Raw genomic sequence first — 57671 nt, forward strand, 5'->3', positions numbered from 1 at the left:
TGCGCTCGGGGCGCACTTCCAGGCCGGCGAGCATGAAGTCGCCTGGCCGAGGGAGGCTAGGGTGCCGGCGGCCCCTAGGCCACGTTGAAAAACGCCACCTTGGTACTCAAGCGATCCGCCAGCTCCGCCAGTTCCTGATTGGAATGCTCCACTTGCTCGGAGCCCGCCGCCGATTGCACGGTGGAGCTATGGATGCGTGTGACGTTCTGCGCGACTTCTTCCGCCGCCGCGCTTTGTTGCACTGAAGCACTGGCGATCTGCGCGTTCATCGCATTGATCGCACCCACTTCCTGACTGATCTTGCCCAATGCCAACTGGGAGCCGCGGGTCTGCGCCACGGTGACCTGGGCCAGGCTGCGGCTGCGTTGCATGATGTCGGCGGCATCCTGGGTGCCGCTTTGCAGCTTGCCGATCATGTCGCGGATCTCCTGAGTGGACTCCTGGGTGCGCGTCGCCAGCGACCGCACTTCATCGGCCACCACCGCAAAGCCACGGCCATGTTCACCCGCCCGCGCGGCTTCGATGGCCGCGTTGAGTGCCAGCAGGTTGGTTTGTGCGGCGATGGCGTTAATCACTTCGATCACGGTTTCGATGTTTTCACTGTCGCTGGACACTTGGTTGACCCGGCTGGTGGCCTGGTCAAGGATGGTTGCCAGCTCCTCGATGGCCACGGTCACTTCGCCCACCAAGCGGTGGCCGCTCTCGACTTCTGCGTCTGCCAGAATGGTCGCCTTGGACGCGGCAGAGGCGTAGCCCGAAACTTCGCTGACCGAGGCCGCCATTTGCGTAATCGCGGCGGCCACATGCTGGGCCTCGCTGGTCTGCAGGGTGATCTGCTGACGGTTGTCGCTGACCACTGACAACAGGGTGACCGAGGAGTGACGCAGGGCCTGGGCTGCCGAGCGCACTTCGGTGATGGTGTCGCCCAGGCGCACCAGGGCGTTTTTCAGAATACCCATCACGCTGTCGGGGTAGCGGGTTTCGATGGGCTGGTTCAAGTCGCCATTGGCCAGGCGGCGGATCGCCTCGGCGACATCCTCCGGCTCGGCGCCGAGGGTGGCCTTGACCTTGCGGATGATCAACAAGGACACCAGGACGCTCAAGATGATTGCCACGGCGCTGGCCAGCAGCATCAGCACGGCAAAGTTACCGGCGGCGACTTGCACGGTGTCCAGGCGTTGCTTGATCTGGGCTTCTTCGAAGTCGATCAGGGCATTCACGCGCTTGAGCCATTCGGTGTAGTGGGCCGACGACTGGGCCAGCAGCAAGTCCTGGGCGCCGGCGATGTCATTGCTGCGACGCAGGCTGATCACCCGCTCGGTGGAGGCCAGGGCCTGGGTCTCGATGGCTTTGATATCCGCCAAAAGACGGGACTCTTCGGCGCTGGCAGCGCTTGCGACGGTGTTGGCGAACAGTCGATCCATCATCACTGCGGAGTCTTGGTAATCGCGCTTGAGCTGGTCGATCTCGGCCAGGTGGCGGCTGAGCGACGATTCATCCTTGACCAGTACCGCATCGCGAATGGCGATGGCGCGGTTGTGCACGCTGCCACGGAAGTTGATCGCGTAGCGCTGCACCACGGCGGCTTTTTCGGCCACGTCCTTGAGCGTGCTGTCGATAAAACCCACGCGTTGAATACCGACGGCGGTGATCAACACCAGCAACGACAGAATGGACGCAAAGCCCAGTCCGATACGCATCGCCAACGAGACAGGTTTTTTCATGGAAAGCTCGATATTCAGGGGAGTTAAAAGTGATGGCTAAAAGCTATCTTCGCTAGGGAATCTATCGATAGGCCCGTCACGCGTCCAATCAGAAATTACTGACTCTGCCATCGAGCGAATTGATGGAATAAAACCTGGATTCCTACGTTATCCGAAGTCGTTCGCCGTACAGGGGTGAGCCGTTGGGAGTTTCACCACAAGAGTCCTTGCATCTCCTAAAACTTTGGCTAATATGATCCGGGTAAAACAATTAATATCCGGGTAATAGCTATGCCTACGCAAAACCTTTCTACGTGCACTGCCTTCGTTGGCCACCAGCGTGTAGCGACGGGTTCCTACGCCGACGTTGCCGATACACTCGCCAGTCTTGATCACGCTGCGGGCAGCTTTCTGGTATTCGATGACGCCACCGGCCTCCAAGTCGACTTCCCCTGGCCGGCAGGTTATGCGCCCGAACAACCGCTCCAGGCCGAAGTACCCGATGAGCCTCCTGCTGCACCCTCGGTCGGGCGCCCTAAACTGGGCGTGGTCGCACGCGAAGTCACGTTATTGCCGCGTCATTGGGAATGGCTGGGCCAGCAGCGCGGCGGTGCATCGGCGGCGTTGCGCCGGCTGGTGGATGAAGCTCGCACTGCCCATGCTTCCCGTGATCAGATACGCCAGGCCAAGGAGGCCGGGTATCGTTTCATGAGCGCCATCGGCGGCGACCTGCCCGGTTTCGAAGAGGCTTCGCGCGCGCTGTTTGCGTTTGACGCAACGGACTTCTCCGGCAAGATCGCGCACTGGCCGGTGGACGTGCAAACCTACCTGGCCTGGCTGACGCGCGACGCGTTCCCAGTCTGATCACCATTCCTGGATCCCTACCCTCATGGAAGTCACTCAACAACGGCCGTTGTGGCAGATCTACCTGATCTTTCTGGCACCCATGGTGCTGTCCAACTTCCTGCAAAGTTTTTCCGGCACGCTCAACGGCATCTATGTCGGGCAGATGCTCGGCACCCAGGCGCTGGCGGCGGTGTCGGGCATGTTTCCCATCGTGTTTTTCTTCATTGCCCTGGTGATCGGCCTCGGGGCGGGCGCCTCGGTGCTGATCGGCCAGGCCTGGGGAGCGCATGAAACGGGGATGGTCAAGGTGATCACTGGCGCAACCCTGACGTTGGGGGCGCTGGTGGGGGGGACCGCGGCGGTGCTGGGCAGTCTGTTCGCACGTCCAGCACTGCAGGCGTTGGGCACGCCGGTTGATGTGCTGGACGATGCGGTTGGCTATGCCCAGAAGATGATGCTGATCATGCCGTTGTTGCTGGTATTCATCCTCTACACCCAGTTGCTGCGCGGCGTCAGCGACACGATCTCGCCGTTGCTGGCGCTGATGGTGTCGACCCTGGTCGGCCTGCTGCTCACGCCGGCACTGATTGGCGGCTGGATCGGCCTGCCGCCCATGGGCATCCAGAGCGCGGTGTATGCCGGGCTGGTGGGCAACGCGTTGGCCATGCTGTTTTTGATCTTGCGCCTTCGGCATAAAAACCATGTGATGGCGCCGGACCGCGAACTGCTCGCGGCCTTGCGCCTGGACCCTGTGATTCTCGGCAAAGTCCTGCGCATCGGCTTGCCTACCGGCCTGCAGATGGTGGTGCTGTCACTGTCGGAATTGGTCATCCTCGCCCTGGTCAACGGCCACGGCTCCCAGGCCACGGCGGCGTATGGCGCGGTGACGCAGATCGTCAACTACGTGCAGTTCCCGGCGTTGTCGATCGCCATCACTGCCTCGATCCTCGGTGCGCAGGCGATTGGTGCTGGGCGGTTAGAGCGTATCGGGCCGATTCTGCGCACCGGTTTGTTGATCAACCTGTGCCTTACCGGAGGCCTGATTGTATTGGGCTATGTGTTGTCCCACTGGTTGCTCGGGCTGTTCATTACCGACGATGCGGCACGGGTCAATGCTGAACACCTGCTGCACATCATGCTGTGGAGCATCTTGGTTTTTGGCTTCCAGGCGGTGGTTGGCGGGATCATGCGTGCCAGCGGCGTGGTGCTGATGCCGGTGGTGATCTCGATTTTCTGCGTGCTCTGCGTCGAACTGCCGATGGCGTACCTGTTCAACGCGCATTTTGGCCTGGAAGGCGTGTGGATGGCGTTCCCCGTGACCTACTTGGCAATGCTGGCCTTGCAGACTGCGTATTATCGGTTGGTGTGGCGGCACAAGCAGATCAAGCGGTTGGTGTGAGGCTCAGGCCGCGTAGCAGCAGTTCAAGACCTTGCAGGCCTTGTTCGAGCCGCTCGTCCGGGTGTTCATCCCGGGCGATCCACAGCGCGGTGCTGACCAGGCTGCCGTTGATCAGTTGCGCCAGTGCAAGGCTCGGGACGCAGGGGATCGCCTCGGTCTGCATCAGCGCCTCCAGCAACTGGCGCAATGACTCCACGCAATGTTGCTGGGCGCCGGTGTCGCCCAGGACGGCCGGCGCATCCTGCAACACAATGCGCTGGATTTCGTCATCCTGTGCCATACGCAAGTAGGCACGACAACGTTCGCAAAAGCCGCTCCAGGGGTCTTCAGCTTCATCTGAAATGCGCTGCAAACGAGCATCCATCTCGCTGTCGAGTTGGCCAACCACGGCGGCCAGCAAACCTTTCTTATCTCCAAAGTGATGGTACAGCGCCCCTCGGGTCAGGCCGGCACGGGCGGTGAAGTCGTCCATCGATGTATTCGCGTAACCTTGTGTAGCAAAAGCCTGACGCGCGCTGGCAATCAGCCGGGCGCGGGTGTCTTCGATCATTTCGGCACGGGCACGGCTCATGGTTGGGCTCACAATCGGCAAGGGAAAGATTGACATACGCTGCGTATGTTAAGCATGATTTGTCACATACGCACCGTATGTATTTTGCCTCGATTCTTGTGAATAGCAAGTTCCAGGGCATTCGTGAAGAGGTCGAGCAAGATGGCAAACCCTTACGCCGAGTTGTTCCAGGTCCCTGGCGCCCGGGCTTTTGTGCTGGCGGGCATGCTTGCGCGCATGCCGGTATCGATGACGGGGATCGGCTTGATCACCATGCTCTCGCAGGTACATGGCGGCTATGGCCTGGCCGGCTCGGTCGCGGCGGTGTTCGCCTTGGCGACGGCGTTTTGTGCGCCGCAGGTGTCGCGGCTGGTGGACCAGTACAGTCAAGGCCGAGTGCTGCCGATTGCCGCATTGATTGGCGGCGGGGCGTTGTTGATGTTGCTGCTGTGTACTCGTCTGCAAGCACCGAACTGGCTGCTGTTCCTGTTCGCCGCGTTGGCCGGATGCATGCCCAACATGTCGGCCATGGTGCGGGCGCGCTGGACCGAGTTGTACCGGGGCCAGCCCAAGCTGCAAACCGCGTTTGCCCTGGAGTCGGTGCTGGACGAGGTGTGCTTCATTATCGGCCCGCCGATTTCGGTCGGGTTGAGCGTGGTGTTGTTTCCGGAGGCGGGGCCTCTGGTCGCCGCGTTGTTGCTGGCGGTGGGTGTCACCACCTTTGTATTGCAGCGTGAGACCGAACCGCCTGTGCATGCACTTCAGGGCCACCACGGTCGCTGGCTGATTGCGTCACCCTCGGTGCTGATCCTGATGATCCTGCTGCTGGCCATGGGTGTGATTGTTGGCGTGGTGGACGTGGTCAGCGTCGCGTTTGCCCAGCATCAGGGCCAACCCGCGGCAGCGAGTATCGTGCTGTCGGTGTACGCCATTGGCTCGTGCCTGGCAGGGCTGGCGTTCGGTACCCTGAAGCTCAAGGTGTCGTTGCCTCGGCAGTTCCTGTTCTGTGGCGTGGCTACGGCTGTGACCACCTTGCCGTTGCTTCTGGTAACTAACATTCCCGGGCTCGCCGTGGCGATCTTTATCTCTGGATTGTTCTTCGCTCCAACCCTTATCGTGTCCATGGCCCTGGTGGAGCGGATCGTACCCGCCAGCCGCCTGACCGAAGGCATGACCTGGCTGATCACCGGCCTCAGCATCGGCGTGGCCATTGGCGCTGCCAGTTCCGGCTGGATGATCGACCACTTCGGCGCCACCAGCGGGTTCTACGTGGCGTTGGCGGCGGGGGCGGTGGTGCTGGGGGCGGCAGTGTTGGGTTATCGGCGGTTGGGGTAATCAGCTAACCGCAGGGCATGCGTCATTGCCATGATGTTGTAAAAACTCATTCAAGGCCTGGCGTGTCAGGTCATTGAGGGTCACTTTTTTGCGGGTCGCCGCCAGGGCTGCCGCCAAGTGCAAGTCATGGCCGACGCGGACATTGAAGGAGCCCTTGCAGGGCTTCTCCGGGGTCTGCCCGAGGGTCTGGCAAGTGGCGAGGTAGTCATCCACCGCCTCCCGAAATGCAGCGTCCAGCTCAGCGACGGTTTTCCCTTCATAGCTCACCAGCGCCTTGATGAACAGGATCTTGCCGAACAGGCAGTTGTCTTCGACGCTGGCTTCGATAGAGCCGATGTAGCCTTTGTGTTTCAGTTGGTTGTTCACTGAATCAGTTCTCCTGACCTCAATTGCTCAATGATCTGGCGCCGAATGTAGTGTTTCAGTTCGTTGCCAGGGTGAGGCTTGTGCAAGGTGATCATTGCACTGGGGTCGCCGATGTCGAACTTGACCCGGCTTCCAGCCCCTTCAATCTGTGTGTAGCCCAGCCGTAGCAGCAGCGTTACGAGCTCAGGCCAGGTAAATGCCATGTGCTCATTGAGCAGTTTGGCGAGCAGCTTTTCATTTTTGGACACGGCGTTCCCTGCGTGTAACTAAATGTAGTTGCAAAAAGTGGTGTTCGTCAATGCTAGCTCGGGTTCGGGTGTCTCTGCCGAGATTGATGTAACCCTTGATGACACACCGCTCCACGCCTTCCACTCCCCGCTAATTTTTCCCTGTCCGGTTCGTTTTATAGGGACGACGTGCCTTTGTGCTTCCCGCCTATTGCTCCGGACTCCAAGAAATGAATGCTGAAGACTCCTTGAAACTTGCTCGCCGGTTTATCGGGTTGCCCCTGGAAAAACGCCATTTGTTCCTGCAGGCCTTGCAGAAAGAAGGTGTGGATTTTTCCCGGTTTCCGATTCCGGCAGGGGTGGAGGCGGAGGATCGCCAGGCGCTGTCCTATGCACAGCAGCGCATGTGGTTTCTCTGGCAGTTGGACCCGGCCAGTGGCGCCTACAACTTGCCCGGTGCTGTACGCCTCAAAGGCACGTTGAGCCTGGAAGCGATGGAGCAAGCGTTTGCGAGCCTGGTCGCGCGGCATGAAACCCTGCGCACGGTGTTCCAGCGCCAGGCCGACGAGCGCCTGTTGCAAGTGCCGACGGCGACGTCATTGGCCGTCGAGCAAGTCGATTTCAGCCACCTCGCTACCGCCGAACGCGAACAGGCCGTCAATGACGCCGCGATCCGTCAATCGCTGCTGCCGTTCGACCTGGAAAACGGCCCGTTGCTGCGCGTGCAATTGCTCAAGCTCGACACACGGGAGCATGTGTTGCTGCTGACCCTGCACCACATCGTCTCCGATGGTTGGTCGATGAACGTGCTGATCGAGGAGTTCATCCGCTGCTACGACGCCCATGAGCGCAATGAAATACCGCAACTGCCGGCCTTGCCGATCCAGTACAGCGACTATGCCCTGTGGCAACGTCGCTGGTTGGAAGCGGGTGAGCAGGCTCGACAATTGGAGTATTGGCAGGTGCGCCTGGGTGATGAGCACCCGATATTGGAGCTGCCCACGGATCGCCCGCGCCCGGCCATGCCGAGCTACCAGGGCACGCGCCATAACTTCGCGATCGAACCCGCGCTGGCTGCACAACTGCGCAGCGTTGCGCAAAAACACAACGTTACCCTGTTCATGCTGTTGCTCGGCGCGTTCAACGTGCTGCTGCATCGCTATACCGGGCAAGGCGACATCCGCGTCGGCGTGCCAATCGCCAACCGTAACCGTACTGAAGTCGAAGGGCTGATCGGCTTTTTCGTCAATACCCAAGTGCTGCGCACCGAGCTGAGCGGGCAAACCCTTGTCTCTGAGCTGCTGCAAAGCATCAAGGAGCATGCACTGGGCGCCCAGGCCCATCAGGAATTACCGTTCGAGCGCCTGGTGGAGGCCCTCAAGGTCGAGCGCAGCCTCAGCCATACGCCGTTGTTCCAGGTCATGTACAACCATCAGCCGGTGGTGGCCGACATTGCGAGCGTCAGCACGGCCTCCGGCCTGGAGCTGGCGTTGGTGGAGTGGCAAGGCCGCACCACTCAGTTTGACCTGACCCTCGATACCTATGAAAAATCCGGCACCCTGTACGCCGCGCTGACCTACGCCAATGACCTGTTCGACGCGGCGTCCATCGAGCGCATGGCCGGGCATTGGGTGCGTCTGTTGCAGGCCATGGTGGCCGACGGTACGCAGCGCATCGGTGAATTGCCGATGCTGGATGCGGATGAGCAGCAAGTGCTGGTCCACACCTGGAACCAGACCGCCGAGGCCTACCCGACCGAGCGCGGCATCCATCACCTGATCGAAGACCAGGTGCAGGCCACGCCCGACGCGCCCGCGCTGTTGTTCGGCGCCACAGCGCTGACCTATGCCCAGCTCAATGCCCGCGCCAACCAGCTGGCCCATGCCTTGCGCGAGAAGGGTGTAGGTCCGGACGTGCTGGTCGGGATCTGCATCGAGCGCTCCATCGAAATGGTGGTCGGTCTGCTGGCCATTCTCAAGGCGGGTGGCGCCTACGTTCCGTTGGACCCTGAGTATCCCCAGGAACGCCTGGCCTACATGATCGAGGACAGCGGCATTCAGTTGTTGCTCAGCCAGCACAGCCTGTTGCCAGTGCTGCCTGCCGAGGGCATTAAGGTGATTGTCCTGGACCAGCCCGCCGACTGGCTCGATGGCTACAGCCGCGAATCGGTAAACGTTACGCTTCACGCGCTGAACCTGGCCTACGTGATCTACACCTCGGGCTCCACCGGCAAGCCCAAGGGCGCCGGCAACAGCCATCGCGCGCTGGTCAACCGCCTGTGCTGGATGCAGCAGGCCTATGGCCTGGACGCCAGCGATGCGGTCCTGCAGAAAACCCCGTTCAGCTTCGACGTTTCGGTGTGGGAGTTCTTCTGGCCGCTGATGACCGGCGCACGCCTGGTAGTCGCAGCGCCCGGCGAGCATCGCGAACCGGCGCGCCTGATCGAGACGATTGGGCAGCACGGCATCACCACCTTGCACTTCGTGCCCTCGATGCTCCAGGCGTTTATCCATGAGCCGGGTGTGCAAACGTGCACCCGCCTCAAGCGCATCGTGTGCAGTGGCGAAGCCTTGCCGCTGGATGCGCAATTGCAGGTATTTGCCAAGTTGCCTCAGGCGGGCTTGTTCAATTTGTACGGGCCGACCGAAGCAGCCATCGACGTGACCCACTGGACCTGTGTCGACGAAGGGGCCGACAGCGTGCCCATTGGCCGGCCTATCGCCAACCTCGGCACCTACGTGCTCGATGCCCAGCTCAATCCGGTTCCCGCTGGCGTCAGCGGCGAGCTGTACCTGGGCGGCACTGGCCTGGCTCGTAGTTATCATCGACGTCCGGCACTTACTGCCGAACGTTTTGTGCCCAGTCCTTTCGGTGACGGCACGCGTCTGTACCGCACGGGTGACCGCGTGCGCCAGCGGACCGACGGGGTGATTGAATACCTCGGCCGCCTCGATCATCAGGTCAAGCTGCGCGGCCTGCGCATCGAGCTGGGCGAAATCGAGACGCGCCTGATGCAACACCCCTCGGTGCGCGAAGCCGTGGTGTTGGTGCAAGGCGGCAAGCAACTGGTGGCCTACCTGGTGCTGGAAGACCAGGCGCCGGTCGATCTCAAGGCCTGGCTGCTCAGCAGCCTGCCGGAATACATGGTGCCGACCCATCTGGTGTACCTGGCCAAGCTGCCGGTAACCGCCAACGGCAAACTCGACCGCAAGGCCTTGCCAGTGCCGGACGCCGCGCCACAGCAGGCCTATGTCGCACCGGAAAACGACCTGCAGAAAGCCTTGGCAGCGATCTGGAGCGATGTACTGGGTGTGGCGCAGATCGGCCTGGAAGACAACTTTTTCGAGCTGGGCGGTGATTCGATCATCTCCATCCAGGTAGTCAGCCGTGCGCGCCAGGCGGGTATTCGCCTCAGTCCACGGGACCTGTTCCAGTACCAGAGCGTGCGCAGCCTGGCACTGGTGGCAAGCTTCGAGCAGGCGATGGTCATCGACCAGGGGGCGGTCACCGGCGAGGTGATCCTCACGCCCGTGCAACGCAGCTTTTTCGAGCAGGCGATTGCGGTGCGCCAGCATTGGAACCAGTCGTTGCTGCTGACGCCACGGGAAACCCTGGAGCCTGCGCGCCTTGAAGCCGCTTTGACCCAACTGATCAACCACCACGACGCCCTGCGCCTGCGGTTTGTGCAACAAGCTGGCGGTTGGCAGCAAGCCCATGCCGAGTCGGTGACTACGCCCGGGTTGTGGCAAACCCAGGTCGCTGACGACGCTGAGTTGGCCGCACTCTGCGACGAAGCCCAGCGCAGTCTCGATCTTGGGCAGGGCCCTTTGTTACGTGCGGCCTTAGTCACGACGGCCGATGGCGCTCAACGTTTGTTGCTGGTGGTGCATCACCTGGCGGTGGACGGCGTGTCCTGGCGCATCCTGCTCGAAGACCTGCAACAGGCTTACCGCAACGTCGCATTGCCGGCCAAGACCAGCGCCTACCAGCGGTGGGCGCAGCAGTTGCAGGCCCACGCGCAGACGCTGGATGACCAACTGCCGTACTGGCAGGCCCAGACTGCGAGTGCCGATCTGCCGTGCGATAACCCCCAGGGCGGTCTGCAAAACCGCCTGGGCAGCAAAGTCGAAATCCGCTTGAGTGCCGAACAGACCCGTCAACTGCTGCAAGACACCCCAGCGGCCTACCGCACTCAGGTCAACGACTTGCTGCTGACCGCACTGGCGCGCGTCATCAGCCGTTGGAGCGAACAGCCCGCGGCGCTGATCCAGCTTGAAGGCCATGGCCGCGAAGACCTGTTCGACACCGTCGACCTGAGCCGCACCGTCGGCTGGTTCACCAGCCTGTTCCCGGTACGCCTGCAAGCCGATGGCGAGCTGTCGGCTGCAATCAAATCAGTGAAGGAACAACTGCGCGCCGTGCCGCACAAGGGCATCGGCTACGGCCTGCTGCGCTACCTCGGAACGCCTGAGGCCCGCGAAGCCCTATCGAGCCTGGCCGCGCCGCGCATCACCTTCAACTACCTGGGCCAGTTCGACCGCCAATTCAACGAGTCGGCGCTGTTCGTTCCGTCGACCCAGGGCAGCGGTCAGGCTCAGGACCCGGAGGCGCCGCTGGCCAATTGGCTGACGGTAGAAGGGCAGGTGTATGGCGGCGAATTGGCCCTGCAATGGGGGTTCAGTCGCGAGATGTTCGACAGAGCAACCATCCAGCAGCTCGCGGACGATTACCAGCAGGAACTGCTGGCGTTGATCGCGCATTGCATCGACCCGCAGCACGGTGGCCTGACACCGGCCGATGTAAGCCTGGCGCACCTGACCCAAGCCCAGCTGGACGACCTGGCACTGCCTGCACGGAGCGTGCAAGACCTGTATCCACTGTCGCCCATGCAGCAGGGCATGTTGTTCCACAGCCTCTACCAGCAGGGTGAGGATGACGTCTATGTCAGCCAATTGCGCGCCGACGTGCAGGGGATGGACGTGGCAGCATTTCAAGGCGCCTGGGAGCATGTGCTGGCACGGCATGACATGTTGCGCACCGGCTTTGTCTGGCAAGACGACCAGGGCCAGGCCCTGCAAGTGGTGCATCGCCAAGTCAGCTTGCCCTTCATCGAATACGACTGGCGCGACCGTTCGAATCTGCCGGCGGCCCTCGATAGCCTGGCCGCCGAGCACCATCGCCAGGGCTTCGAGCTGGCGAGCCCGCCGTTGCTGCGGGTGGCGCTGGTCCGCACGAGCGAAGACCACTGGCACTTGATCTATACCAGCCACCACATCCTGATGGATGGCTGGAGTAATGCCCTGGTCCTCAATGAAGTGCTGCAAGCCTGCAAGGGCCAGGCGCTGCCGCCGGTAGGCGCGGCGTTTTCCCAGCATATTGCTTGGCTGCAACAGCAGGACCCTGCGGTGGGCGAAGCGTTCTGGCGCCAGCGCCTGGCGCAGTTGGAAGAACCGACGCACCTGGCACGTGCAGTGGCCAAAAGCGCCGCGCACACGGGTGCCGAATACGGCGAACTCCTGTGTGAGTTGGATGCCATTCAGACTCAGCGCCTGACCGCTTTCGCCCGTGCCCATCAAGTGACCCTCAACACCCTGGTGCAATCGGCGTGGTTGTTGCTGTTGCAGCGCTACACGGGTCAGTCCAGCGTCGCCTGTGGGGTCACGGTATCCGGGCGCCCGGCGCAGCTGGCGAATGTCGAGCAGCAGGTCGGCCTGTTCATCAACACCTTGCCGCTGATTGCTGCCGCCAGCCCGGCGCAAAGCGTCAGCGACTGGGTGCGTAGCGTTCAGGCATTGAACCTGGAAATGCGTGACCACGAACACACGCCGCTGTTCGACATCCAGCGTTGGGCCGGCTCGGCCGGTGAGGCGTTATTCGACACGTTGGTCGTGTTCGAAAACTTCCCGGTGGCCAAGAGCCTGGAGCAGCCGGGGGAGAGCGGCTTGCGTTTCAGTGCTGTGAGCCATCAGGAACGCACCAATTACCCATTGACCCTCACCGTGCAGGGCGGCGAGCACCTGAGCCTGCACTTGGAATACTTGCGAGCCGAGTTTGCCGCCGACGCGGTGCAGCACATCGGCGCCTACCTGCAGGGCTTGCTACAGCAATTCGCCAGTGCGCCGGAACAGGCCTTGGGCGCCGTGCCGTTGCTGCTGGAACACGAATACACCCGCGTGCTGCAAGACTGGAACCCGCGGGGTGTTGCTCAAACCGCCAAGGCCAGCGTATTGCAGCGTTTTGAACAACAAGCACTGCTGAACCCGGAAAACATCGCACTGATCCTCGATCAGCAACGCATGACCTATGCCGACCTCAACCTGCGCGCCAATCGACTGGCCCATCGCCTGATCGAGTTGGGCGTCAGCGCCGACACCCTAGTGGGTGTTGCGGTGGACCGCTCTCTGGAGATGATCGTCGGCTTGCTGGCGGTGCTTAAGGCCGGCGGCGCTTATGTGCCGCTGGACCCGAAATACCCAGCCGAGCGCCTTCAGTGCATGATCGAGGACAGCGGTCTGCAATGGCTGCTGACCCAGCAGCCGTTGGTTGAGCAGTTGCCGCTCAGCGAGGATCTGACCCTCGTTTGCCTGGAAACCGGAGTCGACTGGCTCGTCGATTACAGCAGCGAAAATCCGTCTTCCAGCACGCAGCCGGCCAACCTGGCCTACGTGATGTTCACCTCCGGTTCTACCGGCCGGCCAAAAGGCGTGGGCATCGATCTGGGCGCCCTGGCTCGGCATGTGGAAGTCTTCACCGAGTTGTTTGCGTTGCAAGCCCATGACCGCGTGCTGCAGTTCGGCACCTTTAATTTCGATGGTTTCGTCGAGCAACTCTACCCGGCGCTGTGCTGCGGCGCTGCGGTGGTGGTACGCGGCGGCGACCTGTGGGACAGCGACACCTTCTATCAACAGCTGATCGAACACGACATCTCCGTGGTGGACCTGACCACGGCCTACTGGCTGCTGCTGGTGCGCGACTTTGCCGACCGGGGCCCGCGTGACTACGGACGCCTGCGCCAACTGCACATCGGCGGCGAAGCCATGCCGCCGGAAGGCTTGAATGCCTGGCGGGCAGCGGGCCTGGAGCATGTGCGCCTGCTCAACACCTATGGCCCCACCGAAGCCACGGTAACCGCCACCGCCTTGGACTGCGCTGCCTATGTGGATGGCCGTGAAGCCCTGCCGTCGATGATGCCGATCGGCCGCGTGCTGGATGGCCGTGCCATCTACCTGCTGGATGCCAACCTCAACCCGGTGCCGGTAGGTGTGGCGGGCGAACTGGTCATCGGCGGCCCGCTGTTGGCGCGGGGTTACTTCAATCGCCCGGACCTGACGGCCCACCGCTTCATTCCCGATCCGTTTTGCACCGACGGCGCTGGTCGCCTGTACCGCACCGGTGACCTGGCCCGTTACCGTGCCGATGGCATGATCGAGTACGTGGGCCGTATCGATCACCAGGTCAAGGTCCGTGGTTTCCGCATCGAACTGAGCGAAATCGAAGCGCGCCTGCTGGCCCAGGCCAGTGTGCGCGAGGCGTTGGTCATCGCCGCGGACAACCAGTTGGTGGGCTACGTCGTGGCCACTCAAGCGCTCGATGAATCCCGGCAAGCCGAACTGCGCACCCAACTCAAGGCCGTGCTGCGCGAGGAGCTGCCGGACTACATGGTGCCGGCGCATCTACTGGTGCTGGAGCGCCTGCCTCTGAGCCCCAACGGCAAGGTCGACCGTGCCGCGCTGCCCAAGCCGGATGCCAGCCATTCGCTGGCCGAATGGGTCGCGCCCGTCACTGAGAAGGAGCAACGCATCGCTGCCATCTGGGCCCAGGTGCTGGGTGCCGAGCGGGTAGGGCTCAACGATCACTTCTTCGAAATGGGTGGTCATTCGCTGCTCGCCACGCAGGTGGTGTCTCGGGTGCGTCACGGCCTGGGCATCGAAGTCGCGCTCAAGACGTTGTTTGAACAGCCTGTGCTTGGCGACTTTGTCAGCTGCCTGGGCGACGTCCAGGGGTCGGCACCGGCGCTGGTAGCGGTAGACCGTACTCAACCCTTGCTGCTGTCCTACGCCCAGGAGCGTCAGTGGTTTCTCTGGCAGCTGGACCCGCACAGTTCGGCCTATCACGTGCCCAGTGCGCTGCGCTTGAAAGGTCCGCTGGACCAGGTGGCCCTGCAACGTGCCTTCGATACCCTGGTAGCGCGCCATGACAGCCTGCGCACGCACTTGCAGCAAGAGGCCGACCGCACGGTACAAGTGGTCAGCCCGCAGGCACGGATCGAGCTGGTGTCAGAACCCACCGATGAGGCCCAGCTCAAGACCAGGGTTGAAGCGCTGGTGGCTCGACCTTTCGACCTGCGCCAGGGGCCGCTGATGCGTGTGAATCTTCTGCGCCTGGCAGCAGAGGAGCATGTGCTGGTCCTGGTGCAGCACCACATCATCTCCGACGGTTGGTCCATGCAAGTGATGGTCGACGAGCTGGTGCAGCTCTACGCCGCCTACAGTCAAGGCCAGGCGCTGCAATTGCCGGCGATGCCGATCCAATATGCCGACTACGCAAAATGGCAGCGTGACTGGATGGAGGCCGGGGAAAAAGCGCGCCAGCTCGATTACTGGCGTGACCTGCTGGGCGGTGAGCAGCCGGTGCTGGAGTTGCCGTTCGATCACCAGCGTCCGGCGGTGCCGACCCATCGGGGTGCACGCCTGAATATTGCGCTGCCGTCCGCGCTGATCGACAGCCTCAAGACCCTGGCCCAGCACGAAGGCGTGACACTGTTCATGGTGCTGCTGGCTTCGTACCAGGCGTTGTTGCATCGCTACAGCGGCCAGCAGGACATTCGTGTCGGTGTGCCGATTGCCAACCGTAACCGGGTCGAAACCGAGCGGCTGATCGGCTTCTTCGTCAATACCCAGGTGCTCAAGGCCGATGTCGACGGGCAGACCACCGTCCGGCAGCTATTGACCCAGGTCAAACAGCGCGCACTGGAAGCCCAGGCGCATCAGGATTTGCCGTTCGAGCAACTGGTCGAGGCCCTGCAACCCGAGCGTAGCCTGAGCTTGAGCCCCTTGTTCCAGGTCGCGTTCAACCACCACATCAGCCTGGCCGGCGAGCATTTGCAGCGCCTGGCGCAGCTGGACATGAGCCCGGTGAACTGGGATGAAACCGCCGCGCATTTCGACCTGATCCTGGACATCGAGGAGTCCGGGAACCAGCTCGGCGCATCGCTGAGTTATGCCACCGATCTGTTTGCACCGGCGACCATCGCGCGCATGGCCAGCCATTGGCAGAACCTGTTGCAGGCAATGGTTGCCGATCAACAGCAGCCCATCAGCCAATTGAACCTGCTGGGCGAGGATGAGCGGCAGCACATCCTGCGATTGTGGAACCAGACTGACGCTGGCTTCTCGGCCGAGCGTCTTGTGCATGAGTTGGTGGCTGACCGCGCCAGGGAAAATCCGCAGGCGATCGCGGTCAAATTCGACGCGCAAACCCTGAACTATGGCGAGCTGGACAGCCAGGCCAATCGCCTGGCCCACGCCTTGATCGCCCGTGGCGTCGGCCCGGAAGTGCGCGTGGCGATCGCCATGCCACGCAGCGCCGAGAGCCTGGTGGCGTTCCTCGCGGTGATGAAAGCCGGTGGCGTGTATGTGCCGCTGGACATCGAATACCCGCGTGACCGCCTGCTGTACATGATGCAAGACAGCCGTGCGCAATTGTTGCTGACCCATAGCAGCGCGTTGCAGCAACTGCCGATTCCCGAGGGCTTGGACACCCTGGCGATTGATCGCACCGAAGACTGGGCGGATCACGCCGACACGGCGCCAGAAGTGGCATTGGACGGCGATAACCTGGCCTACGTGATCTACACCTCCGGCTCCACCGGCATGCCAAAAGGCGTGGCGGTGTCCCACGGTCCGTTGGTGGCGCACATCATCGCGACCGGCGAGCGCTATGAAACCAGCCCGTCTGACTGCGAACTGCACTTCATGTCGTTCGCCTTCGACGGCTCCCACGAAGGCTGGATGCACCCGCTGATCAACGGTGCCAGTGTGCTGGTCCGTGATGACAGCCTGTGGCTGCCCGAATACACCTACGCACAAATGCACCGTCACAACGTGACCATGGCGGTGTTCCCACCTGTTTACTTGCAGCAACTGGCCGAGCATGCCGAGCGTGACGGCAACCCACCCAAAGTGCGTGTGTACTGCTTTGGCGGTGATGCGGTAGCCCAGGCCAGCTACGACCTGGCCTGGCGCGCACTGAAACCGACCTATCTGTTCAACGGTTACGGCCCGACTGAAACCGTGGTCACACCGTTGCTGTGGAAAGCCCGCCGTGGCGATCCATGCGGTGCCGTCTACGCGCCCATCGGCACCTTGCTGGGCAACCGCAGCGGCTATGTGCTGGACTCGCAACTCAACCTGCAACCCATCGGCGTAGCTGGCGAGTTGTACCTGGGCGGCGAAGGCGTGGCACGGGGTTATCTGGAACGGCCGGCACTGACTGCCGAGCGTTTTGTGCCGGACCCATTCGGCAAACCTGGCAGCCGCGTATATCGCAGCGGCGACTTGACCCGTGGTCGTCCGGATGGGGTGGTGGATTACCTCGGGCGTGTTGACCATCAGGTGAAGATCCGTGGTTTCCGTATCGAACTGGGCGAGATCGAAGCGCGCCTGCGTGAGCAGGACAACGTTGGCGAAACCGTGGTGGTCGCCCAGGACGGTCCGACCGGCAAACAACTGGTGGCGTATGTCGTGCCGGCCGAGGGCCCGCTCGCCAATGAAACCCAATTGCGCGAAACCTTGCGCCGTGCGCTGAAAACCCATCTGCCGGATTACATGGTGCCCGCGCACTTCATGTTCCTGGCGCAGATGCCATTGACTCCCAACGGCAAGCTTGACCGTAAGGGCCTGCCCGAACCGGATGCCAGCCTGCTGCAACAGGCCTACGTGGCCCCCGAAACCGAGCTGGAACAGCAGATCGCGGCGATTTGGGCCGACATATTGCGCCTGCCGCAGGTCGGCCTGAACGACAACTTCTTTGAAGTAGGCGGCCATTCCCTGCTAGCGATCCAGATCACTTCGCGGGTCCAGGCCGATCTGGGCCTGGAAGTGCCGTTGGTGGAAGTGTTCCAGACCGAAACGCTGCGCGCCTATGTGCAGGCCGCCGCCACCTTCCGCGCCGGCAGCGCGGAAGATTTTGATGATCTTCGTGACTTTTTGAGCGAACTAGAGGCGATTTGACCCATGCTTTCCAACCCAAACATCGATCTGGTTTCGCGCTTTCTTCGCCTGCCTCTGGAACAGCGCCAGCAGTTTTACCAACGCCTGCAAAGCCGGGGCATGAGCTTCGCCCAACTGCCGATTGCCTCGATCCGCGAGGACGGCCAGCACCTGCCGCTGTCCTACGCCCAGGAACGCCAATGGTTTCTCTGGCAGTTGGACCCGGACAGTGCCGCCTATCACGTCCCTGGTGCCCTGCGCCTGAGCGGGTGCCTGGACAAGGCGGCCCTGCAACGCAGCTTCGACACCCTGGTGGCACGTCATGAAAGCCTGCGCACCCGTCTGCATCTGGACGGTGAGCAACGTGCCCAGGCAGTACTCCCACAGGCTGTCATCGAGATCGCCGAAAGCGCGGTTGACGAGGCAAACCTCAAGGCATCGGTAGAAGCTGAAATCGCCCGTCCCTTCGATTTGCAGCAGGGGCCTTTGCTGCGTGTCAGCTTGCTTGCACTGAGTGACCAGGAGCACGTGCTGGTATTGGTGCAACACCATATCGTCTCCGACGGTTGGTCGATGGGCGTGATGGTGCAGGAACTGATGCAGCTCTACGCCGCCTACAGCCAGGGGCAGGACTGTGCCTTGGCGCCGCTGCCGATCCAGTACGCCGACTACGCGCTATGGCAACGCAGTTGGATGGAAGCGGGGGAGAAGGCCCGTCAGTTGACGTATTGGCGTGAACTGCTCAGCGGCACGCAGCCGGTGCTGGAACTGCCGTTCGACCAACCGCGTCCGGCGCAACAGAGCTTTCGTGGCGCGCGTCAGGATATTGCGCTGGAACCGGCATTGGTCGAGGGGTTGAAGGCCCTGGCCCAGCGCGAAGGCGTGACGATGTTCATGCTGTTGCTGGCGTCCTTCCAAGCGTTTCTGTACCGCTACAGCGGCCAGCCGGATATTCGCGTCGGCGTGCCGATTGCCAACCGCAATCGCGTCGAGACCGAGTCGCTGATTGGCTTCTTCGTCAATACGCAAGTACTCAAGGCCGACCTCGATGGCCAAATGAGCTTTGCCCAGTTGCTGCAGCACACCAAGCGCCGTGCGTTGGAGGCCCAGGCCCACCAGGACCTGCCCTTCGAACAGTTGGTGGAAGCGCTGCAACCCGAGCGCAGCCTGAGCCACAACCCGCTGTTCCAGGTGATGTTCAACCATCAGGCCCGTTCGCATTCCGCAGGACAGCAACTGCCTGGCCTGAGCGTGGCCAACCTGGAGTTGGACAGCCACAGCGCCCAGTTCGACCTGAGCCTGGATACCCAGGAAAGCGGCGAGGGCATCTGGGCCTCGTTGACCTATGCCACCGACCTGTTCAGCGCCGCGACTGTCGCGCGGATGGGTGAGCATTGGCTGGGCCTGCTGCGTGACGCGGTGGCGAACAGCGCATTGCCTTTGCAGGACCTGGCGACGCTCGACGCCCATGAGCGCGAGCACATCCTGTATCAATGGAACGCCACCGAGCGCGGCTATCCGCAAGGGCAGTGGGTGCACCAGTTAATCGAAGCCCAGGCGCTGGCACGGCCAGATGCGCCGGCGTTGTGCTTCAACGACCTGTCCCTGAGCTACGCTGAACTGAATAGCCGCGCCAACCGCTTGGCCCATCGCCTGATTGAAGCCGGCGTAGGGCCGGACGTGCTGGTAGGGTTGGCCGTGGAGCGCTCCATCGACATGGTGGTCGGCTTGCTGGCCGCACTCAAGGCCGGGGGCGCCTATGTGCCGCTGGACCCGGAATACCCGCGTGATCGCTTGGCGTACATGCTGGAAGACAGTGGCGTGAAACTGCTGCTGACCCAGGCGCATCTGCGTGATCAGTTGCCGACTCCCCAAGGTCTGGAAACCCTGGTGTTGGGTGAGTCGGATTACTCAGGCTACAGCGACGCCAACCCCGGCATTGCCCTGGACGGCGAAAACCTGGCCTATGTCATCTACACCTCAGGTTCCACCGGTCAGCCAAAAGGCGCGGGCAACCGTCATTCGGCGTTGCTCAACCGCCTGCAATGGATGCAGGAAGCCTATGGCCTGGACGCCGGCGATACCGTGCTGCAAAAGACCCCGTTCAGCTTCGACGTGTCGGTGTGGGAATTCTTCTGGCCGCTGATGACTGGCGCGCGCCTGGTGGTCGCCGCGCCGGGTGATCACCGTGATCCGGCCAAGCTGATCAACCTGATCAATCAACAACAGGTCACCACGCTGCACTTTGTACCGTCGATGTTGCAGGCCTTCCTGCAGGATCCGGCGGTGTCGACCTGCCAGAGCCTGCAACGCATTGTGTGCAGTGGCGAGGCCTTGCCGGTGGATGCCCAGCAACAGGTTTTCGCCAAGCTGCCGCACGCCGGACTCTTCAACCTGTACGGCCCGACTGAAGCGGCCATCGACGTGACCCACTGGACTTGCGTGGACGAAGGCCGCGATGCGGTGCCGATCGGCCGTCCGATTGCCAACCTAGGCTGCTACATCCTCGACAGCAACTTCGAACCGGTGCCGGTAGGCGTGCTGGGTGAGTTGTACCTGGGTGGTATCGGCCTGGCGCGGGGTTACCACCGCCGACCGGCGCTCACCGCCGAACGTTTTGTCGCTCACCCGTTCGTCAAGGGCGAACGCCTGTACCGCACCGGCGACCTGGCGCGCTACCGAGACAACGGCGTGATCGAGTACGCCGGGCGTATCGACCATCAGGTCAAGCTGCGTGGCCTGCGCATCGAATTGGGTGAAATCGAAGCGCGCCTGCTGGAGCACGACTGGGTGCGTGAGGCCGCCGTGCTGGCGGTTGACGGTAAATACCTGGTCGGCTACCTGGTGCTGCAAAATGCCAGCGATGACTGGCGTGACGTGCTGGGCGTCCATCTCGGCCAGCACTTGCCGGACTATATGGTGCCCGCGCAATGGGTGCTGCTGGAGCAGATGCCCCTGAGTCCCAACGGCAAGCTGGACCGCAAGGCGCTGCCCAAACCCGAAGCCACTCACCACTACGAAGCGCCGCACAGTGCGCTGGAGCAACAGATCGCCGCGATTTGGGCCGACGTGCTGGGCGTTGAGCAGGTGGGTTTGAACGACAATTTCTTCGAGCGTGGCGGTGATTCGATCATCTCCATCCAGGTGGTCAGCCGCGCTCGGGCGGCCGGTATCCATTTCACCGCCAAGGCGCTGTTCCAGCACCAGACGGTGCGCAGCCTGGCCCGCGTGGCGCAGTTGCAGACGGCACAGGTGATCGACCAGGGCCCGGTGCAGGGCGCGACGCCGTTGCTGCCGTTCCAGCAACTGTTCTTCGATATGCACCTGCCGGACCGTCACCACTGGAACCAGTCCTTGCTGCTGACGCCACGCCAGCCTCTGCTGGCCGAGCCATTGGAAGCTGCGCTGCAAGCGCTCACCCTGCACCACGACGTGCTGCGCCTGAGTTTCAGCCAGCAAGCCGAAGGCTGGACTGCGCGGCATGATGCGCAACCTGTAACGCTGCTATGGCAGGCCAGTGTGCAGGACGCCGCCGAACTGCAAGCCCTGTGCGAGCGCGCCCAGCGCAGCCTCGACCTGCAACAAGGCCCATTATTGCGTGCGGTACTCGCAGAAATGGCTGACGGCTCCCAGCGCCTGCTGTTGGTCATGCACCACCTGGTGGTGGACGGTGTCTCCTGGCGGGTGTTCCTCGAGGACCTGCAAAGCCTGTATCGCCAGCAGAAATTGCCGGCCAAAACGTCTTCGTTCAAGGCCTGGGCCGAGCGTTTGCAGGCGCATGCCCGCAGCGAATCGATCGAGCCGGAAAAAGCCTTCTGGCTGCAACAGCTACAAGGCGTGCCTGCCGATTTGCCCTGCCGTGATCCCCAAGGCGCACGTCCCGGCCGTCTGGCCCAGACGGTGGTCAGCCAACTGGATGCCGAGCGCACCCGGCAATTGCTGCAACAGGCGCCCACGGCGTATCGCACTCAGATCAACGACCTGCTACTGACCGCCTTGGCACGCGTCATCTGCCAATGGACCGGGCAAGCCTCCAGCCTGATCCAGCTGGAAGGCCATGGCCGTGAAGACCTGTTCGACGACATCGACCTGACCCGCACCCTGGGCTGGTTCACCAGCCTGTTCCCGGTGCGCCTGACCCCGGCCGAATCCCTGGCCACCTCGATCAAACAGGTCAAGGAGCAACTGCGTGCCGTGCCGGACAAAGGCCTGGGTTTCGGCGCGCTGCGTTACCTGGGTGACGACGCCACGCGCCAGGCGTTCAGCGCGCTGCCGGTGCCGCGCATTACCTTCAACTACCTGGGCCAGTTCGACGGCAGCTTTGACCAGCCGGACGGCCTGTTCACACCAGCTTCGGAAAACGCTGGCGCCGAACAGAGCCCGGATGCGCCACTGGGCAACTGGTTGACCCTCAACGGCCAGGTGTACGGCGGCGAACTGCAAATGGGTTGGACCTTCAGCCCGCTGATGTTCGACGCGCCGCAGATCGAAGCCTTGAGCCAGGCCTTCACCCGCGAACTGACGGCATTGGTTGAACACTGCTGCACCCCTGGCAACAACGGCGTGACGGCGTCCGACTTCCCGTTGTCGCGCCTGAACCAGCAGCAGTTGGAATCCTTGCCGTTGGCCGCCGATGCCGTTGAAGACATCTACACCCTGTCGCCGATGCAGCAGGGCATGTTGTTCCACACCCTGTATGAACAGACTGCCGGCGACTACATCAACCAGATCCGCGTGACGGCCGATGGCCTGGACGTGGCGCGGTTCCAGCAAGCTTGGGATGCCACGGTGCAAGCCCACGATGTACTGCGCAGCGGGTTCTTTTGGGAGGGCCAGCTCGAATGGCCGTGCCAAGTGGTCTATCGCGAGGCTCGGTTGCCGATCGAACACCTCGATTGGCGCGCGATGCCGGAGCGCGAACTGGAATTGCAGAACCTTCAGGAGGCCCAGCGCCGCCAGGGCTTCAATCTGGCCAAGGCGCCCCTGGTGCGCCTGGTGCTGGTGCGCACCGATGAGCAACGCCATGAACTGATCTACACCAGCCATCACATCTTGATGGATGGGTGGAGCAATTCGCGGCTGTTCGGCGAAGTGCTGCAACGTTATGCCGGTGTCGCAGTGCCTGAAGCGGCCGGGCGTTATCGCGACTACATCGGCTGGCTGCAGCAGCGTGATGCCGCAGCGACTGAAACTTTCTGGCGCGAACAACTGAGCGTTCTGCAAGCACCCACGCGCCTGGGCAGCAGCCAGCCGACGGCGGCGGAGGGGCATGGCGAGCATCAGCTCAGCCTGGATCGCGCACTGACTGAACGGCTTGAAGCCTTCGCGCGCAATCACAAGGTCACGCTCAACACCCTGATCCAGGCGGCGTGGCTGGTCCTGTTGCAGCGCCATAGCGGGCAGCCGGTGGTGTCCTTCGGTGCCACCGTGGCCGGGCGCCCGGCAGAGTTGGCGGGGGTGGAGCAGCAGATCGGGCTGTTCATCAACACCCTGCCGGTGATCTGCGCAGTGGACGCCCAGCACACCGTGGCCGACTGGCTGCAAGCGGTGCAGGCGCAGAACCTGGCGTTGCGTGAGCATGAACACACCGGGCTGTACGATATCCAGCGCTGGGCCGGGCAGGGCGGTGAAGCCTTGTTCGACAACATCCTGGTGTTTGAAAACTATCCGGTGTCCAAGGCCCTGGAGCAGGGCGGTGGCAGTGGCATCCGTTTCGGCCTGACGGATTCTCGCGAACAAACCAACTTTCCGCTGACGGTGCTGGTGGATGTCGGTGACACGCTGTCGGTGCAATTCAGCTATGCGCGTGCGCATTTCAACGCAGTCACGGTGCAAACCTATGGCCGCCATTTGGTCAACCTGCTGCAAGCCATGCTCGAAGGCGACCAACAACGCCTGGGCGACCTGGCAATGCTGGAGGTGGCGGAACGCCAACAAGTGGTCGTTGACTGGAACGCCACGGCGCAGGACTACCCGCTACAGCACTGTGTGCATCAACTGATTGAACAACAGGTGGCGCGCACGCCGGACGCTGCGGCGCTGGTGTTTGCCGAGCAGCGCTTGAGCTATGACGAGCTGAACCGGCGTGCCAATCGCCTGGCTCATCGATTGATCGAGGCCGGTGTGGGCCCGGACGTGCTGGTGGGCCTGGCGGTAGAGCGTTCGATTGAAATGGTGGTAGGCCTGCTTGCGGTGCTTAAGGCCGGTGGCGCCTATGTGCCGCTGGACCCGGAATACCCGCGTGATCGTTTGGCGTACATGCTCGACGACAGCGGCGTGAAACTGCTGCTGACCCAGGCGCATCTGCTTGAGCAACTGCCGATTCCGCAAGGCTTGAATAGCCTGGTGCTGGGTGAAGCCGCGTTCGAAGGCTACAGCGACGCCAATCCTGAAATTGTGGTGAACGGCGAAAATCTCGCCTATGTGATCTACACCTCAGGCTCCACCGGCCAACCCAAAGGCGCCGGCAACCGTCATTCGGCCCTGGCCAACCGCCTGCAGTGGATGCAGGAGGCTTACGGCCTGGATGTGAGCGATACCGTGTTGCAAAAGACCCCGTTCAGCTTCGACGTTTCGGTGTGGGAGTTCTTCTGGCCGCTGATGACTGGCTCACGCCTGGTGGTTGCGGCGCCGGGCGCTCACCGGGATCCGGCCAAGTTGATCAAGCTGATCAATACAGAACAGGTCACCACGCTGCACTTTGTGCCGTCGATGTTGCAGGCCTTCCTGCAAGACCCGACGGTTGCGACCTGTCACACCCTGCACCGCATCGTGTGCAGCGGCGAGGCCTTGCCGGTGGACGCCCAGCAGCAGGTCTTCGCCAAGCTGCCCCAGGCCGGGCTCTACAACCTGTATGGTCCGACCGAAGCCGCCATCGACGTGACCCACTGGACCTGTGTCGATGAAGGCCGCGATGCAGTGCCGATTGGTCGCCCGATTGCCAATCTCGGGTGCTACATCCTCGACAGCAACTTCGAGCCGGTGCCGGTCGGCGTGCTGGGCGAGTTGTACCTGGGCGGCATCGGCCTGGCGCGCGGTTACCATCGTCGTCCAGCACTGACTGCCGAGCGTTTTGTTGCCCACCCGTTCGTCAAGGGCGAGCGCCTGTACCGAACGGGCGACTTGGCGCGTTACCGCGAAGACGGTGTGATCGAGTACGCCGGGCGTATCGACCATCAGGTCAAGCTGCGTGGCCTGCGCATCGAGTTGGGCGAAATCGAAGCGCGCCTGCTGGAACACGACTGGGTGCGTGAGGCCGCCGTACTGGCGGTGGATGGCAAGTTCCTGGTGGGCTACCTGGTGCTGCAAAACGCCGATGACGACTGGCGCGATGTGCTAAGCGCCCATCTGGCGCAACAGCTGCCGGACTACATGGTCCCGGCCCAGTGGATGGTGTTGGAGCAGATGCCCCTGAGCCCCAACGGCAAGCTGGACCGCAAAGCCCTGCCGAAAGCCGACGCCAGCCTGCAAGCCCGGGAGTACGTCGCCCCGAACAGCGAACTGGAGCAACAGATTGCCGCGATCTGGGCCGAAGTGCTGGACGTGGAGCGGGTGGGCCTGCACGACAACTTCTTCGAGCTGGGCGGGCATTCCCTGCTGGCAACCCAGGTGGTGGTGCGCCTGCGCGAGCAGTTGCACGCCGAATTCGACGTCAAATCGATTTTCACCACGCCGACCCTGGCCGAGTTCAGTGCCCATGTCGCCGCCCAGCAAACAAATAATTCGCCGGTGCAGGACGCATTGGCTAAATCCTTGGAGGCCCTCAAACGTCTATCAGCAGAAGATTTGGATAAATTGATTTCCTGAGGGGCGTGGCGTGCAAGCATTAATCGAGTCGGTAGGGTCACTTTCGGCGCAACAAAAGAAAGCGTTGGCGGTAATGCTCAAGCAGCAAGGCATCAACCTGTTTGAGATTGCCCCGGTTTTCAAGCGTCAGGAAGGTGAACCCCTTCGACTCTCTTATGCCCAGGAGCGCCAGTGGTTTTTGTGGCAGTTGGAGCCGCAAAGCCCGGCCTACCACCTGCCGCGCGCCCTGCGGTTGAAAGGCCGCCTTGACCGGGCGGCCTTGCAACGCAGCTTCGACAGCCTGATCGCCCGCCACGAAAGCCTGCGCACCTACTTGCAAGAGGATCTTGACCAGGTGCTGCAAGTGGTCAGGCCTGAATTGCAGCTGGATATCCCCCTCGAAACGGGTGACGCCGCGCAGCTTGAAGCGCAGGTGCAAGCGGAGGTCGCCAAGCCCTTTGATCTGCAACAAGGCCCGCTGCTGCGGGTCAAGTTGCTGCAGGTGGCGCCCGATGATCACGTGTTGGTGCTGGTGTTGCACCACATCGTCTCCGATGGTTGGTCGATGCAGGTGATGGTCGACGAACTGGTGCAGTTGTACGTCGCCTACAGCCAGGGCCAAGACCTGCGCCTGCCGGACTTGCCGATTCAATACCCGGACTACGCCTTGTGGCAGCGCAGTTGGATGGAAGCCGGCGAAAAGGAGCGTCAGCTCGGTTATTGGTGCGAGCGGTTAGGCGGCGAGCAGCCGGTGTTGGAGTTGCCGCTTGATCACCCGCGTCCGGCCGTGCAGAGCTACCGCGGTGCGCGCCTGGACATTGGCCTGGACGCAGCACTGGTCACGGGCCTCAAGGCGTTGGCCCAGCGCGAAGGCGTGACGCTGTTCATGTTGTTGCTGGCATCGTTCCAGACCCTGTTGTATCGCTACAGCGGGCAGTCGGACATCCGCATTGGCGTGCCGATTGCCAACCGCAATCGGTCGGAAACCGAGCGGTTGATCGGCTTTTTCGTCAACACCCAGGTACTCAAGGCCGACATCGACGGTCAAATGACCTTCAGTCAGTTGCTGGCCCAGGTCAAGCAACGTGCGCTGGAGGCCCAGAGTCATCAGGACCTGCCGTTCGAACAGTTGGTGGAGGCCTTGCAGCCCGAGCGCAGCCTGAGCCACAACCCACTGTTCCAAGTGATGTTCAACCATCAGACCGAAGGCCGTCGGGTACGTGGTGAGCAGCAGTTGCCGGGGCTGGCGGTGGAAGCCTTGGAGTGGGACAGCCTGAGTGCGCAGTTCGACCTGAGCCTGGATACCCAGGAATCGCCCGAAGGCATTTGGGCGTCGCTGACCTATGCCACTGACCTGTTCGACGTGGCGACCGTGCAGCGCATGGCTGAGCATTGGCAAACGTTGTTGCGTTCAGTGGTCGGGCGCGCCAGCAATCGCATTGCGCAACTCGCGATGCTGGTCGACGACGAGCAACGCCGGTTGTTGCAAGACTGGAACCACAGCGCGGCGGCGTTTGAGGACCTTGTGGGTGTACAGGGATTGTTTGAAGCCCAGGTTCAGCAGCATCCCGACGCAGTTGCCTTGTGCCTGGACGATCAGTCCATCAGTTACGCTGAGCTGAACCGTCAGGCCAATCGTCTGGCCCATCACTTGATCAGTCTGGGCATTGGCCCGGAAGTGTTGGTGGGCGTAGCGGTCGAGCGTTCGTTCGATATGGTGGTGAGCCTGCTGGCGGTGCTCAAGGCCGGCGGCGCCTACGTGCCGCTGGACCCGCAATACCCGCGTGAACGCCTGCTGCATATGCTCGAAGACAGCGGCGTGCGCCTGGTGCTGACCCAGGCCCATGTGCCGATGCCATTGCCCGAAGGCATGGCGACGCTGGACCTGGCGGATGCGCGCCTGGCGCTGTGCCCTGAGCGCGACCCGCAGGTAGCGGTCTCGCCGCAAAACCTGGCCTACGTAATCTACACCTCGGGCTCCACCGGCAAGCCCAAGGGCGTGGCGATCAACCATGCGGCACTCACCGAGTTTTCCAGCATTGCCGCGGGTTATTCGCGGTTGACCCCTGAAGATCGCGTGCTTCAATTCGCGACCCTTAACTTCGACGGTTTCGTCGAGCAGCTGTACCCGGCATTGACCCACGGCGCCACCGTGGTGCTGCGCGGTCCGGAGTTGTGGGACAGCGCGCGGTTGTACGATGAAATCATCGCCCAGGGCATTACCCTGGCCGACTTGCCGACCGCCTATTGGAACCTGTTCCTGCTCGACTGCCTGGCCGCCGGCCCGCGTTCCTACGGCGCGCTTCGCCAGATCCACATCGGCGGCGAAGCCATGCCGCTGGACGGTCCGGCACAGTGGTTGAACGCCGGGCTCGGCCATGTGCGTTTGCTCAACACCTATGGCCCGACCGAAGCCACCGTGGTATCGAGCGTGCTGGACTGCACGGCGGGCACCGAACTGATCGGCGCCACCGCCAGCCCGATTGGCCGCGCGCTGCCAGGTCGCGCGTTGTATGTACTGGATCGCGATCTGAACCTGGCACCGTTGGGCGCCGTGGGCGAGTTGTATATCGGCAGCCGCTGTGGCCTGGCGCGTGCCTATCTGAACCGTGCGTTGCTGACGGCTGAGCGTTTTGTGCCGGACCCTTTCGGTGAGACCAGCGAGCGTCTGTACCGTACCGGTGACCTGGCACGCTACCGCGCTGACGGTGTAATCGAGTACGTCGGCCGGGTCGACCATCAAGTGAAAATCCGTGGTTTCCGCATCGAGCTGGGTGAAATCGAAGCGCTGTTGCTGGCCCAGGCGGGCGTGCGTGAGACGCTGGTGTTGGCGGCCGACAACCAGCTCGTTGCTTATTTGGTTGCCGAGCAAAACGACGCCGAAGCGCTCAAGTCGATCCTGCGTGAACAATTACCGGATTACTTGGTGCCTGCGCACCTGATCTTCCTTGAACGCATGCCGCTGAACCCGAACGGCAAGCTGGACCGCCAGGCACTGCCCAAGCCGGATGCCAGCCAATCGCAGCAGGTGTGGGTCGCGCCGGTCACCGAACTGGAGCAGCAAGTCGCCGCAGTGTGGGCCGATATTCTCGGCGCCGAGCGGGTAGGGCTGACTGACCACTTCTTTGAGATGGGCGGGCATTCGTTGTTGGCGATGCAGGTGGTGTCGCGCCTGCGTCATGCATTGGGGCGTGAAGTCCCGCTGAAACTGATGTTCGAGCAACCGCGCCTTGAAGGTTTTGCCGCCACCCTGCACGCACTGGAGGCGCCGGAAGGTGAGCAGGCGCCGCCGCTGCTGGCGGTCGGCCGCGAACACCCACTGCCGCTGTCTTACGCCCAGGAGCGCCAGTGGTTTCTCTGGCAGTTGGACCCGGACAGCGCTGCGTACCATATCCCCAGCGCCTTGCGCCTCAAGGGGGCTTTGGATGTCTCGGCGCTGCAACGCAGTTTCGAGGCCCTGGTGGCGCGCCATGAAAGCCTGCGCACCCATGTGCAAGTGCAGCCGGAGGGCGCGCGGCAAGTGATTCGAACTGATGCCGCCTTGCCGATCAGGTTGGGCGAGGTCAACGAGGCCGACCTACAGGCCCAGGTCGAGGCCGAGATCGCCCGGCCATTCGATTTGCAAGAAGGGCCGTTGTTGCGCGTGACCCTCCTGCGCCTGGCCGAAGACGACCATGTGTTGGTGCTGGTGCAGCATCACATTGTGTCCGATGGTTGGTCGATGCAAGTGATGGTCGATGAGTGGGTGCAGTTGTATGCCGCATTCAGCCAGGGCCGGACGCCAGACCTGCCGGGTATGCCGATCCAGTACGCCGACTATGCCGTGTGGCAACGCACCTGGATGGAGGCTGGGGAAAAGGTCCGCCAACTCGATTACTGGCGTGACCTGCTCGGCGGTGAACAACCCGTACTGGAATTGCCGTTCGACCATCAGCGCCCGGCACAACAGAGCCATCGCGGCGCGCGCCTGGACGTAGCGCTGCCGACCACCCTGGCCGCCGAGCTCAAGGCCTTGGCCCAGGCGCAGGGCGTGACCCTGTTCATGCTGCTGCTGGCCTCGTTCCAGACCTTGTTGCACCGCTACAGCGGCCAGCAGGACATTCGGGTCGGCGTGCCAATCGCCAATCGCAACCGGGTCGAGACCGAGCGGCTGATCGGCTTTTTCGTCAATACCCAGGTGCTCAAGGCCGATATCGATGGGCAGACCACCGTTGCCCAGTTGCTGGCCCAGGTCAAGCAGCGCGCGCTGGAAGCCCAGGCGCATCAGGACCTGCCGTTCGAGCAACTGGTCGAGGCCCTGCAGCCCGAGCGTAGCCTGAGTCTCAACCCGCTGTTCCAGGTGATGTTCAACTTCCAGGCCGAAGGTCGTACCAGTGATGAACCCCAGGCGCTGGCGCAGTTGCGCATCGAAGGCTTGGCGTGGGACCGGCGTACCGCCCATTTCGACCTTGACCTGGATGTCCAGCAAAGTCCGGACGGGCTCTGGGCGTCGCTGGGGTATGCCACCGACCTGTTCGAAGCGTCGACCATCGAACGCATGGCGCGGCATTGGCAGAACCTGTTGCAGGCGATGGTTGCCGATCAAGAGCAAACCATCGCGCAGCTGAACCTGCTTGACTTTGATGAGCAGCAACACATTCTTCAACTGTGGAATCAGGCAGATGCAGGCTTCTCGGCCGAGCGTCTTGTGCATGAATTGGTAGCCGATCGCGCCAGGGAAAATCCGCATGCGATCGCGGTCAAATTCGACGCGCAAACCCTTAACTATGGCGAGCTGGACAGCCAGGCCAATCGCCTGGCCCACGCCTTGATCGCCCGTGGCGTCGGCCCGGAAGTGCGCGTGGCGATCGCCATGCCGCGCAGCGCCGAAAGCCTGGTGGCGTTCCTCGCGGTGATGAAAGCCGGTGGCGTGTATGTGCCGCTGGACATCGAATACCCGCGTGACCGCCTGCTGTACATGATGCAAGACAGCCGTGCGCAATTGTTGCTGACCCATAGCAGCGCGTTGCAGCAACTGCCGATTCCCGAGGGCTTGGACACCCTGGCGATTGATCGCACCGAAGACTGGGCGGATCACGCCGACACGGCGCCAGAAGTGGCATTGGACGGCGATAACCTGGCCTACGTGATCTACACCTCCGGCTCCACCGGCATGCCCAAGGGCGTGGCGGTGTCCCATGGCCCGTTGGTGGCGCACATCATCGCGACCGGCGAGCGCTATGAAACCAGCCCGTCTGACTGTGAACTGCACTTCATGTCGTTCGCCTTCGACGGCTCCCACGAAGGCTGGATGCACCCGCTGATCAACGGCGCCAGCGTGCTGGTCCGTGATGACAGCCTGTGGCTGCCCGAATACACCTACGCACAAATGCACCGCCACAATGTGACCATGGCCGTGTTCCCACCCGTTTACTTGCAGCAACTGGCCGAGCATGCCGAGCGTGACGGCAACCCACCCAAGGTGCGTGTGTACTGCTTTGGCGGTGATGCGGTAGCCCAGGCCAGCTACGACCTGGCCTGGCGCGCACTCAAGCCGACCTATCTGTTCAACGGTTACGGCCCGACTGAAACCGTGGTCACACCGTTGCTGTGGAAAGCCCGCCGTGGTGATCCATGCGGCGCGGTTTATGCCCCCATCGGCACGTTATTGGGCAACCGCAGCGGCTACGTACTCGACTCGCAACTCAACCTGCAACCCATCGGCGTGGCTGGCGAGTTGTACCTGGGCGGCGAGGGCGTGGCACGGGGTTATCTGGAACGGCCGGCACTGACTGCCGAGCGTTTCGTGCCGGACCCATTCGGCAAACCTGGCAGCCGCGTGTATCGCAGCGGCGACCTGACCCGTGGCCGTCCGGATGGCGTGGTGGATTACCTCGGGCGTGTCGACCATCAGGTGAAGATCCGTGGTTTCCGTATCGAACTGGGCGAGATCGAAGCGCGCCTGCGTGAGCAGGACAACGTTGGCGAAACCGTGGTGGTCGCCCAGGACGGTCCGACCGGCAAACAACTGGTGGCGTATGTCGTGCCGGCCGAGGGCCCGCTCGCCAATGAAACCCAATTGCGCGAAACCTTGCGCCGTGCGCTGAAAACCCATCTGCCGGATTACATGGTGCCCGCGCACTTCATGTTCCTGGCGCAGATGCCATTGACTCCCAACGGCAAGCTTGACCGCAAGGGCTTGCCGCAGCCGGACACCGCGCAGTCGCAAGGCGTCTGGGTTGAGCCGGTAACGCCGTTGCAGCAGCAGGTCGCGGCGATCTGGGCGCAGGTGTTGGGGGCCGAGCGTATCGGCCTGAACGATCACTTCTTCGAGCTGGGCGGGCATTCGTTGCTGGCCATGCAGGTGATCTCGCGTGTGCGGCAACTGCTTGGACGAGAGGTCGCCTTGCGCACCTTGTTCGAGGCGCCGCAGTTGGAAGGCTTTGTGTTGGCCTTGCAGGCTGCGGACCAGACGCTGGCGCCGCCGATGCTGGCGGTCGGGCGTGACCAGCCGTTGGCGCTGTCGTTTGCTCAGGAACGCCAGTGGTTCCTTTGGCAACTGGACCCGCACAGCGCGGCTTACCATATTCCCAGCGTGTTGCGCCTGAACGGGCACTTGGATCAACAGGCCTTGCAGCGCAGCTTCGACGCATTGGTGATGCGTCATGAGAGCTTACGTACCCAGGTCCACCAGGACGGCGAGCGTGCGGTTCAAGTGATTCGCCCAGCCACTGCGCTGGTGATTGCACGGGCAGATGCCGACGCCGCCCATCTTCAACAGCAGGTCGAAGCCGAGATTGCCCGGCCCTTCGACTTGCAGAGTGGCCCACTGCTGCGCGTTACCTTGCTGCGCCTGACTGACGATGAACATGTGCTGGTGCTGGTGCAGCATCACATCGTGACAGACGGCTGGTCGATGCAAGTGATGGTCGACGAGTTGGTACAGCTATACGCCGCCTACAGCCAGGGCCAGACGCCGCAGTTGCCGGAACTGGCGCTGCAATACGCCGATTACGCGCACTGGCAGCGCCAGTGGATGGCGGCGGGCGAGCGCGAACGTCAATTGGCGTATTGGCAGCAACTGTTAGGCGGCGAACAGCCGGTGCTGGAACTACCCACTGCGAATGCGCGGCCGGCGGTGCAAAGCTACCGTGGCGCCAGCCTGCAACTTGAATTGCCGCCCGCGCTGGCGGCCGGGCTCAATGCTCTGGCGCAGCGTGAAGGCGTCACGTTGTTCATGGTGTTGCTAGCGTCTTTCCAGAGTCTGCTGTACCGCTACAGTGGCCAGCAGGACATCCGCGTCGGTGTGCCAATCGCCAACCGCAGCCGGGTTGAGGTGGAGCGCCTTGTCGGGTTCTTCGTCAACACTCAGGTGTTCAAGGCGGATATCGATGGGCAGCTCTCTGTCGGCCAATTGTTGCAGCAGGTCAAGCGCCGCAGCCTGGACGCCCAGAGCCATCAGGACCTGCCGTTCGAGCAATTGGTGGAGGCCCTGCAACCAGAGCGCAGCCTCAGCCATAACCCGCTGTTCCAGGTGATGTTCAACCACCAGAGTGAGGCGGGGCTGATGACGTCGGGGCAGTCACTGCCGGACTTGCGCGTAGAAGGGCTGGATTGGGGCAGCCAGACCGCGCAGTTCGACCTGAGCCTGGACACCCAGGCTTCGGCGGAGGGTATCCACGCCACCCTGACGTACGCGACCGACCTGTTTGCGCCCGCCGTTCTCGAGCGCATGCTGGCCCATTGGCAGAACCTGTTGTGGGGCATGCTGGATGATCCGCAACAGCGGGTCAGCCAATTGCCGCTGCTGGAGCCTGTCGAACAGCAGACCCTCGTAAGGCAATGGAATGCCACGGCGCGCGACTATCCACAACAGCCGGTGCATCAATTGATCGAAGCGCAGGTTGCGCAGACGCCGGATGCCCCCGCACTGGTCTTCGCCGCGCAGCGCCTGAGCTATGCCGACTTGAACCGGCGCGCCAACCGCTTGGCCCATCGCTTGATCCAGGCTGGCGTCGGGCCGGACGTGTTGGTCGGATTGGTCGTGGAGCGTTCCATCGAGATGGTGGTCGGCCTGCTCGCCGTGCTCAAGGCCGGCGGTGCCTATGTGCCGCTGGACCCGGATTACCCGCCTGAGCGCCTGGCGTACATGCTTGAAGACAGCGGCGTGAAGCTGCTGTTGACCCAGTCCCACCTGCTGGAACAACTACCGCGTGCCGAAGGCATCGAATGCCTGTTGCTGGGTGACTCTGGGTTCGAAGACTTCCCTGACACCAATCCCGGCCTTGCGCTGGACGGCGAGAACCTCGCGTACGTGATCTACACCTCCGGCTCCACCGGCCAGCCCAAGGGCGCGGGCAACCGCCATTCGGCGTTGACCAACCGCTTGTGCTGGATGCAAGAGGCCTACCACTTGACCCCTCGCGATACGGTGTTGCAGAAGACACCGTTCAGCTTCGACGTGTCGGTTTGGGAGTTCTTCTGGCCGTTGATGACCGGTGCGCGCCTGGCGGTCGCGGCGCCAGGGGATCACCGTGATCCGGCGAGAATGGTGGCGCTGATCAACGCCGAACAGGTGACGACGCTGCACTTTGTGCCATCGATGCTGCAGGCGTTCATGCAGGATGCGGCGGTCTCCAGTTGCCAGAGCTTGCGCCGCATAGTGTGCAGCGGTGAAGCGTTGCCGGTGGACGCGCAGCAACAGGTCTTTGCCAAATTGCCTGCGGCCAGCCTGTACAACCTGTACGGGCCGACGGAAGCCGCCATCGACGTGACCCACTGGACCTGCGTCGATGAACAACGCGACACGGTACCCATCGGCCAGCCGATCGCCAATCTGCAGACCTACGTGCTGGATGCCCAGTTGCAAGCGGTGCCCGTCGGCGTGGCGGGCGAGTTGTACTTGGGCGGCCTGGGCTTGGCGCGCGGCTACCACCGCCGTCCCGCGCTGACCGCTGAACGTTTCATTGCCTCGCCGTTCGAGTCGGGGGCGCGCTTGTACCGCACGGGTGACCGTGTGCGCCAGCGCGCCGACGGTGTGATCGAATACCTCGGGCGCCTGGATCATCAGGTCAAGTTGCGTGGCCTGCGTATTGAGCTGGGTGAAATTGAAGCGCGCATCCTCGAAACCGCTGAAGTCCAAGAGGCGTCGGTGCAGGTGGTCGATGGCAAGCATCTGGTCGGCTACCTGGTGCTGCAAACGACCGGTGACCACTGGCGCGAACCGCTCAGTGCGCACCTTGCGGCGCATTTACCCGACTACATGGTTCCGGCGCAGTGGGTGTTGCTGGAACAGATGCCCCTGAGCCCGAACGGCAAACTGGACCGCAAGGCCTTGCCCAAGCCCGACGCGTCTCAGCACCAGCAGGTGTTCCGCGCGCCACACACCGAGCAAGAACAGCGCCTTGCAAAGATCTGGGGCGAGGTGTTGGACGTCGAGCGCGTTGGCCTGGATGACAACTTCTTTGAACTGGGCGGTCACTCGCTGCTGGTGTTGATGCTCAAGGAACGCATCCGCAAGGCCACCGGCAAGACGCTGTCGGTCAGCCAATTGATGCTTAACCCCACGGTCGCAGGGCAGGTGAATTGCCTGGGCAACGGCGCGGGGCAGTCGCTGATCGTCAAGCTCAACAGCCAGACCGAAGGCACGCCGCTGTTCCTGTTCCACCCAAGCTACGGCTCGGTACATTGCTACAAGGCCATCGGCCTGGCACTGCGCGAGCAGCGGCCGGTGATGGGCGTGATCTGCCGCGCGTTGGCCGAGGAGGGCAGCGCCGTACCGAGCTGGCAAGCGATGGTCGAGGACTACACCGGGCAATTGCTCGATGCGTTGCCCGAAGGTCGCTATCGTCTCGCGGGCTGGTCCATGGGCGGTAACCTTGCGATGGAAGTCGCCCATGCCTTGGAGCAAGCCGGGCGTGAGGTGGAAGTGGTCGGCTGGATCGATGCCTCGCCGCCTTACTGGCTCAAGGCTTACTGGGACGCAGCGGTGATTGCGGATGACGATGAACTGTCGGTCAACCAGCGCCGCGTTGAACTGTTGCAGGTGATGTTCCCGGCGTCGAGCCAGCAGATCCACACCGCCTGGTTGGACAGCCAGGCATTCTTCAGTGATCAAGCGCAGCAATGGCAGGCACTGGGCGCCTGGGCTGAAGAGGCGTTGGGCGAGACGTTCCGGGAAATCAAGGCAAGCTTGCTTGAGGGGGATGAAGCGCAGATCTCCTGGGAACTGGACCGCACCCTGGGCCAGCGGCTCAAGGACGCCGACTTCAAACCGCTCAAGGCGCCGATCCGCTGCTGGTGGGCCGCCGGCAGCCGTGCAGGCCAGCATCGCCAATTGATTGAAGCGACCATGGAGCAGGTGGTGGGCCAGGGGTGTGTCCAACAGTCGGTGCTGATCGACTCCACCCACGATCGCATCATCGATAACGCTGCGTTTGTGCAGAGCTTCGCCGATGCGATGAAGTAACGGTCGGCAGCAACCCAAGCCCCTGGCCTCTACGGCCAGGGGCTTTTTTGTGCCGGGTGTACGGGCCGGCAGGCACTAAAAAGCCCCTGGTCATTGCGCATGGCCAGGGGCTTGGTTGGAACGGCTAGCGTCTATGCATCAGAAGTTCCAGCGGGTGCTGAGCATGATGTTACGCGGGTCACCGTAGTAGACCGAATTGTAGAAGCCGATGTTGGTGTAGTACTTCTTGTCGAAGATGTTGTTGACATTGAGGCTGGCCGATACGTTCTCGGTGACCTGGTAACGGGCCATCAGGTCCACCAGCCACAGCGGATCCTGGGAGAGTTTATCCTGGCTGCCGGTGGTGTAGTTGTTGGTCAGCACCTTCCAGCCCGTACCCTGCCAGCGCACGCCGCTGCCCAGGGTCAGCTTGTCGAGGGCGCCGGTCAGCTTGTAGCTGGTGTAGAGGTTGATTTGGTCTTCCGGCTCCCAGGTCGAGAGTTTTTCACCGTCTTTGTCGCGCATGATCTTGTGCGTGTAGCCCGCCTGCAACTGCCAGCCGGGGGCCAGCTCGCCGGAGACTTCCGCTTCATAGCCCTTGGTCTTGGCCTCGGTGCCCTTGGACGCGTAGTCAAGACCAGGGTAGCTGTCGGGTATGTAGTCATTGTCGTCGATGGCACGGTTTTTCTCGTGTACTTCGAAGTAGGCGAGGCTGGCGTTGAGGCGGCCATCGAAGAATTCGCCCTTGAAGCCGACCTCATAGTTCTTGCCTTCATCCGGTTCGATCGGCTTGTTGTTGCGGTCGCGGTAGTCGTCCTGAGGCAGGTAGATCTCGGTGAAGCTGGCATAGGCCGAGAGGTTCTCGGTGAAGTCGTAGGTTAGGCCGGCGTAAGGCACGACCTTGCCGGTGTCCTTGACCTGGCTGGTGCCGCTGACCTCGTAGTTGTTGACTCGGGTACCCAGGATCAGGTGCCAGTCATCGGCCAGGCTGAAACGGCCGGTGATGTACTGGGCGCTCTGGCGGGTCAGCTCGTCGTTGCGCTTGGTCTGCGGGCCACGGTCAGGCTTGGGCGCGTCGCCGTCCCAATCGAAGTAATCGTGGCTGTTGTTGTAGTTGGTGGCGTTGGTGTAGTCGCGGCCCAGCCAGCGGGAGCGCGAGACCGAGGCGCCGACTACCAGTTCATGCTCGCGGCCGAACAGGCTGAACGGCCCGGTGGCGTAAAGGTCGCCGGTGTCGCTGGTGGTCTCGCCATTGTAGGTACGCGTAAGCAGCGAAGCCTTGCCGGTGGCTGCGTTCGGTGCTAGCAGGGCGGACAACGGTGCCTTGTAGCCGTTGATCTGGTGGTTGTACTGCGCCTTGCCAACCCAGCCGTTATCGAACGTATGTTCCAGGGTCGCGAACCCGGTGCGGGTGTACTGGGCCCACTTGCTGTACTTGGCGCCGTTGTTGAACGAACGCGAGGTGCTGATGCGGTTGCCCTCGGAATCATACAGCGACGCTGCCCCTGACCAGCTGGAGCCTTGTGGGTCGCTGTCCTGGTAGTCACCGCCGACGGTCAGCAGCGTGTCCGGCGCCAGATCGAATTCCAGGATGCCGTAGTACACGTTGGTCTTGCGCTGGTAGTGATCGAGGAACGTGTGTTTGTCCTGGTAGGCCGCCACCGCACGGCCGCGCACGTTGCCGGATTCGGTGAGCGGACCGCTCACATCCACTTCCGAGCGGTAGTTGTCCCAGGAACCGGCGCCCAGGTCGATGTAGCCCTTGAATTCCGAGGTCGGCTTCTTGCGGACCATGTTGATGGTGCCGCCAGGGCCACCGGCGCCGGTCAGCAGGCCGGTCGCGCCCTTGAGGATTTCGACGCGGTCGTAGATCACTGTGTCGGTCAGGGTGTGGCCGGACGAATACTGGGCGTCTTGCAGGATGGGAATGCCGTCGTACTGGAAGTTCTGGATGGCAAAGCCACGGGAGAAGTAGCTGGTGCGTTCGCTGTCATACGCGGCAACAGTGATGCCGGGGGTATGGCGCATCACGTCGTCGATCGACTTGAGGTTGAAGTCATCCATGGCCTGGCGGGTCACCACCGAGATCGATTGCGGCGTCTCCCGTGGCGTCAGCACCATGCGGGTCGCGGTCGCGATGGTTCCGGGTGTATAGGAACCCGAACCTTCGGTAATGGTGCCGAGCTGGTTGGCGGTCACCTGGGTGGCGCCCAGCTCCAGGGCGGACGAGCGGCCGGCAGTCAGTGTCATCGTGTTGCCTTGCAGGTCGAAGTTCACGCCGGTGCCGGTCAGCAGCGTGGTCATGGCCTGGCCAGGCTGCAACTTGCCCTTGACCTTGTGGCTGCGTTTGCCTTCGACGTCGGTCGGGCTGTACAGCACTTGCAGGTTGGCCTGCTTACCAAATTCTTGAAGAGCGCTACCCAGCGACTGTGCAGGGACATTCAGCTCGATCTCCTGCGCCTGAACATAACCGGCGACTGGCAGCGTCAGCGCAACGGCAATCGCGCCAGGTAGCACGTGGGTGTTCAAGAGGCGGCGCATGGAGAGTGCCTTGCTCAAGGGACTCAGACCAAATGTTGCTGGCATGGGTGAATTCTCTTCTAGGTATTTAGTGGGCAGATTTTAAATATTTGTTGGGGTTGGTTCTCATTACCACTAGTGAGACGTTCCTACCTGTAGAAACCGGAAAAGAAATTCACGCCGGTTCCATTTCGTGCACCACTTGGCCGGCGCGCAGGCGCACCAACTGGTCGGCGATGTCGAAGTAGCGGTCGTCGTGGCTGATCACGATGATGGTCTTGCCCAGGCGCTTGAGGTCCGGGAGCAACTCGGTATAGAAAACGCGGCGGAAGGCCGGGTCCTGGTCGGCGGCCCATTCGTCGAACACCAGCACCGGCCGTTCTTCCAGCCAGGCATTGACCAGAGCCAGGCGCTTGCGCTGGCCGGTGGACAGGTCGGTGGTGCTGAACACGCCGTCCTTGACGCTGACCTTGTGCGCGATTTCCAGGCGTTCCAGGTACTTGGTCGCGCTGTCCAGTGACTGGGTGGCGCTGCCTTGGACCAGGTCATCGAACAGGTAATAGTCAGCAAACACCGTGGTGAACAACTGGCGGTAGTCGTCGCGCGCCGGATCGGTCACGGTTTCGCCATTGAGGCAAATTTCCCCGGCCTGCGGTTGGTACAGGCCCAGCAACAGCTTGATCAGGGTGGTCTTGCCGCAGCCGTTCTCGCCCACGATAAACACGATGTCGCCCTGCTTGATGCTCAGGTTGATCGGCCCAAGGTGGAACGGTTGGCTGCCTTCCACCGGCGGCGGGCTGTAGCTGACGCCGCGCAGTTCCAGGCTGTTGACTACTGGCGTGGGGGCTTCGCTGCCATCCATCAACAGGTGGGGTTCGGGCGACGAGAAACGGTCGGACAATTCGGTGATACGCGCAAACGCAATCCGCGCCTTGCCGATGATTGGCAAGTAACCCACCACGTGCTCCAAGGGGCCTTTCATGTACAACAACACCAGTACGAAGCCAGTGATCACCGCCGGGTCCGGGTTGGGGCTGTAGGCCTGCATCGCCAGGGCCAGGCCGATGACCACGAAAAACAGCATCGAGCCGAAGGTTTTGGCGACGATATAGATGTTCACCGAGCGCACCTGGATATCGCTGATGCGGTCGGCGGTTTCCTGGATGCGGTGGGTGTTCATGCGGTAGCGGCGGGGCCGGTGGATGCGCAATTCCTTGGCGCCCGAGGCGATTGCGGAATAGTAGCGTTGCAGCTCGTCTTCCTGGTCGCGGGCCTCATCGAAACCGCGAATGCCCTTGGCGCCGGCGATGAATTGCACGCTGCTGCCAATGATGATGGCGACCACCATCATCAGGAACATCGGCACCGACAGGTAGGCCAGGTAGCCCAGGCAGCCCAGGGTCACCGTCGTTGCGATGGCCAGCGGAGTGAACGCGAAGGAAAAGTCACTGATGGTGTCGACGTCATGGGTCAGCACCGGAATCAGGCGGTGGGAGCGGTACTGTTCGATCTGTTCGATGGGCGCCGACAGCACCTTTTCACCCAGGTCCTTGCGCAGGGCCGCGATAATTCGCTGGCCGACGTAGTTGGTGCCAATGTCCGAGACGATCGAGCTGGTCAGGGCCAACAGGCACAGCGCCGCAAACGTCAGGATCACGCCCTGCGTCATCCCGGTCGTAGAGTGCAGGGCGTTATTGATCGTCGCCAGCAGCAACGTGATGGCCAGGCCGCCGGCCATGCCCAGGGCGACGGAGACCGTCACGATGGTGCGAAAGGGCCTGAGCAATGCGAGCAGACCGTTGAAGGCGCCGCGCTTGGGGTCGGTCATAAATACTTCCCGGAAAGTGAGAAAAGAGGGGACTGGGCACACAGACCCTTACCCATGACAAACGAAGGATTGGCGCGACTATTTAGCTCGGTGTGCCGGGCGGTGAAGGGGGTGGATAAATTGCACGGGGGCTGGTTCGTTCTTGTGGTGTAGGCGCACGCGTATTGGCGTGCCTGATCTATCCAGCGAGAGCGAAACAATGACGAAAAAGAATCTGGTGTACGTGTGGTCCCTGCGCAATGCCGCGGCCGACAAGGCCGGGCAGCCGGTGGCCTACAAGGATCATGAGCGCTACATGATGTCGGTGCTGGAATCCCTGGCGGGGGCGCTGAACGACACGCCGCTGGGCGAGGCCTACAACCTGGTGGGCGTGGTGTATGACGATGACGAGCAGAACCCGCGGGATCAGCAATTGGTGGCCGACTACGGTTTTGCCTACCAGCCGGGGCGCCAGTGGCTGTATCCGGCCGACCTGCGCGTGCAGGGGCGGCTGGTCAATGACTTGCTGCTGAGCGTGCCGTCGACCTATCGACGCCTGCCACGGGGCAGTGCGGAACATATCGCCGGCAAGCAGGATTTCGAACGCCGCCTGCATGACACGCTGGTGGAATTGAAGGCCGATATCGTGGTACTGGACGGCCTGCTGGTGATCCTGGATGAGCTGGTGCGCCCCGGTGCGCCGTTTGCCCGGCGCATCATGAACATCCATCCGGGCATTACCCGTATTGAATCGCCGTACGAGCGCCGTGGTGCCTACGCCACCTGGAACGCCTTGTATGGCGCACGTGGTCTGACGGTTACGGATTGGGCGACCAAGGCCACCACGCCTTCGGAACCGCTGTACCTCACCGGTGCCTCGTTCCACTACGTCGACAACGGCATTGATTCGGGTGAAGTGTTCCACGACGTGCTCAAGACCGAGATCACGCCGGAAGACACCATCCTCGAATTGCGCTGGAACAACTTCAACAACAGCCTGTTCCCGGCGTTGCATGAAGGGCTGGCGTTGTTGGCGCAGAAGGGAATCTAAGCGGGCACGGTTAAGAATGTGGGAGCGGGCTTGCTCCCACATTAAATCTCCTGGGTGTTACAGGTCGCGCACTACGCGGAACCCAATCCAATCCCCCCGCGTCTGCGGATAGATGGTGTTGCGATTGCCCGAGCGCGAAAATACCGGCGCCTCGCCCCAATCATTGCCCCGGATCATGTAGCCCTCGCAGTTAGGCTCCATCCACGCGCTGCCATCGGTAGGCGCGCCGATGTAGTTGGGGTGTTCGCAGTCGGCCACTCGTTCGTAGACGTTGCCATGCATGTCGTACATGCCAAACGCATTCGGCGGGTAACTGCCGACCGGCGACGAGTAGCTGTAGCCATCTGCGGGGCCATAGGTATTGGCGTGCTTGGCGATGCTGTAGTCCTTGCCTTCATCGAACGGGAAGGGGAACGGCCCGGTAGAACCGGCGCGCGCGGCGTACTCACGCTGGGACTCGCTGACCATGTGGTACTGCTGGCCGGTCTTTTTCGACAGCCAGGCCACGTAGCTCTTGATGTCGTCCATGTCCATGCACACCGCCGGCTGGCGTGGGCCCTGGGGATAGCGCGGCTTGCTGGCGATGCATTCGCGGCCGGGGCGAGTGTCGCCATCGGCGATCTTCACGCCGGTCTGGCGCACGTAGCTGTCCCATTCGCCGGCGGTGATGTGGAAGCGGCTCATGGCGAACGGCTTGGCGAAGGTCACCTCATGCATCGGGCCTTCATCCGGCTCGCGGCCGACTTCATCCTCGGGCGTGCCCATGGTGAAGGTGCCGGCGGGCAGCACCACCATTTCCGGGCAGTCCTTGCAATCCTTGAACACCTTGCCGGGTTGCGGCGCGGCGGCCTGGGCCAGGTTGGGCAGCAAGGCGCCGCACAGGGCGGTGAGCGCCAGGGCCGTGAGGGGTTTGTTCATGTGGGCCTCTCATTCAAAGGGGAAAAGGTGTGCGTCACGCCCGCTGGCTCAGCAAGGTCATGAAGCGCTGGATCTCGGCGGAGGAATTGAGCAGGCCGGGAGCGGTGCGGATCACCGGGCCGACATCGCGGTCCACCGCGTCGATCACCACGCGGTTTTTCATCATGTAGGCCGCCACGGCATCACTGTCCTGGCCTTTGACGCGGAAGAAAGTGAAGCCAGCCGACAGTTCAGGGCTGTGCGGGGTGACCAGTTCGATCTTCGGGTGGGCCAGCAATTGGTCTTTCAGTTCGGTATTGAGTGCGTGAATCCGCGCCTGCACCTGCGCCTTGCCCAGTTGCAGGTGCAGTTTGAAGGCCTCGTCCGCCGCCCAGCGATGCTCGAAGGCGTGGTAGCCGCCCGGGGTCATGATGGTGGCGAAGTCCTTGTCTTCGGAAAAGGTCGGTACCATCGGTGTCACATACTTGTTTTGCGAGTCGCGGGCGCAGACCAGGCCGGTGCCGCGTGGACCGAACATCCATTTGTGGGTGCCGGCGATGAAAAAGTCGCAGTGCATGTCCGGGAAGTCGAGGTTTTCCACGCCGAAACCGTGCACGCCGTCCACTACATAGAGGATGCGGTCCTTGTCGTCACGGTTGCGGTTGTGTTCTTCCACCAGCTTGCCGATCTCGCCGATGGGCAGCTTCACGCCGCTGCCGGACTGCACCCAGGTCATGCCGAGTACGCGGGTGTTGGCGCGGATATTGCGCTGGATGTTGCCCAGCACCTCGTCGGCCGATACGCGGTTGGCGTTGTCGAACAGGCGAATCTTGCGGACCTGGGTCTGCTCTTTGCGCACCCGGAAATCCAGGCTGAACTCGGTGGCGTAGTGTTCGTGGACGGTGGTGAGGATCTCCTGGTCAGGCCGTACCTTGATCCCGCCATAAATCATCGCCAAACCTTCGGACGTACTTCCGGTCAGGGCGATTTGCGGTGGGGTGGCCCTCAGGTAACGGCCGGCCCATTCGCGCACCTGGCCTTCGCGCTTCCAGGTTTCCTGCAGGTCCCAGTCCATGGCCAGCCCTGGGTTGCGGTCGATCTGCGCGCGGTAGCGCTCGATGGCCTCGCGCACCGGCTTGGGGTGAGTTGCCACCAGGAAGTTGGAAAAGTGCAGGTAGTCCGGGTCCTGGTTGAACAGTTGCTTGAGTCCCGTCCATGGGTCATCGGTTGCTGCGTTGGCGGCGATGGCCTGCGGAAGCAGGGCGGCGCCCAGTGGCAGGCTGGCGGCAAGTACCCCAGCCTGCTTGAGAAAGGTACGGCGGTCGGTCATGGACGGGCTTCTAGATGATTAACGGTTGGCCAAGGGCTTGGCGGCTTTTTGGACCTGGTCCCACACCCGCAGGAAGTTGCCTCCCCACAGCTTGGCAATATCGGCTTCGGAGTAGCCGCGTTGGATCAGTTCGGCGGTGACGTTGCGTATTTCGCCGACGTTGTTCCAACCCTGGACGCCGCCGCCATCGTTGAAGTCCGACGACAGGCCGACATGGTCGATGCCGATCTTGCGCACGGTGTAGTCGATGGCATCGCCCAGGTCCTTGAGGGTGGCCTTCGGTTCTTCATCGAGGATGCCGTACAGCGCGCTGGCGTACTCGCCGAACTTGTGTTCCGGCCAGGCGGCGATGATCGCGTCGCCCGGCATAAGGGCCACGGCCAGGTTAGGCAGGGGCGGCAGGTCGAAGCGTGCGCGCAGAGCGTTGAGTTTGTCCTGGGTCGGCTGGCTCAGCGGGCGCAGGTAGGCGGAGAAGCCTACGATCTGCACCACGCCGCCACTGTTCTTGATCAGTTGCAGCTCTTTGTCGCTCAGGTTGCGCGGGATATCCACGGAGGCGCGCGGCGCCGAATGGGACGCCACCATCGGCGTGCGGCTCAATTGCGCCACTTGCTCCAGCGCCTTGGTCGACATTTGCGACACATCGATGATAACCCCCAGGTCATTGAGGCGGTGCACCGCTTGTTTGCCGATGTCCGACAGGCCATCAAGGGCGTCGGTGGAATCATTGAAAAACGGCAGTGGTCGCGATGAGTCCGACCAGGCGTTATTGCCCACATAGCTGAAGCCGAACATGCGCATGCCGCGCGCCGCCCACAGGTCCAACTGGTTCAAGTCGTTGCCCAGTGGGTAGGCGTTGAGCATGCTGATAAAGATCGCAAACTTGCCTTCGCCATGCAGGCGCCGGAAGTCATCCGGGGTGTAGGCGATGGCGACCTGATTGGGGAAGTCGCGCACCATGCCGCTGATGATCTTGTAGCGCACTTCCTGCTCGTTGCGCGCGGCCTCGACAAAACCGTCGGTGGGTTTGTGCGGGGCGTTGGGGCCGTTCCAGATTTCCGGCCAGCCGAAGATGGTCAACGCTGCGCCGGACAAACGCCCGCGTGCCGCCTTGACCAGGTCGAACTGACCTTCGCCGTCCTTGTCCGCCTCGTTGCCGGCGGTGCCGAAATCCACGGGCACGGTGATATGGCTGTCGAACGACAGCAGTCGGTCCTGCATTTCGTTGGCCTGCTTGATCACCGCCAGCGGGTAGCCGGCATTGCCCTTGAACCAGTGATCCCAGACCAGGAAACCGGCTCCGGCACCGATGGCCAGTGCCAGCGGCAGGCCGATGTACAGCGCCTTTTTCGAACGTGGTTTTGTCATTGCCATCTCAGTCAGTTGAGGCCTTCGCTATCAGGGAAGAACGAGTGATCGGCGGCAAAATTTAGGCGGCGAAGGCGCCTCGGTAAATTTCCCCGGCGGGCAAACGTTCTAGCTCTGATAAAGCCGTTTCCTAAGGTAGACAATGACCATCTCTCGACGTGGGTTCATCGCAGGCCTGGCGCTGACAGGCGCTGCCGTGCCTGCCGCTTTCTATGCCCATCGCGAGTTGACGCGCGAAGAAGAATTCCCCATCACCCCCGGCGAAGCCACGGTGGACCTGGCCGACACCGCCGGCCAGCATTTGGCAAACACCCTGCGTGGGGTGTGGGACCTGCGCCTGGAAGGTCGCGACGCCGGCCTCAAAGGGCTGCCACTGCAAGATTTGCAACTGCTGCTCGACATCGCGCCCCGTGGACGCGGTTTGCGCGGTTACCTGGACACCGCCGCCCACCTGCGCGCCGAAGAAGGCGAGCCGCGTTACCGTGTGCTGGGTGACCTGCTGACGGGGGAGAGCGCTGTGCTCTACTGGCGCCTGATCGACCGTGATTCGGTCGACGGTACACCCGCCTATGAATTCAAGATGACCCTTGATGAAGTCTGGGCGGCCTTTGCCAACGCTGGCAGCAGCACTCTCAGTGGGCAGATCCTCGACTTGGATCGGCCGCTTGCATGGGTTGAGCGCGATAATCGCTTCATCGCCCACAAGCAGTGGTTCCCTGAAGCCCGCCAGCGCATCGGCCTCAACCCGACCCTGCTGGCTTGGCTGATTGCGCCCGAACATCGCCTGTTCCACCAACTGTGGCACGCCACCCGTGACCAGTGGCACAAGCTCTCCGAAGAAAAGCGCGATGCCCTGCGTGGCATCGGCTGGCAACCCGGCCCACGCGGCCAGGAACGCGATGCCCGGGGTAAACGCAAGGACCGCAACGGCTCGGGTATCGACTTCTTCTTCATGCACCGCCACATGCTCGGCACCGCGCGCTCCATGCAGGATCTGCCCTCGTGGCCGCAATTCCCCGAACCGCAACCGGCCCTGGAGCGTGATCGCCTGGGCTTTCTGCGTTACTTCGACAACCACGACGGCTTCGCGCTGCCGCCCACCTGGTCGGCGCCGGACGACACCGAATACACCCAGTGGGTCAGCGACATCAAGGCCGCCGAGACCTATCACAGCAACTTCCAAGTGTGGGAGTCCCAATACCGCGACCCGCGCTACCTGGCCAAATTCACCCTGGGTCAGCTGGGCTCCGAAATGGAGCTGGGCCTGCATGACTGGCTGCACATGCGTTGGGCCTCCGTGCCGCGCGACCCCTCCAACGGCGCCCCCGTGCCCATGGCCCGTGACCCCGCTGACTTCGCAGCGCGCTGGTATGCAGCGGAAAACGACTTCCTCGGCGACCCGTTCTCATCCCATGTCAACCCGGTGTTCTGGCATTTCCATGGCTGGATCGACGACCGCATCGAAGACTGGTTTCGCGCCCATGAGCGCTTCAATCCGGGCGAAGTCCAGCGCCTGCAAGTCAACGGCGTGGCCTGGTTCGCACCGGGCCGTTGGGTAGAGGTCGGCGATCCCTGGCTGGGCCCGGATACCCATGGCTGCAGCACCACGCCGGGGTTGCAGGTGGGCAAGTCGATGGAGATGGACCCGGAGGTCATGAAGCTGGCCCTGCGCATTACCTTTGGCGAAGACGAGGGTATGTTGCAGGGCCTGTTCAAACGGGTGCCAAAGCGGCCGTGGTATGCGCGTCACCTGAAGCTGAAAACCCCTTGAATGGGGCTGTGGTGGGCGCTCCCACCACAGATTGAACCAACCCAGTTCCTCCTTGTCCCCGCTTCCCATGTCACCCCCCGCCTGCCAAATCCCTTAATTTTCCAAGCCTGCCGGAAGCCTCTCCAGGCCCCCGGCTGCGCCCGCTTTTTTTTGATGCGGGGCGCACAGCACCCGATTCAAGCGGCAGCTGAAAACGGACTTTCTTCTCCACCGTGACTTATCAGGCAGGTTACCCCATGCAGTTCAGCGAATTATTGGCAGCGATTTCCACCCATGCGATCCGTCTGCAACTGGAAGAAGGCGACCTGATCATCCTGGGCGATGACGAAGCGCTGGACGATGCGCTGTGGGATCAATTGATCGCCCACAAGCCCCGGTTGCTCGAACTGGTGGCCGAACATGGCGGCGACTGGCTGAGTCCGGCCTACCGCATCACCCCGGACATGCTGCCGCTGGTCAGCCTCGACCAGGCAGCCATCGACCGGATTGTCGCCGCCATCCCCGGCGGCGCGGCTAACGTGCAGGATATCTACCCACTGGCGCCGCTCCAGGAAGGCATGCTTTACCACCATCTGTCGGCGGAGCAGGGCGATCCGTACGTGTTGCACGCGCAGTTCGAGTTCGACAGCCGTGGGCGTCTGGAGGCCTTTGCCGAGGCGCTGCAGTGGGTGATCGATCGCCACGACATCCTGCGTACCTCCATGGTCTGGGAGCGTCTCGATGAGCCGTTGCAGGTGGTGTGGCGCAAGGCGGTCCTGTCATGCGAGGCGGTTGATTTCGATCCGCGTAGTTATCGTATGGACCTGGGCCAGGCGCCGTTGCTGCGCCTGGTGTTTGCCGAGGATTCGCTCACTGGGCGGGTGGCCGCGACCCTGCTGTTCCACCACACCATTCTCGACCACACCGCCCTGGACGTGGTGCGCCATGAAATCCAGCTGTACCTGGCCGGCGAGCACGCCCAGGCGGGGGAGCCGGTGCCGTTTCGCAGCTATATCGCCCAGGTACGTCATGGCGTCAGCGAGCAGGCCCACGAGACGTTCTTCCGCGAGATGCTGGCGGACATCGATGAGCCGACGCTGCCTTTCGGTTTGCAGGACGTGCAGGGTGACGGCCTGGGCATTGACGAGGCACGCATCCCCGTCGACAGCCTACTGAGCCGCCGCCTGCGTACCCTGGCACGCCCCCTTGGCGTCAGCGTGGCCAGCATGATGCACCTGGCGCTGGCCCGCGTTTTGGGCGTGGTCTCCGGGCGTGACGCAGTGGTGTTCGGCACCGTGATGCTCGGCCGCATGGGCGCTGGCGAGGGTGGTGAACGGGCCCTGGGCATGTTCATCAACACCTTGCCCCTGCGTGTGGATGTGGGCGAACAGGGCGTGCGTGCCGGGGTCAAGGCCACCCATGAACGCCTCACCACCTTGCTCAACCACGAACATGCATCCCTGGCGCTGGCTCAGCGTTGCAGTGGCGTGGCGGCACCGACGCCGTTGTTCAGCGCCATGCTCAACTACCGCCACAGCGCCGCCACGGACATGGCCGAGGTGATCGAAGTCGCTGAGGGCATCCGTGTACTGGGCGCCGAGGAACGCACCAACTACCCGCTGACGGTCAACGTCGATGACCTGGGTGAAGACTTCGCGCTGACCGTGATGGTCGACGCGTCTATCGGTGCCGAACGGGTCGCCACTTACCTGCACACCGCCCTGGCAAGCCTGGCAGGCGCCCTGGAGCAACGACCGGACATGCCGCTCAGCGGCCTGAACATCCTGCCCGACACCGAACGCCACACTCTGCTGCACCGCCTCAATGAAACCTCCGCGCACTACGCCGACACCGCCTTGATCCATCAGCAAGTCGAAACCCACGCCGCCGCCCAGCCCGAAGCCATCGCCTTGCGCTTCGACAACCAGCGCCTCACCTACCGCCAACTCAACGAGCGCGCCAACCAGGTTGCCCATCGCCTGTTGGCCCAAGGCATCTGCCCGGACGACCGCGTGGCGATCTGCGTGGAACGTGGCCCGGAGATGATCATCGGCTTGCTGGGCATTCTCAAGGCCGGCGCGGGCTATGTGCCGATCGACCCGGCTTACCCGCTGGAGCGCATCGCCTATACCTTGGCGGATAGCGCGCCTGTGGCCGTGCTGGTGCAAGCCAACACCCGTCATCTGGTCGGCGACCTGCCGCAGATCGACCTCAATGGCTTGCGCGGTGAGTCCCTCGTCAACCCACGCGTCACTGTCAGCCCGGCTCACCTGGCCTACGTGATCTACACCTCCGGCTCTACCGGCCAGCCCAAGGGCGTGATGATTGAACACCGCCAGGTCGCTCGACTGTTCACGGCCACCGAGCACTGGTTCGGTTTCAACGCCAACGATGTGTGGGCGTTGTTCCATTCGTTCGCCTTCGATTTCTCGGTGTGGGAAATCTGGGGCGCGCTGATGCACGGCGGCCAGTTGCTGATCGTGCCGCAACTGGTCAGCCGTTCGCCGGATGAATGCTATTCGCTGCTGTGCGAGGCGGGCGTGAGCATCCTCAACCAGACGCCGAGCGCCTTCCGCCAATTGATTGCGGCCCAGAGCCAGCACCCGCAATCCCATTCCTTGCGCCAGGTGATCTTCGGCGGCGAGGCGTTGGAGCCGGGCATGCTCAAGCCGTGGTACGCCCGGGCGATCAACGCTGGCACGCAATTGGTGAATATGTATGGCATCACCGAAACCACCGTGCACGTGACCTATCGCGCCCTGGAGGCGGCGGATGCGCAATTGGTCGGCGTCAGCCCGATTGGTGTGCGCATTCCCGATTTGCAGTTGTACGTGCTGGATGCGCGTCGCGAGCCGCTGCCGTTGGGGGTGGTCGGTGAGTTGTACGTCGGCGGCGCCGGGGTGGCGCGCGGTTACCTCAACCGTGAGGCGCTGACCGCCGAGCGTTTCCTGGCCGACCCGGCCACCGGCCAGCGCCTGTACAAGACCGGCGACCTCGGCCGCCTGCTGGCCGACGGCAGCGTCGAATACCTGGGCCGTAACGATGATCAAGTGAAGATCCGCGGTTTCCGCATCGAACTGGGCGAGATCGAAGCCCGCCTGGCAACTGCCTCTGGCGTGCGTGACGCGGTGGTCATCGCCCGTGAAGACGAGCCGGGTGACAAGCGCCTGGTGGCCTACGTGATCGCCGAAGGCGAATGGCAGGCCGCCGACCTGCGTGACCACCTGCTGCTGAGCCTGGCCGAGCACATGGTGCCCAGCGCCTTTGTGCAGATGGACAAATTCCCGCTGACCACCAACGGCAAGCTCGACCGCAAGGCACTCCCCGCGCCGGATGCCGACGCCCTGGCCCGTCGCGGCTACGCAGCGCCACAAGGCGCGGTGGAAACGGCCATCGCCGCGATCTGGCAAGACCTGCTCAAGCTCGACCAGGTCGGCCGTGACGACAACTTCTTCGAACTGGGCGGCCATTCGCTGTTGGCGGTCAAGCTGATCGAGCGCATGCGCCAGGTCGACCTCAGCGCCGACGTGCGCGTGCTGTTCGGCCAACCGACCCTGGCGGCACTCGCTGCCGCTGTGGGTGGGCAACAGGAGGTGCAGGTCCCGGCCAACCTGATTACCCAGGCCAGCCAGCACATCACCCCGGACATGGTGCCCTTGGTGGAACTGGACCAGGCGGCGCTTGACCATATCATCGAGAACGTACCCGGCGGCATCAGCAACGTGCAGGATATCTACGGCCTGGCGCCGTTGCAGGCCGGCATTCTCTACCACCACCTGGCGACCACCGAGGGGGATCCCTACGTATTGCAGGTGCAGTTCAGTTTCAATGATCAGGCGGCGGTGGACGCGTTCATCCAGGCATTGCACAGCGTGATCGAGCGCAACGATATCCTGCGCACCGCGATTCTCTGGGAAGGCCTCAACGAGCCGGTGCAGGTGGTCTTGCGCCAGGCAACACTGGCCGTTGAGCGTAGCGACGAGTCTCTTGCCCAACTGCAAAAACGCTTCGACCCGCGTCACTTCCGCCTCGATTTGAGCCGCGCTTCACTGATGCGCTTCGCCTACTCGCAAGAGCAGGGCCGTTTGGTCGGCATCCTGTTGTTGCACCACATCCTGCTGGACCACACCGCGTTGCAGGTGCTGGTGGACGAAATGAGCGCCAGCCTGTCCGGCCACAGTGCGCAATTGCCCGACGCCGTGCAGTACCGCAACTATGTTGCCCAGGCGCGACTCGGGGTCAGCCAGGCGCAGCACGAAGCGTTCTTCAGCGAAATGCTCGGCGATATCGATGAGCCGACCCTGGCCTTCGGCCTGCAGGACGTGAATGGCGACGGCAGTGGCATCCTTGACGCCCACCTGCCGCTGGAGCCGGCGCTCAGCCTGGGTTTGCGCGAACAGGCGCGGCAACTGGGAGTGAGCACCGCCAGCCTGGTGCATTTGGCCTGGGCCCAGGTGCTGGGGCAGGTGTCCGGCCAGCAGGACGTGGTGTTCGGCACCGTGTTGCTCGGCCGCATGCAGGGCGGCGAGGGCGCCGACCGCGCGCTGGGCATGTTCATCAACACCTTGCCGCTGCGGGTCAGCCTCGGCACTGTCGGTGTGCAAGCCGGCGTGCGTGCCACCCATGCACGCCTGGCGCAATTGCTCGGGCATGAGCACGCCTCATTGTCCCTGGCCCAGCGTTGCAGCGGCGTGCCGGGTTCGCTGCCGCTGTTCAGCACCTTGCTCAACTATCGCCACAGTGCACCGGGGGAGGCGCCGGGGGACAGCCCATTCGCCGCCTCCGGCATCCAGATTCTCAGTTCCGAAGAGCGCAGCAATTACCCGCTGGTACTCAACGTCGATGACCTGGGCACAGGTTTTGCGCTGACCGTCCAAGGCGTGGCGACCCTGGATGTGCAACGCGTGGGCGACTACATGCTCACCGCGCTGCGCCACCTGGTGGCCGCATTGCAGCAGGCGCCGACCACACCGTTGCAGGCAGTCTCGATCCTGCCGGCTGCCGAGCGCCATCAGTTGCTGGTGGACTTCAACGCCACCTCCCGTGAATACCCGTCGCAGCTCACCGTACACCAGCTATTCGAAGCCCAGGCGCTGGCCCGTCCGGAAGCCGTGGCGGCGGTGCATGGCCAGTTGTCCTTGAGCTACCGCGACCTCAACCGGCGTGCCAACCGCCTGGCCCATCACTTGCTCAGCCAGGGCGTGCAACCGGGCGAAAGCGTGGCGATCGCACTGCCGCGTTCCCTCGATCTGCTGATCTGCCAGCTGGCGATCCTCAAGTGCGGCGCGGTGTATGTGCCGCTGGACGTCAACGCGCCGGTCGAGCGCCAGGCGTTTATCGTGCAGGACAGCGGTGCGCACCGGGTGCTCAACAACCTGGCGGACCTGAACCTGGACGCCCAGTCACCGCGTAACCCTGAACTGCGGCAGTCTGCCGAAAGCGTCGCCTACATCCTCTACACCTCCGGCTCCACCGGGGCGCCCAAAGGCGTGCAAGTGCCGCACCGTGCGATCTCGCGCCTGGTACTCAACAACGGTTACGCCGATTTCAATGCGCGTGATCGCGTGGCGTTCGCCTCCAACCCGGCGTTCGACGCGAGCACCCTCGACGTGTGGGCGCCGTTGCTCAACGGTGGCTGCGTGGTGGTGGTCGAGCATGCGGTGCTGCTGTCCCAGGCGGCGTTTGCGTCGTTATTGCAGGAGCAATCCGTCAGCGTGTTGTGGATGACCGCCGGGTTGTTCCACCAGTACGCCGACGCGCTGATGCCGGTGTTCCGCCAGTTGCGCTACCTGATCGTTGGCGGCGATGTGCTCGACCCGCAGGTGATTGGCCGCGTACTTGAACACGGCAAACCCCAGCACCTGCTCAATGGCTACGGGCCCACCGAAGCCACCACCTTTTCCACCACTTTTGAGATGACCTCGGTGGGCGAGGGTGGCATTCCCATCGGCCGGCCGATTGCCAATGCCCAGGCCTATGTGCTGGACCCACGCCAGCAACCCGTACCGTTGGGCGTGGTGGGCGAGCTGTACATCGGTGGCGCGGGCGTGGCCAAGGGGTATTTGAACCAGCCGCAACTGACCGCCGAAAAATTCATCCCGAACCCGTTTGGTGAAGGCTTGCTGTACCGCACCGGTGACCTGGCCTGCTGGCAGGTCGACGGCACCTTGCTGTACCAGGGGCGCAATGACCTGCAGGTGAAGATCCGTGGTTTCCGTATCGAACCGGGCGAGATCGAAACCTGCCTGGCCAGCTTTCCGGGTGTAAAAGACGCCGTGGTGCTGGCCCGTGAAGACGAACCTGGCGACAAGCGTCTGGTGGCCTACTACACCGCCCGTGAGCCGTTGGACATCGAAACACTGCGCGCCCACCTGCAAGGCCAACTGCCGGATTACATGGTGCCGTCGGCCTACGTGTGGCTGGCGCTGTTACCGCTCACCGCCAACGGCAAGCTCGACCGCAAAGGCCTGCCGGTGCCCGACCAGAGCGCGCTGCTCAGCCGTGGTTTCGAAGCGCCGGAAGGCGAAGTGGAAACCCAGCTGGCGCAGATCTGGCAGGATGTGCTCAAGCTCGACCGCGTTGGCCGTCACGATCACTTCTTTGAGTTGGGCGGGCACTCGTTGCTGGCGGTCAGCCTGATCGAGCGCATGCGCCAGGTCGGCCTGAGCTGCGACGTGCGTGTGTTGTTCAGCCAGCCAAGCCTGGCGGCGCTGGCCGCCGCCGTGGGCAGTGGCCGGGAAGTCGTGGTGCCGGCCAATGGCATTCCAGCGGGTTGTACCCAGATCACGCCGTCGATGCTGACCCTGGTGCAGCTCGACCCGGTGGCCATCGAACGAATCGTCGCGAACGTGCCGGGCGGTGCGGCGAACGTGCAGGACATTTATCCGCTGGCGCCGTTGCAGGAAGGCATTCTTTACCACCACATCAGTGCCGAACAGGGCGATCCGTACCTGCTGCAATCGCGCATGGCATTCGACAGTATCGAGCGCCTGCACGCTTTCATGGGCGCGCTGCAACAGGTGGTGGCCCGCCATGACATCTTGCGTACCGGCGTGGTCTGGGAAGGGCTGGACAGCCCGGTGCAGGTGGTGTGGCGCCAGGCGCAGCTGGTTGTCCAGGAGGTTGCCTTGGACCCGGCGGACGGCGGCGTCATCGAACAATTGCACGCGCGCTTCGACGCCCGCCATTACCGCCTGGATATCACCCAGGCGCCGCTGCTGCGCATGGTTTACGCCCAGGATCCGCAACACAACCGCGTCGCGGCGATCCTGCTGTTTCACCACTTGGCGCTGGACCACACCGCCATGGAAGTCGTGGGCCAGGAGATGCGCGCGTTCCTGTTCAACCCGGCGCAGGACTTGCCCGAGGCGGCGCCGTTCCGCAACTACGTGGCCCAGGCGCGCCTGGGTGTCAGCATGGAGGAGCACGAAGCGTTCTTCCGCGACATGCTCGCTGACGTGGATGAGCCGACCCTGCCGTTCGGTGTGCGAGACGTACAGGGCGATGGACGTGACATCGAAGAAGCCGAATGGCCGGTGGATACAGCCCTGGCCCGGCGGGTGCGCGAACAGGCGCGGCAGTTGGGCATCAGCGCGGCGAGCCTGATGCACCTGGCCTGGGCGCAGGTACTGGGTCTGGTGTCTGGGCGTGACGAGGTGGTATTCGGCACCGTATTGATGGGCCGCATGCAAGCCGGTGACGGCGCGGACCGTGCGCTGGGCATGTTCATCAACACCTTGCCGCTGCGGGTCAATGTCGCAGCGCCGGCTGCGGTTGCGGTCAAGGCGACCCATGGGCGCCTGAGCGCCTTGCTTGGCCACGAACATGCGTCCCTGGCGCTGGCCCAGCGTTGCAGCGGCGTGGCGAATGCTTCGCCGTTGTTCAGTGCCTTGCTCAACTACCGCCACAGCACGCCTGGAGAAATGGCTCGCGACGGCCATGGCATCTGGGAAGGGGTGCAACTGCTCGGTGGTGAGGAGCGCAGCAACTACCCGCTGACGTTGAGTGTGGATGACCTGGGCGAAGGCTTCGGCCTGACCGTATTGGCGCTGCCGCAGATCGGCGCCCAGCGGATGTGTGCCTACATGCATAACGCCATCGAGCAGTTGGTCGAGACGCTGGAAAGCGCACCCAAGACCCCTCTCAGTCAATTGCCGATCCTGCCGGCAGCGGAGCGCGAAACCTTGCTGCGCGAGTTCAATGCCACCGCCAGCGATTTCCCCACGGGCCACACGGTGCATGGGGCTTTCGAGATCCAGGCCGAGCGCCAACCCCACGCCATCGCCGTGGTGCAAGACGGCGAATCGCTGACCTACCAACAGCTCAACACACGTGCCAACCAGTTGGCCCATCATCTGCTGCAACAGGGCGTACAGCCTGATGACCGTGTCGCCCTGTGCTGCCGTCGCGGCCCGCAGATGCTGGTGGGCTTGCTCGGCATCCTCAAGGCCGGTGCCGGTTACGTGCCCGTCGACCCGGCGTATCCTGCCGAGCGCATCGCCTACCTGCTGAAAGACAGCGCGCCTGTGGCGGTGTTGGCCGAAGCCAGTACTCGCGATCTATTGGGCGGGGTTGCCACCCTCGACCTGCACGATCCGCGCTTGCAGCAGCACGCCGTCAACAACCCGCAACTCGGCACGCTGACCCCGGACCACTTGGCTTACGTCATCTACACCTCCGGTTCCACCGGCCAGCCCAAAGGTGTGATGGTGGAGCACCGTACCGTGGAAAACCTGGTGCACTGGCACTGCGAGGCCTTTGGCTTGGATGCGACGGGCCACACCAGCAGCGTCGCCGGTTTCGGCTTTGATGCGATGGCCTGGGAGGTCTGGCCGGCGCTGTGCGTGGGTGCCACCCTGCATCTGCCACCGGCCGATGTGGGCAATGAAAACATCGACGAGCTGCTCGCCTGGTGGCTGGCGCAACCGCTGGACGTCAGCTTCCTGCCAACGCCTGTGGCCGAATACGCCTTCAGCCAGAACCTGCAACACCCCACGTTGCGCATTCTACTGATTGGCGGTGATCGCCTGCGCCAGTTCACCCAGGAACGCCGCTTTGCAGTGATCAACAACTACGGCCCCACCGAAGCCACGGTAGTTGCCACCTCCGGCCGCGTGCGCGCCGGGCAGGTGCTGCATATCGGCCGGCCCATCGCCAATGCCAGCGTCTACCTGCTGGACGCGCACTTGCGTCCGGTGCCGGTGGGGGGGGCGGGCGAGTTGTATGTCGGCGGCAGCGGCGTGGCGCGCGGTTACCTGAACCGTCCGGACCTGAGCGCCGAACGCTTCCTGCAAGACCCGTTCAACGAGGGCCGCATGTACCGCACCGGCGACCTGGCGCGCTGGTTGCCGGATGGCAATATCGAGTACCTGGGGCGTAACGATGACCAGGTGAAAGTGCGTGGCGTGCGGGTTGAACTGGGTGAAATCGAAAGCCGCCTGGCCGCACTGGATGGCGTCGCTGAGGCGGTGGTGCTGGTGCGCGAAGGGCGCTTGATTGCCTGGTTCACCGAACAGCAACCGTTGGATATCGACACCCTGCGCGCGCAACTGCAAGGCCAGTTGCCGGATGCCCTGGTGCCGGTCGCCTACGTGAAGCTGCATGCATTGCCCCTGACTGCCAACGGCAAGCTCGACCGCAAGGCGTTGCCGGAACCGGATCAGGCGGCGTTGCTGACTCGCGAGTACGCAGCCCCCCAAGGCGAGGTTGAGAGCACCCTGGCGCGTATTTGGGCCGAGGTGCTGCACGTGCAGCAGGTCGGGCGTCATGACCACTTTTTTGAACTGGGCGGCCATTCGTTGCTCGCCGTCAGCCTGATCGAACGCATGCGCCAGGTCGGTCTGAGTGCCGATGTGCGTGTGCTGTTCAGCCAGCCGACCCTGGCGGCGCTGGCGGCAGCCGTGGGCAGTGGGCGCGATGTGTCGGTGCCGGAAAACCGTATTCCGGCGGCCTGTCAGCGCATCACCCCGGATCTGTTGTCCCTGGTGCAACTCGACCAGTCGACGATCGACCACGTCGTCGCCCAGGTGCCCGGTGGCGCCGCCAATGTGCAGGACATCTACCCGCTGGCGCCGCTGCAGGAGGGCATTCTCTACCACCACATCAGCGCAGGGCAGGGCGACCCTTACCTGCTGCAATCGCACCTGGCGTTCGACAGCCTCGACCGCTTGAATGCCTTCGCCCAGGCGCTGCAACAGGTGATCGACCGTCACGACATCCTGCGCACCGCCGTGGTCTGGGAAGGCCTGGCCCAGCCGCTGCAAGTGGTGTGGCGCAAGGCCCGCTTGCAGGTGCAGGCGGATGAGATCGACCAGTTGCACCAGCGCTTCGACCCGCGCCAGTACCGTGTGCCGATGAATCAGGCGCCGCTGATACGCCTGGTGTACGCGCCGGACCCGGCCAACCAGCGCGTGGTCGCGATCCTGTTGTTCCACCACATTGCCCTCGACCACACCGCCCTCGACGGCGTACGCCACGAGATGCAAGCCAGCCTGCTCGGGTTGCCACAGCCTGCCGGTGACGCGACGCCTTACCGCAACTACGTGGCCCAGGCGCGATTGGGCGTCAGCGAGGAGGAACATGAGCAGTTCTTCCGTGGAATGCTCGGCGATATCAGCGAACCGACCCTGCCATTCGGCCTGCAGGACGTGCGCGGCGACGGTAATGCTATCGAAGAGGTCCAGCTGAACCTGGCCTCAACCCTCAACCAGCGCTTGCGCACCCAGGCGCGCTTGCTCGGTGTAAGCGCCGCCAGCTTCTTCCACCTGGCCTGGGCGCGGGTGCTCGCCAGCACCTCCGGCCAGGAAAACGTGGTGTTCGGCACCGTGCTGCTGGGGCGCATGCAAGGCGGCAAAGGCAGTGATCGCGCGCTGGGCATGTTCATCAACACCTTGCCGCTGCGCGTGGATGTCGATGGCAGCGGCGTGCGCGTGGCGGTCAAACAGACCCATGCGCGACTGACCGCATTGCTCGGGCATGAACACGCATCCCTCGCCCTGGCCCAGCGTTGCAGCGGTGTCGCCGCGCCGCAGCCGTTGTTCAGCGCGATGCTCAACTATCGCCACAGCGACAGCCAGCAGGCGCCGGTGTCCCAGGCCTGGGA

General features: G+C 63.0%; 19 protein-coding genes (2 of these 19 cut by a window edge). 9 read left to right on the plus strand and 10 right to left on the minus strand.

Going from position 1 to position 57671, the window contains the following annotated elements:
• Both WH299_RS12180 and WH299_RS12185 read right to left on the minus strand, forming a co-directional pair.
• Positions 1 to 34, minus strand: partial view of a hypothetical protein gene (locus tag WH299_RS12180; RefSeq protein ID WP_339550365.1) — the start only. Its footprint begins 146 nt before the window's first position; the window shows 34 of its 180 coding nt (coding positions 1-34); it begins with the start codon at positions 32 to 34; its stop codon lies beyond the left edge, outside the window.
• Positions 35 to 74: 40 nt separating this feature from the next.
• A complete protein-coding gene (locus WH299_RS12185; protein WP_339500034.1) occupies positions 75 to 1724 on the minus strand; it encodes a methyl-accepting chemotaxis protein in 1650 nt (549 codons plus the stop codon).
• 270 nt (positions 1725 to 1994) lie between these two features.
• On the opposite strand from WH299_RS12185, the gene WH299_RS12190 reads away from it, so the two are divergent.
• Together WH299_RS12190 and WH299_RS12195 are read left to right on the plus strand one after the other, a co-directional pair.
• Positions 1995 to 2567: a DUF2239 family protein gene (locus tag WH299_RS12190; protein ID WP_323625557.1), complete on the plus strand. Its 573-nt coding sequence runs from the start codon at positions 1995 to 1997 to the stop codon at positions 2565 to 2567.
• A gap of 25 nt (positions 2568 to 2592) precedes the next feature.
• A complete protein-coding gene (locus WH299_RS12195) occupies positions 2593 to 3948 on the plus strand; it encodes an MATE family efflux transporter (RefSeq protein WP_339550367.1) in 1356 nt (451 codons plus the stop codon).
• Here WH299_RS12195 and WH299_RS12200 read toward each other — a convergent pair.
• Complete coding sequence (locus WH299_RS12200; RefSeq protein WP_122726240.1) at positions 3932 to 4519, minus strand: TetR family transcriptional regulator; 588 nt, start codon at positions 4517 to 4519, stop codon at positions 3932 to 3934. The two genes, WH299_RS12195 and WH299_RS12200, sit on opposite strands and share 17 nt — an antisense overlap.
• A 141-nt stretch (positions 4520 to 4660) precedes the next feature.
• Here WH299_RS12200 and WH299_RS12205 point away from each other — a divergent pair, with 141 nt between their 5' ends.
• Positions 4661 to 5833, plus strand: a complete 1173-nt coding sequence (locus WH299_RS12205) for an MFS transporter (protein WP_122726238.1) — start codon at positions 4661 to 4663, stop codon at positions 5831 to 5833.
• Here WH299_RS12205 and WH299_RS12210 read toward each other — a convergent pair whose 3' ends face one another.
• Together WH299_RS12210 and WH299_RS12215 are read right to left on the minus strand one after the other, a co-directional pair.
• Positions 5834 to 6199 (minus strand): type II toxin-antitoxin system HicB family antitoxin, encoded by a 366-nt coding sequence (locus WH299_RS12210; RefSeq protein WP_033897427.1) that lies wholly within the window; start codon positions 6197 to 6199, stop codon positions 5834 to 5836.
• Positions 6196 to 6447: a type II toxin-antitoxin system HicA family toxin gene (locus WH299_RS12215; protein ID WP_122684445.1), complete on the minus strand. Its 252-nt coding sequence runs from the start codon at positions 6445 to 6447 to the stop codon at positions 6196 to 6198. Before WH299_RS12215 ends, WH299_RS12210 begins: the two co-directional genes overlap by 4 nt.
• Before the next feature lie 209 nt (positions 6448 to 6656).
• Here WH299_RS12215 and WH299_RS12220 point away from each other — a divergent pair, with 209 nt between their 5' ends.
• From WH299_RS12220 to WH299_RS12230, 3 genes are read left to right on the plus strand one after another with little or no spacing between them, the layout of a single operon-like run.
• On the plus strand, positions 6657 to 17657 hold the full coding sequence (locus WH299_RS12220; protein ID WP_339550369.1) for an amino acid adenylation domain-containing protein: 11001 nt from the start codon (positions 6657 to 6659) through the stop codon (positions 17655 to 17657).
• 3 nt (positions 17658 to 17660) lie between these two features.
• Positions 17661 to 25442: an amino acid adenylation domain-containing protein gene (locus tag WH299_RS12225; RefSeq protein WP_339550371.1), complete on the plus strand. Its 7782-nt coding sequence runs from the start codon at positions 17661 to 17663 to the stop codon at positions 25440 to 25442.
• Between the two features lie 10 nt (positions 25443 to 25452).
• Complete coding sequence (locus WH299_RS12230; protein ID WP_445262706.1) at positions 25453 to 35868, plus strand: amino acid adenylation domain-containing protein; 10416 nt, start codon at positions 25453 to 25455, stop codon at positions 35866 to 35868.
• Positions 35869 to 36006: 138 nt separating this feature from the next.
• Here WH299_RS12230 and WH299_RS12235 read toward each other — a convergent pair whose 3' ends face one another.
• Together WH299_RS12235 and WH299_RS12240 are read right to left on the minus strand one after the other, a co-directional pair.
• Positions 36007 to 38388, minus strand: a complete 2382-nt coding sequence (locus tag WH299_RS12235) for a TonB-dependent siderophore receptor (RefSeq protein WP_339550372.1) — start codon at positions 38386 to 38388, stop codon at positions 36007 to 36009.
• Between the two features lie 154 nt (positions 38389 to 38542).
• Positions 38543 to 40195: a cyclic peptide export ABC transporter gene (locus WH299_RS12240; protein WP_123476669.1), complete on the minus strand. Its 1653-nt coding sequence runs from the start codon at positions 40193 to 40195 to the stop codon at positions 38543 to 38545.
• A gap of 199 nt (positions 40196 to 40394) precedes the next feature.
• Here WH299_RS12240 and WH299_RS12245 point away from each other — a divergent pair, with 199 nt between their 5' ends.
• Complete coding sequence (locus WH299_RS12245; protein WP_123476671.1) at positions 40395 to 41225, plus strand: N(5)-hydroxyornithine transformylase PvdF; 831 nt, start codon at positions 40395 to 40397, stop codon at positions 41223 to 41225.
• Between the two features lie 57 nt (positions 41226 to 41282).
• Here WH299_RS12245 and pvdO read toward each other — a convergent pair whose 3' ends face one another.
• Genes pvdO through pvdM form a run of 3 tightly spaced genes read right to left on the minus strand, consistent with a single transcriptional unit; the run spans position 41283 to position 44820 of the window.
• The gene (pvdO, locus tag WH299_RS12250) at positions 41283 to 42143 is read right to left on the minus strand and encodes a dihydropyoverdine dehydrogenase (RefSeq protein ID WP_123476673.1); all 861 of its coding nucleotides are present in this window, start codon (positions 42141 to 42143) and stop codon (positions 41283 to 41285) included.
• Between the two features lie 34 nt (positions 42144 to 42177).
• Positions 42178 to 43452, minus strand: coding sequence for a pyoverdine-tailoring periplasmic protein PvdN (pvdN, locus tag WH299_RS12255; RefSeq protein ID WP_339550374.1), 1275 nt, complete (start codon positions 43450 to 43452; stop codon positions 42178 to 42180).
• Between the two features lie 18 nt (positions 43453 to 43470).
• Complete coding sequence (pvdM, locus tag WH299_RS12260) at positions 43471 to 44820, minus strand: pyoverdine-tailoring dipeptidase-like protein PvdM (protein WP_068934225.1); 1350 nt, start codon at positions 44818 to 44820, stop codon at positions 43471 to 43473.
• A 142-nt stretch (positions 44821 to 44962) separates the two neighbouring features.
• Between pvdM and pvdP the strand changes: the two genes are divergently transcribed.
• Positions 44963 to 46591: a pyoverdine maturation tyrosinase PvdP gene (pvdP, locus tag WH299_RS12265; protein WP_122726218.1), complete on the plus strand. Its 1629-nt coding sequence runs from the start codon at positions 44963 to 44965 to the stop codon at positions 46589 to 46591.
• Between the two features lie 236 nt (positions 46592 to 46827).
• A protein-coding gene (locus tag WH299_RS12270) for an amino acid adenylation domain-containing protein (protein WP_339550376.1) crosses the window boundary here: on the plus strand, positions 46828 to 57671 show its 5' portion. The gene runs 1984 nt beyond the window's last position; 10844 of the gene's 12828 nt are visible here — the first part of the coding sequence; it begins with the start codon at positions 46828 to 46830; its stop codon lies beyond the right edge, outside the window.

It is taken from the genome of Pseudomonas sp. MYb541 (assembly GCF_037479595.1).
GTDB classification, from domain to species: Bacteria; Pseudomonadota; Gammaproteobacteria; order Pseudomonadales; family Pseudomonadaceae; genus Aquipseudomonas; species Aquipseudomonas canadensis.

Excerpts from the sequence above, each read along its gene's own strand:
- WH299_RS12205 (WP_122726238.1), top strand. The coding sequence starts at position 4,661 with ATGGCAAACCCTTACGCCGAGTTGTTCCAGGTCCCTGGCGCCCGGGCT.
- WH299_RS12240 (WP_123476669.1), bottom strand. The coding sequence starts at position 40,195 with ATGACCGACCCCAAGCGCGGCGCCTTCAACGGTCTGCTCGCATTGCTC.
- WH299_RS12245 (WP_123476671.1), top strand. The coding sequence starts at position 40,395 with ATGACGAAAAAGAATCTGGTGTACGTGTGGTCCCTGCGCAATGCCGCG.
- WH299_RS12195 (WP_339550367.1), top strand. The coding sequence starts at position 2,593 with ATGGAAGTCACTCAACAACGGCCGTTGTGGCAGATCTACCTGATCTTT.
- pvdP (WP_122726218.1), top strand. The coding sequence starts at position 44,963 with ATGACCATCTCTCGACGTGGGTTCATCGCAGGCCTGGCGCTGACAGGC.
- WH299_RS12190 (WP_323625557.1), top strand. The coding sequence starts at position 1,995 with ATGCCTACGCAAAACCTTTCTACGTGCACTGCCTTCGTTGGCCACCAG.
- WH299_RS12200 (WP_122726240.1), bottom strand. The coding sequence starts at position 4,519 with ATGAGCCGTGCCCGTGCCGAAATGATCGAAGACACCCGCGCCCGGCTG.
- pvdN (WP_339550374.1), bottom strand. The coding sequence starts at position 43,452 with ATGACCGACCGCCGTACCTTTCTCAAGCAGGCTGGGGTACTTGCCGCC.
- WH299_RS12185 (WP_339500034.1), bottom strand. The coding sequence starts at position 1,724 with ATGAAAAAACCTGTCTCGTTGGCGATGCGTATCGGACTGGGCTTTGCG.
- WH299_RS12220 (WP_339550369.1), top strand. The coding sequence starts at position 6,657 with ATGAATGCTGAAGACTCCTTGAAACTTGCTCGCCGGTTTATCGGGTTG.
- pvdO (WP_123476673.1), bottom strand. The coding sequence starts at position 42,143 with ATGAACAAACCCCTCACGGCCCTGGCGCTCACCGCCCTGTGCGGCGCC.
- WH299_RS12225 (WP_339550371.1), top strand. The coding sequence starts at position 17,661 with ATGCTTTCCAACCCAAACATCGATCTGGTTTCGCGCTTTCTTCGCCTG.
- WH299_RS12235 (WP_339550372.1), bottom strand. The coding sequence starts at position 38,388 with ATGCGCCGCCTCTTGAACACCCACGTGCTACCTGGCGCGATTGCCGTT.
- pvdM (WP_068934225.1), bottom strand. The coding sequence starts at position 44,820 with ATGACAAAACCACGTTCGAAAAAGGCGCTGTACATCGGCCTGCCGCTG.